This is a genomic window from Streptosporangium fragile, assembly GCF_039534445.1.
GTDB classification, from domain to species: Bacteria; Actinomycetota; Actinomycetes; order Streptosporangiales; family Streptosporangiaceae; genus Streptosporangium; species Streptosporangium fragile.
In genome coordinates this window covers 1-55,663 of the sequence record NZ_BAAAVI010000019.1, presented here as the reverse complement: position 1 = coordinate 55,663, position 55,663 = coordinate 1, and the positions used below count along the sequence as shown (strand labels likewise).

The window sequence follows — 55,663 nt, the reverse complement described above, 5'->3', positions numbered from 1 at the left end:
AAGAGTCGAACGGCTGCACCGCCGGCTGAGCATGCCAGGTCTCCCTTCACTCCTGAAAGCACCAAAGACACCCTGCTAGAGGCATGCGCCGCGGTTGGACTCGATCCGGCGAACGCAGAGCTGATCAGACTTGGCGAGAACGCGGTCTACCGACTTGCTTCGCCGGTCATCGTGCGTATCGGCCGGACGGTCGCGTACGCCGATGACGCTCGGAAGGAGGTCGCCGTAGCACGGTGGCTGGCCACCGAGGATTACCCGGCCACCCGCGCGCTTCCCATTGACCAGCCCGTCATCGTGGACGGGCGCGTTGTCACGTTCTGGGAGTCTCTATCCGAGGTGGAGGAGTACGGCTCGCCGGTGGAGGTAGGCGCCTTGCTCGCCAGACTCCACACACTGGAACCGCCGGCAGGGCTCCAGATTCCTCGCTTGGAACCCTTCGCCAGGGCAGAGCGCCGCATCACGGGCAACGACTGGTTCAGCCCCGAAGACGCCGCTTTCCTACGTGAACGACTCGCTCAGCTTCGGGAGGGCTACGCGACCCTGATCTTCGAGCTTCCTCAGGGGGTGATCCATGGGGATGCGAACGTGGGCAACGTCATCCGGGACCGCGCGGGCCGGCCGGTGCTGATCGACCTGGACGGCTTCGCCGTGGGGCCTCGCGAATGGGATCTCATCCTCACCGCCATCTACTACGAACGGTTCGGCTGGCACACCACCGAGGAATATGAAGCCTTCACCAGTGTCTACGGCTTCGATGTGATGCGCTGGCCTGGCTACCCGGTCCTGCGTGACGTCCGGGAATTCCTCATGGTCACCTGGCTCAGCCAGAAGGCAAGTCACGACGAGCGAACCGCCGCGGAGGTGCGCAAGCGGATTCGCGCGCTCAGGACCGGCGCCAGTCGACGTGACTGGGAGCCCTACTGAGCACCTGACACCTGCCGCCACAGGGAGAAGTCCGCGGCCTGCTCGTGGAAGCCTGCGAGCGCCGGGGACTTCCCCACGGAAGCAAGCCGTTCCGCGAACTCCCGAAGGTAGCTCGCACAGCGCGCGGAGCGCAGTTGCTCGCCGAGTTTCAACGCGTCCAGGACAACCGAGCACGCCTGTTCCGCTTCGCCTGCCCCGAGATGCGCGTCCGCGAGAACCATCGTGGCGAAGAAGTCGCTACGCAGATACGTGCCGTCTCCACTCGACCCGAGGCACTGGGCGGCGTACTGACTTGCCACCACCGGACGACCCAGGTCGCGGAAGCAGTGCCCGAACTCCGCAGCGAGTTCGGCGTCGTCGAAGTAGCGAATCCACTCCGGATCATCGTCCGGGTTCCGCCGCTCGAATTCCCGTACGGCGTGCGCCAGGGCGCGGTCACATGCGGAAGCGTCTCCCAGGCGTGCCAGGGCACGGGCCTCCATCGCGTGGAAGTGAGCCGTCAGCGTCGGGGTGGCCACTCCCGTCGTTCCCTGACGGGCGGCTCTGGCCAGGCTGGCAGCCTCGCGATACCGGCCGACGAAGGTGGCTTGATGGCTCATGGCATCGAGGATGCTGGCAGCCAAGAGCCGGTCATTTGCCGCCTGCGCAAGACCGAGCGCCTGGACGAAGTAGCGCTGAGCCAGGCCGTGTAGACCGCTGTCGTAGGACATCCACGCGGCAAGGAGAGTAGCCTCTGCTACTTCGGAGAAAAGCCGTCGCCGCGTCTTCTCCGAAGCCTGACCACGGAGAAGCCGTGTTCCGTCCGTGGTCAGGTAATGGATGAAAGAACGCCTTGCATGCTCGCCCCCGAAGCGATTGTCCATCTGCGCGAACAGGTCAATCGTCGCTCGGAATCGTGTGATGTCAGCGTCGCCTACGCGAGCCCCATGACCGCCCGCGTCCACGGACAGCGGGGGCGCAAGGAGCCACGCCAGGGAAGCGTCATTCCAGGCTGGCGCGCTGATCTGGCCCTTGAGTACAACCGATGCTTCATCAAGGTCGGCTTGCCAGAGCTGGGTGACCGTCTCCACCCCTTCGGCCAACTCCTCCGGGTAGGTCAGACCGAGGTCCAACGGCAGTTTGGTCGACGACGTCAGGCCTGCGTCGGAGAGTGTGACCGTACGCCCCAGGACTCGACTCAGCGTCGCGATGATGAGGCCGGCGGCATCCGCCCGAGGCTGCATGCCCTGCAACCACCGGCTCACCGACGTGTGATCACAGCCGATGGGCGTACCGGCGTGCTCGGAGGCATCCCGAACGGCGCGAGCGAACGACTTATGTGAAAACCCGGCTTCCTCAATGAGTCGGGCTAATCGGTCATTGGGAGTCCGCGCCGCCATTGCCACCCTTCCGAATGCACATGTGCGCCCCCTTGTGCGCGCTGTGGCGAGCCTTCGGAAAGGCACAGTCTTGTGTTGTCCAGTCAAGCCGGGATTACAAGCCCGGTCTACAGGAACGCGGAAAGAGGGGGCGGCGTGAACCGTGAATCACGATTTCGAAGGGGAGACCAACCGTTCCACGGCGGCGATTCGGTCTTCAAGGGACTCAAGGTGACTGCGGATCGCGCGGAGTTCCTCCAGCAACGCCTGAAGGTCGGCGGACTCGCCAGACTGCCGGCCTTCCGGAAGCGGATCACTGACGAAGACCCCTTTGCCCTGATGGGGTACGACAAGACCCTCTACGCGAAGTTCACGTATCGCGCTGCGAACCACGGTGATGGACACGCCGTAGTCCTTCATCAGCTGGTCGTAGGAGGGGATTTGGCTGCCGGCGGGATACCGCCCCCGGCGGATCTGAGCCCGGAGGTCATCGGCCACCTGCTTGTAGGCGAACTGACCTGACCATTCCGCCATCTGGGCGTCACCTTCCACTTCAAAAAGCCCTGCTGGGGCGCACCTTCCTAGTTCACCACACTCCCGCAATCACAGAAGTCCTTGACGAGTCTGAGTACTCAGTGCACTCTGAGACAGAGTCAGAGCGAAGCCGAGACCGAAGACGAGCCAAGGCATCCGTCTCGCCTCGAAAGGACAGAACTATGCGCTCTTACGGTTCTCGCCGCTTCCTGTGGATCGTGCTCGGGATCTGCGCACTGCTCTTCGTCGTCCGGGCGCCTGTTCAGGCGGCTCAGGCCGCGATGGGCGCCGCGCACGGGCTGACGGCTGTGGCCGATGCGCTGATGGCCTTCATCGGCGCTCTCGGCTGAACCACCCCACGAAAACGGGGCGATCCCCAATCCGCCAAGACCCGGGATCGCCCCCCACTCCCGCTAAGGAGCAACTTCATCATGACCCGCCCGCCCATCTGGGCCAAGTCCGACGTGTGCACGTCGGACTGCCGCAACGGCCAGATCTGGAACCCCGGTTCCGGCCCCTACCCCTGCCCTATCTGCCAGGCCAACGCCGGCGCGAACGGAGGCACGCGGTGACCGCCTCCACCCCCGCCACGCAGCCGCAGGTGATCGTGACGTCGTTCGGCTACCTGCACGGGCAGCCGCCCGCCGCGCACCTGACGATCGACCTGCGCCAGCACTTCCGGGACCCGCACGTCTCGCCCGAGCTGCGCTACCTGACCGCCCACGACGAGCCGGTTGGCGCCACGGTCTGGGGTACCTCGGGCATCGCGGGCCTGGTCGAGGCCACCGCCGCCGCCGTGATCGCGTTCTTGTCCGGCCCGAGCGCCGGCCCGGTGCTCGTGGCTGACGGGTGCGCTGGCGGGCGGCACCGCGCCCCTGTCTTCGCGAATCGTCTCGCCGCGCAGCTGCGCGCGAGCGGGCTCACCGTCGCTCTGCACCACCGCGACCTGGACAAGCCCGTCGTAGAGCGCGGCAGGTGCGGCCGATGAGCGCCCGGTCCTGGCTGCGCCGCACCTACATCGAGCGGGACCGGCGCGAGCGCGCCCTGCGTGAGGCGATGCTCGCCGCCGGCCCGGCGTGCGCCGACACCGACGCCGCCCTGTTCACCGCCCCGGACGTCTTCGAGCCTGAGCCGGTCGCGGTCCGCCAGGACCGGGAGGCCGCGGCCAAGAAGATCTGCGCCGCCTGCCCGGCCCGGACCGCGTGCCTGGCCTACGCCCTGGCCATCCGTCCCACCGAGGGCGTGTGGGCGGGCCTGTCGGCCACCGAGATCCGCGCCCTGTCCCTGTACCGGCCCGCGAGCGAGCCCGGCCGGGAGGTGGCGTGATGCCCAAGCGCTACTTCTCGGTCATCGCCCCGGCGCCGTGGAACACCTCCGGCAAGGCGAAGATCACCGTGCGCACCGGGGGCGCCTGCGAGGTGTACGTGTGCGTCGGCAACCACCGCGCCGCGATGTCCGCCGAGGAGGCGTGGGCGCTGTGGGTGGCGCTGGGCACCGCCCTGCCGGCCACCTTCGGCCCCGCCCCGGAGTGGGCCACCTCCCAGGCCACCCCGCCCGGGGAGGACCGGTGATGGCCCGCTTCCAGTGCCTCGACTGCGAGACCGAGCACCACACTGCCACCGGTTGTCCGCGCTGCCGCACGGCGCGCGGACAGGTGGAGGTCTGCCGCGCCCACGGCGCCCGCCCGGTCCACCGCTGCGGCGCCTGCCGCATCCTGATCCGTTCCCAGTCCGGCCTGTGAGCCGAGGAGGTGACCCCATGACCTTCACCCCCACCCCCACACCCATCCCCACCGTCCCGTCGGGCGGGTCCGTCGACCTGCCGGGGCTGGTCGAGCTGGTGTGCGCGCTGCGCCACTGCGCGCAGCTGCCCGGCCTGCTGATCCGCATCACCCCCGAGTTGGACGGCAACGCCGAAGCCGCCGGGAGCCGCTGCGACCGCACCCCGCGGATCGGCCTGGGTACCGATCTGCTGCGGGCGCCGGAGTCGTTGCCGCTGTACGGGGTGCTGGCCCACGAGATCGCCCACCACGCCCTGGGCCACGGCCGGCCCCGGGTGTTCTGGCGGGATCCGGCCTGGCTGGCCAAGGCCGCGCTGCTGAGCGGTGTGGTCTTGCGCCTGCCCGTGGCCGTTCTGGCCGTCCTGGTGTGCCTGGTGCTGGCCGCGGCGCTGGCCGGGGCCCGCCGGGACCGGCTGCAGGAGTACGACGCCGACGCGCACGCGGTGCGGCTGCTGGACGCCGCCGGGCTGCCCGGCCGGCGCCTGGTCACCGCGGCGCTGGCCGACCTGATCGACGCACCCCCCGGGCATCGGGTGATCGGGTGGGCCTTCGACGGCCACCCCAGCGCCCGCGCCCGGCGCCGGGTGCTGGCCACCGGCCGCCCGGCCCGCCGGCTGCGCTGGGCGCTGCTATGGCAGCGCACCCCCAACCCCGCCCCGGCGCCCGGGGCCTCCTGCACCACGTGCGGGCTGCGCGGCACCGAGGCGGGGGTGAGGGCGTGATGTCGCGCATCCGCGCCCGCTTCTGGGACCCGGCCGGCAGCAAGTACGGCATCCCCACCTACCCGTGGCGGATGGCCCCGGCCCACCTGCTCACCATGCGCCAGCTGACCGCCGCCGGGCTGCGGCCCGGCGGGCAGGGCGTGCAGGCGCAGATCATGTGGGCCTCGACCCGGCACGGCGCCCCGGGCGTGCGGGTGGCCTACCTGTACGACATCCGGTTCGCGCTGCCCAAGCGGGTTGCCACCCCGGCGCAGCGGGAAGCGCTGGCCAAGGCCAATGCCGCCCGCCGCACCTGCCCGATCTGCCGCCGGGATGCCGGGTATGTGCTGCCGCGGCATCTGGGCACCTGCCTGGACTGCGACAGTGCGGGGGTGGCCGCATGAGCGCCGCCCCGGTGACCCGCGCCGATGTCCTGGCCGAGTTGGAGGGGCTGCAGCGCACCAGCCGCATCGTCAGCCGCGCGGTGTGGGGGGTCGCGGTCGGGGTGATGGTCTACGGCGCCGGCAACGTGACCGGCCTGCTGGTCGCCCACGGCGTGCACCCGGCCATTGCGTGGATGCTCTCGCCGATGGTGGACCTGGGACTCATCGTCGCCCTGGTCGGCGGTCGGGCGCTGGACCGCTACGGGGTCCGCGCCGGATGGCTGACCATGCTGCGCTGGACCGCCGGGCTGATGACCTGGTCGCTGAACGTCGCCGGACCCGCGTTGGCACCCGGCGGAGTGGACGGGGTCGGGGTGCTGATCCACTCCTGCGGCCCGGTGCTGCTGCTGGTCGTCGCCGAAGCCTCCGCATCCGTGCAGCGCGGCATCGCCGCCACCACCGACCGCCTACACCGGCAACTCGACGCGACCACCCCGACCGGACCGACCGCGCCCGACCCGGCCCCGGCCGGTCCGGGCCTGGCCGGTCCGACCGCCGCGCCCGCGCTCCCCATCGCCCCGGCGCCGGACCGCGCCCCCACGCCGGTCGGACCGGCCAAGGCCCGCGCGGGCAAGACCGCCCCGACCGCGCCGACCGCCCGGACTCGCCGGGCGGTCGCCCCGGCGGACGTGGATGAGCTGATGCCGCTGGGCTGGCGCATCGCCGCCGACCACGAGGCCCGCGGTATCCCGCTGACCCGCGACCGGCTCAAGGACGCGGTCCGCCAGAGCGGACAGTCCATCTCCACCGACCGCGCCGGGCTGCTGCTGGCCCGGCTGCGCACCGATCCCCCGGCCGACCCCGCGCCGACCGCCGCCGATGCGGCGGACCGGCCGCGCCCCCTGACCGCCCCTGCTGAGCCCGTCACCACCGATTCGGGAGACCTGCATGGCTGACCGCACGCACCCCTTCGCCGGGGCCGACCGCTCCAACGGCCACCGGGCCGGTAGCCACCCCTACGCCGCCCAGGTCGGCTACTCGCCGCTGGCCGACCCGGAGTTCTTCACCAACGCCGACATCCGCAACTACTGCGAGAAGGCCCGCGGGGAGTTCCTGCGCCTATCGTTCGAAATCGCCATGGCCGCCGAAGTGCTACAGGCCGTGCTGAAAGAGGTACCCGACCCCGAAGGGCGCCCCTTTGGCGCGCGGGCACGCGCCCGCCGGGTGGCCCGCCACCTCAAGCGCACCGCCACCGACGCCCGGGACGCGGCCAAGAACGCCGCCCGCACCTACGCCGCCTTCCAGCGCGAATACGACCCCGAACTGTCGGCCACGACCCGCACCCGCCCGGCCCGGGCGCGGCGCCGCTTTGACTTCGGCGCCTGACCAGGAAGGAGAACCCCATGTCGCGTATGTCCGCCCGGCGTGACCTGCCGGACCTGCCCATGGCCTACCGCCCCCGCGGGGGCGGGATCGGCGGGTACCTGCTGCAGCGCGCCGCCCCGTACCTGCCGCCGTGGCTGCTGGCCGCCGGCACCGGGCTGGCCTCGCTGCCCGCCCACAGCCTGTGGGCCAACTCGGCCGCGGCCTCCGCCGGGCTCACCCTGGCCTCCGCCGCGCTGACCGCCACCACCTGGTGGGCGGGCAAGGCCACCACCCCGCAGCGGCGCATCCACTCCACCGTCACGGTGGGCGCGGCCACCTCGTGGCTGACCGCCGCCGCGCTGGCCGGCCCGGCCACCGGCCCGCTGCAGGGCATGTTCCTGATCGGTGGCCCGGCGCTGGCCGTCTCCTGGAACATCCGGCAGATGCTGCGTACCCGCCCCGGCCACGACGGCGAATCCGGCGCCGACTCCGGCGGGCTGCTGGAAAAGGTCGGCCTGGCCAAAACGTTGGTCACCGGCTCGACCGTGGCGCCGAACAAGGCCACCTTCCAGCTGCAGCTGCCGCCCGGGGAGCTGACCGCCGACGACGTGGCCAAGGCCGCGCCGCGCCTGGCCTCCGCCCTGGACGTGGCGCCCACCGCGGTGCGGGTGCACCCCGACCCCGACTCGCACGCCCGCGCTCAGGTCACCATCGTGCCGCGGGATCTGCTCAAGACCACCACCGTCTGGCCCGGCCCGTCCGCGCCGGGCGGGTCGGTCGCTGAGCCGGTGGTGGTCGGGGTGTATGAGGACGGCACCCCGGCGGTGCTGTACTTCCCCGGCGACCCGAAGCAGGCGCGCAACGCCATGCACTTGCTGGTCATGGGCATGACCGGCTCCGGCAAGAGTGAGGCGGCCCTGGTCGCCCTGGGTGAACTCGTCTCCCGCCGGGACGTGGTGGTGTGGGCCTCCGACCCGGCCAAGGCGGATCAGACCTTGGGGCCGCTGCTGCCCGCCCTGGACTGGGCCGCGCTGGACATGCCGTCCACGGTCGCGATGATCGAGGCCATCGCCTCGGCCATCCCCGAGCGCACCAAGTGGCTGGCCAAGTACGGCTACAAGCAGTGGGAACCGGCCTGCGCCCAGGTGCAGGCCGATGGCTCCCCCGGCATGCCGTACCTGGTGTGCTGGTTCGAAGAGGCGGCCAAGACCATCCGCGAAACCGACGACGACGCCTTCACCGGCATCGCCCAAGAGGCCCGCTCCGCCGGCATCTCCCTGGTGGTCTCCCTGCAGCGCGCCTCCGGCACCCAGATCTCCACCGACACCCGCGCCTCCCTGGGGTCGAGCTGGTGCTTCGGGGTGCGCGACGACCGCGACGCCGGATTCGCCCTGCCCGACGAGGCCCTCGACGCCGGGGCGGCCCCGCAGTCTTGGCGCGACAAGCGGCCCGGCTACCACTACCTGGCCGCCAACGGCGTGCCCGAGGCGCTGTGGGCGACCCCGGCCCGCTCCTACCTCACCTCCCGCGATCACCTGGAATGGGCCGTGACCACATTCGCCGACGTGCGCGCCACCCTGGACCCGGTCACCGCCGCCGCGGCCCGCCAGGCCGCCGGCAGCGCCTTCACCGACCGCACCCGCCACTCCCTCACCCCCGGCGCGTCGGCCGCGGCCCGGCCCGTCGAGAGCGACCGTTCCGTGTCCGACGCTGACGCCGATGACGAGCTGGACGATGTCGAGGAGTTCGACGGCATCGACCCCGAACAGCCCTTGGCGCCAGCACCCGCTGTGATGCGCTTCGGCACCCCCGACGCCCGCCCGCGCCGCACGGTCAGCACCGAAGAGGCCCGCCAGGCGATGACCGACCTGTTGGAGGAGTTCGAGGCCGCCGGGATGGTCGAAGTTGGGCCGAAGGAGTTCATGGACCACTGCGACCGGCACGGCCGCACCCGCGGCTGGGTCTCCGGACAGGTCGCCGCCCTGGTCCTCAGTGGCCGTCTGCAGGAGACCGACCGGCCCGGCCGCTACCGCATCATCCCGCAGGACAAGCGGGTCCTGGCCGGTGTCTGACATCAGACACCGTCTGACAGCACCGGCTCATTTCCCCAGGTAACGCGCGCCCGCGAGGGGTGTCAGACGGCGTCTGACACCCCGCCTGACGCCCGCGCTGACACCCCTCGCGCGCCTGCCCGCGCGACGCATCCGCTCTTGCTCTCACCGACAGGAGTTCGACCATGTCCGTCTCGGACACCGTTCGCCCGCCCCTCGCCATCCCGCGGCCCCGGCCGACGCCTCCGGCCCGCGAACCGAACGGGCTGCGCCTGCTGGACCTGTTCTGCTGCGCCGGGGGCGCCGCGATGGGCATCGCCTGGACCGACGACCGCCGCGAACTGGCCGAAGCCATCCCGCCCGCCTACACCCTGCACATCGGCCGCGCCATCGCCGCCGCCTTGACCGCGCAGAGGCAGGCGGCATGACCGCACCCGCGCAGCTGCGCTACGCCCTGGCCGCTGCCGCCCGCGGCTGGCACGTCTTCCCGCTGGTGCCCGGCGGGAAGGTGCCGCCGCGCGGCTTCGACCACTGGGAGCGCCGCGCTACCACCGACCCCACGACCATCCGCCGCTGGTGGGCGCACGAGCCCTACAACATCGGCATCGCGTGCGGCCCCTCACGCCTGGTCGCGCTGGACCTGGACACCCCCAAAGAGAAGGAGGGGCTTCGCCCCCCGCCAGCCTTTGACCTGCCGGGCGTGGGTGACGGCGCCGATGTCCTGGCGCTGGTCTGCGAGCGGGAAGGACAGCCGTTCCCGACGTTGGAGACCTTCCAGGTGCGCACCCGGCGCGGCGGCACCCACCTGTACTACGCCGCACCGGACGGCATCGAGCTGCGCAACACCGAGGGCGACAAGGGCAACGGGCTGGGCTGGCTGATCGACACCCGCGCGGCCGGCGGGTATGTCGTCGGCCCCGGCAGCTTCGTGGACCTGCCGGACGGCACCGGCGCCTATGAGGTCGTCCACAACGCCGCCCCGGCCCCGCTGCCGCCCTGGCTGTCCAAGCGGCTTGCCGCCCCGCCCCCGGCGGCGGCCAAGCCCGTGCACCTGGCCCTGCCCGACGACCGGCGCGGCGCGTTCCTGCGCGCCGCGGTCAACGGCGAACTGCAACGCCTGGCCGCCGCACCGGTCGGCGAGCGCAACCGCACCCTCTACCTGGCCGCCACCGCCCTGGGGCAGCTGGTGGCCGGGGGAGCCCTCGACGCAGCCGAGGTCACCACCTTGCTTGGACAGGGAGGGGCCGACATCGGGCTGAGCCCGTCCGAGACCCGCCTCACCATCGCCTCCGGGCTCCGAAACGGCGCCCGCCGCCCCCGGACGGTCGCCGCATGACCACCACCACCGAACCTCACGGAGCCGAGCCCATGCCCGCACCCGATAACCACGGCGCCACCCTGCTGGACGCCCTGCTGACCGCGCTGACCCGCTACGTCATCCTGCCGACCCCCGAGGCAGCGCACGCGGTCGCCCTGTGGATCGCCGCCACCCACGCCCAGCCCGCGTGGGCGCACGCGCCCCGGCTGGTGATCCGCGCCCCGGAAAAGCGGTGCGGCAAGTCCCGGCTGCTGGACGTGGTGGAGGCCACCTGCCACGAGCCGTTCATCACCGTCAACTCCACTCCGGCCGCGGTCTACCGCTCCATCAGCGATGACCCGCCCACCATGCTCGTCGACGAAGCGGACACGATTTTCGGCCCCAAGGCGGACGGCAACGAGGATCTGCGCGGGCTGCTGAACGCCGGGCATCAGCGCAACCGGCCGGCCAAGCGCTACGACGCCAACACCAACCGGGTGGAGTCCATCCCGACGTTCGCGATGGCCGCGCTCGCCGGGATCGGCGCGATGCCCGACACCATCGAAGACCGCGCCGTGGTGGTGCGGATGCGCCGCCGCGGCCCCGGCGAAACCGTCGCCCCCTACCGGCACAGGCGCGACCGCCCCCCGTTGCGGCAGCTGGCCGCCGACCTGTCGGCGTGGCTGCGCGCCGACCTGGCCACCCTGGAAGCCGCCGAACCCGCCATGCCGGTCGAAGACCGCGCCGCCGACACCTGGGAACCCCTGGTCGCGGTGGCCGACCACGCCGGCGGGCACTGGCCCGACCGCGCCCGCGCCGCCATCCTGGCCCTGACCGCCGAAGCCGACGAGTCCGGCCAGCCCTCCCCGCGGGTGCGGCTGCTGGCCGACTGCCGCCCCGCCTTCGGCACCGATGCCGCCCTGCCCACCGCGACCCTGCTGGACCGCCTCAAGGCCGACCCCGAGGCCCCGTGGGCCGACTACGGGCCGGCCGGGCTGACCGCGATGAAACTCGGCGCGCTCCTGCGCGAGTACGACATCCGGTCCACCACGATCCGCTTTCCCCCGCCCATCGGGCAGGCCAAGGGGTACCTGCGCGCCGACTTCGCCGACGCCTGGGCACGCTACTGCCCCGCCCCGGACAGGGCGGGCAACGACGCTCCGCCGGCCGCTGAAGCCGGGGATGTGCTGCCCTTCCCCGGGGGGAGCCGTCCCAGCCGTACCAGCCTCAACAGCGCAGGTCAGACGCGGTACGGCTTGCCGCCTGGTACGGCTTGAGCCGTACCACCGACAAAGCCGTACCAGCCCTGAACAGCCAAAACAAGGCTGGTACGGCTGGTACGGCTACCCCCCTCACAACCGCCCCCCACGCGCCACGAAACAGCCCCTCCGCGCCTCGACACCGAGGCCTCCCCATCACCGATCACGGAACCCGGAAGGACTCGCACGCCCATGGCCACGGCCGGAAGCAAGCCCCTGACCGTCGCCGAGTTCTGCGCCGAACTCGGCATCTCCCGCTCCACCTTCTACGACTGGCGGGCCAAGGGCCGCGCCCCGCGCTGCCTCAAGCTGCCCAACGGCGACCTTCGCATCCGCCGGGCCGACTACGAGCGCTGGCTGACCAGCTTGGAGGACGCCGCCTGATGAACACCACCTACAACGTTCGCGTCTACAAGACCGAGGTCCGTAGGAACAAGGACGGCAAGGTGACGTCCTATCGGGTGCTGTGGCAAACCGACGGAAAGACCTGGAAGAAACCCTTCCCGAAGGAAGCGCAAGCGGACGCTTACCGGAGTTCTCTGGTGATGGCCGCTCGTGACGGCGAGGCGTTCAGCCTGTCCACCGGCGAGCCCGTTTCGTGGAAGCGCGCAAAGAACGCCGAAATGAGCTGGTACGACTTCGCATGCAAGTTCGTAGACATGAAGTGGAAGGCGTCGTCGGCGACCTACCGACAGGACATCGCGAGAGCACTCACCGCTGCCACCCCTGCCATGTTCTCCAGCGGGCAGGGCAAGCCGACCGACAAAGAGCTACGGCACGCGCTGAAGCGTTGGGCGTTCAACACCAAGCAGCGTGAGGAGGCGGCCGGCGACGTGGCCACCGCTTTGCGCTGGCTCGCGGCCAACACCAAGCCCGTGTCCGCGCTCGCCGACACGGAGACTGTGCGCAGCTTGCTGGACACCGCTACGACTCGCCTCGATGGCAAGAGGGCCGCGACAAGCACCGTCCTGCGGAACAAGACCATCTTGCAAAACGCCCTTGACTACGCGGTGGAGCTCAAACTCCTGACGGGGAATCCGATCAAAGGTCTGAAGTGGAAGCGTCCCCAGGCCTCTTACGAGGTGGACCGCCGGAGTGTCGTCAACCACGCCCAGGCGCGGGCGTTGCTGGCCGCCGTCGCGGCTCAGGAACCGAGCGGCAAGCGCCTGGCGGCGTTCTTCGCGGTCATGTATTACGCCGGTCTGCGTCCAGAGGAGGCGGTCAACCTCCACACGTACAACGTCGCCCTCCCGCCCCTGGTCGAGAACCGGGAGACGGGGCAGATGGAGGAGCCGCCGGATGGTTGGGGAGAGCTGAGCTTCGCTGAGGCGGCCCCCTTCGCCGGCCGGGAGTGGACCGACGACGGGGCGCTCCGCGAGGTGCGCTCGCTCAAGCACCGTCCGGACGGGCACACCCGCACCGTGCCGTGTCTGCCGGAGCTGACGAGGATTCTCCGCGCTCACCTCGTGGAGTTCGGTGACGGCCCCGGAAGGCGGCTGTTCTACGGGGTCCGGGGTGGAGAGCTGCCCACCATCACCTACCGGCGAGCGTGGGCCGCGGCTCGTGAGAAGGCGCTCACTCCTGCGGAGGCCGCCTCGCCACTGGCCAAGCGGGTCTACGACTTGCGGCACGCGTGCGTCTCGACGTGGCTCAACGCGGGGGTGCCCGCGCCCCAGGTCGCCGAGTGGGCGGGACACAGTGTGGATGTTCTGCTTCGGATCTACGCCAAGTGCATCGTGGGTCAGGACGAGGCAGCCCGGCGTCGGATCTCCGACGCGCTCAGGGAGACATGATCCCGTGGGAAGGCATTGGGAAGAGCCAGCCGCAAACGATCGCTGACAGCCGTAGACAGCCGGACACGGCGAGAGCGCCCCTGGCCGGGAACGCGCAGGTCAGGGGCGCTTTTCAGGTGGTCACAAGGGGTAGGGCGGGCGGGACTCGAACCCGCGACCCAGGGATTATGAGTCCCCTGCTCTAACCGGCTGAGCTACCGCCCCTCGTGTACGCCGTACTGCGGCATTCAACCAAAGGTACGTGCTGTTCGCACATCCGCCGGGCGGGACGGGTTCAAGATGTGACCTTGGCGGGGGGAACACCCCGGAACCGGTGCCCGGTTGACTCGCTACCCTACTGTAGGACCTTGTTGAGGAGTGTTGGATCATGCGCGTTGTTGAAGCTTTCCAGGAGTCGTACGGCGCGGAGCCCGCAGGGGTGTGGCACGCTCCGGGGCGGGTCAACCTGATCGGGGAGCACACCGACTACAACGACGGGTTCGTGCTGCCGTTCGCGGTGCCGTGGGGGGTCACCGCGGCGGTCTCGCCGCGCGAGGACGGGGTGGTCCGGCTCCGGTCGCTGCAGGCGGGCGCGCCCGTGACCGTGGAGTCCCTGGACGGCGCCGAGGGCTGGGCCCGTTACGCGGTCGGGGTGTTCTGGGTGCTGCGTGCGGCCGGGCACCGGGTCGGGGGCGCGGACATCGTGATCGACGGGGACGTGCCCCAGGGGGCGGGGCTGTCGTCGAGCGCGGCGCTGGAGGTGGCGGTCGGTACGGCTCTCAACGAGCTGTACGGCCTGGGCCTGTCCAAGATGGAGGTCGCCCTCGCCGCGCAGAAGGCCGAGAACGACTTCGTGGGCATGCCGTGCGGAATCATGGACCAGGCGGCCTCGGCTCTCTCGCAGGAGGGCCAGGCCCTGTTCATGGACTGCCGGAGCCTCGGCACCAGGAACATCCCGTTCGACCTGGCGCAGCACGGCCTCCAGCTGCTGATCATCAATACCGGGGTGCACCACGAGCTCGCCGACGGGCAGTACGCCCGCCGCCGGCGGGACTGCGAGAGCGCCGCCAAGCGTCTGGGTGTCGACGCGCTGCGCGACGTCACCGACCTGGCGGGAGCCCTGGCGAAACTGAGCGGCGACGAGCGCAAGCGCGTCCAGCATGTCGTGACGGAGAACCACCGGGTCGAGGCGGTGATCGGGTTGCTGCGGGCCGGGGCGGTACGGGAGATCGGGGGGCTGCTGAACGCCTCGCACCTGTCGCTGCGCGACCAGTACGAGGTGTCGTGCGCGGAGCTGGACGTGGCCGTGGAGTCGGCGATCCGGGGCGGCGCCCGCGGAGCGCGGATGACCGGCGGCGGGTTCGGCGGGTCGGCGATCGCGCTGGTGGCCGACGACCGGGTGGAGTCGGTGAAGGAGTCGGTCACCCGCGCCTACGCCGAGCGTGGCTGGGCCGCGCCGGAGATCTACCCGGCGACCCCGGCGGCGGGAGCCCGCCGGTTGATCTGAAGGGACGGACCTCCCTCCCCGCCGCCCGACGGCCACCAGCGCCTCATCCGGCCCCGTAACCGAGTCCGGCCGCGGAACCGGCCCCGGCCGGGGCCGACGCCACGCGCCGGGCCGGGCCGGGCCGGCAGGATGCCACCACGTGCCTCCCCGGCGGGAGGCACCGCCGGCACGTCACGCGCGCCGTGCCGGCGGGTCGCCGTCACCGGGGCATCGTCCGGTCAGGAGGGCGGCGACCCGTTCCCGGAGTCGACGGCCGGTCTCCGGTCACCCGTCGGCCAGTCGTGCATCAGGGGCGGGCCGTCCCGCTCCGCGCCCAGCACCAGGCGGCGCAGGAGATCGTCGAGCAGTTCGAGCTCGCCGGGGTCGAGGGGGGCGAGCAGCGCCCGTTCCGTCTGGTCGCCCTTGGCCATCCGGTCCTCCCACACCGCGCGCCCGGCGTCGGTCAGCGCGACGAGCAGGCGGCGGCGGTCGCCGGGGTCGTGGGCGCGTTCGATGTATCCGGCTCGCTCCAGCCGGTCCAGCCGGTTGGTCATCGTGGCCGGGTGGGTGTCCAGCCACTCGGCCAGCAGGGACGGCGCCACCCGGTAGGGCGGCCCGGCCGCGACCAGGTAGTGGATCACCTGGTACTCCCAGTGCTTGAGCCCGCCCGCCGCCAGCCAGGCCTCCTTGTCGCGATTGAGCACGCGCACGAGCATCTGCATGCGCGTGGTGATCCCCTCGATCCGGGGGTCGAGGTCGGACAGTTCGCGCGACCAGTGCGCGATGTGCCGGTCGATGGAGTCCTGCTCGGCCATGTCCACAGGGTAACGGCCGTCCCGGCGGCGCCCGCTCCCACGCCCCGCCGTTCCACACTCCGCCCCCCTCCTACGCCCCGCCGCCCCACGCCCCGCCGTTCCACACTCCGCCCCCACACTCCGCCGCTTCAGGCCCCGTTGCGACGGCTCTCCCCTTCCGCCCCCGCGTCAGCTGTTTTCTCCGACCGCCTCCCACACCCCGAGAGAATCCTCTCCCCCACGAAGATCAATTCTTTATACGGATGCATATATTTTGATTTCGTAGTAACTTCTCGCGCATGTCCTCCGTCAGAGATCTCTGGGCGCCCCTCCGCGACCACCGTTTTCTCCTGCTCTGGAGCGGTCAGGCGCTCTCACACGTCGGCGACGCCGTCACGTCGGTCGCCCTTGCCCTGGCGATCGTGACGGCGACCGGTTCGGCCACCGACCTCGGCGTGGTCCTGGCCGCCCAGTCGGTCGCCACGGTGGCGCTGATGCTCCCCGGCGGGGTCTGGGCCGACCGCCTCCCCCGGCACCGCTTGATGCTGAGCACGGACGTGGTTCGCGGGCTCACCCACGCGGTCATGGGCATCGAGCTGATCACCGGCACGGTGAACATCGTCCATCTGGCGGCGCTGGCCGCGCTCTCCGGCGCGGCGTCGGCGTTCTTCCTGCCCGCCTCGACCGGTCTGGTGCCCGCCACCGTGGCGCCGGAGCACCTGCCCCGGGCCAACGCGCTCATGGCGATCGCCCAGCGCGGGTCCATGCTGCTCGGCCCGGGCATCGCGACCGCCGTGGCGCTGACCGCCGGACCGGGGTGGGCGCTGCTGCTGGACGCCGCGACGTTCGCGATCAGCGCCGTGCTGCTGGGGCGGCTCCGGCTCGCGCCGATCCCGGCCGCGCCGCACGAACGGTTCGCCGCGCAGCTCGCCGAGGGCTGGTCGGAGCTGCGCCGCCACCGGTGGTACTGGACGAACCTGATCGGCCACGCCCTGTGGAACCTGGGCCGCTGCGCGCTGGTCACGATCGGCCCGGTGATCGCCGTCGGGAGCCTCGGCGGCGAGCTGGCCTGGGGGACGATCGTGCAGGGCGGCACGATCGGTGCCCTGTGCGGGGCGCTCCTGGCTCTGCGGTCCAGGTCGCGCAGGCCCCTCGTCGCGGCCAACCTGGCCTTGGCGCTCGGCGCGCTGCCGCTGGCCCTGCTCGCCGCCGGGGCGTCCGCACCGGTCGTCGCGGTGGCGTACGGGATGATGACCGGCGGCCTGGCGTTCATGGCGCCGCTGTGGGAGACCGCGGTGCAGGAGCACATCCCGGCCGAGGCGATCTCCCGGGTGTCCGCCTACGACTGGATGCTCTCCCTCGGGCTGATGCCCTTCGGCATGGCCCTGGCCGGGCCGCTGGCCACCGTGGTGGGCACGGGCGCCACCCTGTACGGCGCGGCGGCGGTGATCGCGGTCTCCTGCCTGGGGGTTCTGCTCCTGCCCGATGTCCGCAGCCTCGGCCGGTCCCCGGTGGACGCCCCGGCCCCCTCCCCGGCGGACGCCCCCGACCGGCATCCGGTGACGGAGCCGGTCGAGCCCCGCTGAAGGGTGACACCCGGCGGCGGCCAGCCCCCGCCGCCGGGTGGGTACGAGGGCGCTCACGTCCCGGTCCGGGTGTCGCAAGCGCTGTGGGGAGTGCCGGAGACCGGCTCAAGGGTGAGGTGATCCAGGTGACGCCGGTGCCGTGGGGATCTGGCCGGCGGGCGCGTGGAGCGGGAGCGGCGGCTTCGTTCTCCTTCCAGCGGGTGTTCCGGGTGGGTCAGGCGACGTGGTGGAGGCGGGCGCCGACGGCCTCGGACAGCACGATCCGGGCAAGGGCGTCGGCATGGCGGAAGAGCGGGGCGTTGAGACCGGGCCGGGCGAAGCCGCCGGTGGCCCAGCCGCCCACGGCCCAGGGGCCGAAGGCGAACCTGCGGGGGTGGGGGGCGCCGGTCCGGTCGAGCACGCGACGGTCGGCCGGACGCACCCGGAGCAGGCCGAACTCCTCGTCGGCCTCGCCCCGCCCGTGGAGCGCGGTGATCAGCGGGTCGACGGCCCTGCTCACGCTGGGCGCGGGCAGCCGGGCCTCGATCAGCGTCCCGGCTCGGACGCCGCCGGGCGCGCTGGCGCTCTGCGCCCACCAGTGCCCGTCGTGGTGCTCGACCCGCAGGTCGGCGCCGAGGAAGGTGATCACCCCGGCCCTGGCCAGGGCACGCAGCTCTTCCAGGCGGGGACCGGGCGGGCCGCTGGCGATGGAGCTGAAGAAGCCGTGGAACCAGGGGTCGGAGATGCCCAGCTCGGCCAGGACGCCGTAGACGGAGAGCAGCCCGAGGATCATGGCGTGGTCGGCGCTGTGTTCCGGGTCGGAGCGCCGGGCCAGGTCGACCGAGAGGTAGCCGTGCATCCACTTCTGCAGCCCGGCCGCGTCGCCGAACCGGATGCCCTCCAGCGGCCGGTCCAGCCGGTCGAAGTCCAGCCGGTCCAGGTGGCGGGGAACGGCCGCGCGGATCAGCTTGCGCATCCCGGCGCTGCGCCATTCCTCGGCGGCGAAGGCCTCCTCGAACTCCGGCCAGGTGAGGCGGGACCGCTTGGGGTGGGCGGTGATCAGCTCGTGGTAGTAGGCGAAGGCCAGCTCCTTGGCGACCAGCGGCCAGACGTCCCTGCGGAAGTGCCACGGCCCCTCGCCCAGTGCCTCGGCGGTGAGGAAGCGGGGCACCGGCGGGCGGATCCCTTCGACGGGGTAGCCGGTCTTGGCGTGGTACGGCACGCCGCGGCGCGATCCGACGTGGAGCAGCGGCTCCCGCCCGCTGGGCAGGTAGACCAGCTCGCCGTCGTACTCGCGGGTGAAGCGCCCGCCCCGGCCGGAGGTGAGCAGCACCATCAGGTCGACGAAGGCCAGCCCCATGCCGCGTACGATCACCGGTTCGCCGCCGGGGATCCCGTCCAGGTCGAGGTCGGCCGTGTAGCCGGTGGGCAGGTAGCGCAGCCCGCTGCGCGCGGCCTGGACGGCCAGGGCGCTCTCCTCCCGGGTCGGGGTCACGTCGCCGTGCCCCTGGGTCAGGATCACCGCGTCGGCCTCGATGGTCCGGCCGTCCTCCAGCCGGACCGCCTGGCCGCCGGGGATGTCGGCCAGGTCGAGCGCGCGGGTGGCGTGCAGGTGCACCCGGACCCCGCGGGGAGCCGTCCGCACCGCGTGCTGGAAGACGTGCGACAGGTACTCGTTGTGGACCGGCCGGGGGGCGAACCTGCCGGGGTCGCCGCCGAGCCACTGGGCCAGCGACGGCCCGGGCCGGATCGGCCCCTCGCAGCGGACCGACTCGTCGGTGAAGAGCGTCACGTCGGCGGCCGCGGAGTTCATCCAGAGCAGATCGGGCTGGTCCCGGCGCCAGACCCGGCCGCCGCCCGGGGGGTGCGGGTCGACGACGTGGATGTCCAGCGACGGCCAGCCGAGCAGGTCGGGCGCGTTGGCGCAGATCCGCTCCACCAGGCAGGTGCCCGTCGGTCCGGCGCCGACGACGGCGATCGAGGCGGTCATGCGGCGGCTCTGCGGTAGGGCTCGTCACGGTGGAAACGGTGGAACTCACCCCAGTGGGGCTCGCCCCGGTGGGACTCGCCACAATGGAGCTCGCCCCGACGGGACTGACCACGGTAGGGCTCACCCCGGTGGAACTCGCCCCGGTGGGACTCACCGCGGCAGGACTCGTTCCGGCCGGCGCGGCGCGGCGCGGCGGGACTCGCGTGGTGCAGTGTGATCTCCGACATGTGGTGCTCCCGTGCATGCCTCGGTGACCCCGCGAGGGGTCCGCGCTTGCGGCACGCCCACCGTGCCGCCAGGTCTCCCCCGGGGCACCCCGCCGCGGTGCGAGGGTTGCCGGTCAGCCAGCCGGGGCTTCACACTGACGCTCTTAACCTATTTAGAAGGTAGGAAATACATAGATCTCTGTCAAGCCTTATCGTCGTGGACATGTCACACGAGATCGTGAGAGTGGTCTACCGCAAGTACGACGGATCCCTCCACTGGCACCACCGCGCCCTGCTCCTCGGGGAGGACGAGCACGGCGTCTGGACCGGCTGCGTGGCCGGTTCCAGCGGCCACAAGGGGGACGGGCCCGCGGTCGTCTGGCCCTACGCGTTCGTGATCCTTTTCCCCCGCGACGGCTGGTGGACGGCGACCTTCAACGCCGCTCCGAACAAGGCCGAGATCTACTGCGACATCTCCACCGTGCCGCGGTGGAGCGCCGGCGAGGTCACCATGGTCGACCTGGATCTCGACGTGATCCGCATGCGCAGGGACGGCCGGGTCTTCCTGGACGACGAGGACGAGTTCGAGGAGCACCAGATCCGGTACGCCTACCCGCCCGACGTCATCGAGAACGCCCGTGCCACCGCCGACCGGCTGCTGGAGGCCGTCAAGGACGGCACCGCCCCCTTCGGAGCCGCCCCCCGCTGGCTCACTCTGGTCACCTGAGCCCGCCCGCCGTCCGGCGAAGCCCGGGTCCGGCCCCCGGCGCCCCTATCGGGCGCCGGGGGCGTTCCCCAGTGCCGCGTTGAGAGCCTCGGTACGGGTCGCCGTTCCCCAGAACCACTCGATGACGGCCTCCCGACGCCGGTCGGCCAGCCACTCGTCGAAAAGCCGCTCCTCGATCAGAGCGCGGGTGGCGTCGTCGAGGACCGCCGGCCGGACCTGAAGCACGCGCACGACGGCGAAGCCGTCCTCGAGAGGGAAGGGACCGAGCACGTCCCCCTCCGCGGCCGCCACGGCGGGAAGGTCGCGGCGGCGCACCCCTTCCATCCGGCAGACCGCCGCGTCGGCGAGCACCTCCCCCCTGGCCAGAGCCACGGGGTCCGCGGCATCACGCAGCCGCGGGAGCGCGTCCCGCGCGGCTTCCGCTTCGGCGTACTGCAACCGCAGGACGTGCAGCCTGTCGAACTCGTCGCGGCAGGCGTCGAAGGCGGCTTCCACGCGCCCGGCCACGATCCGCCGGCGCAGACGCCTCGCCGCGGCCTGCTCGGTGACCAGTTCCTCCAGAGCGGCGAGACCGAGCCCGCGCTGCGCCATCCATTCCCGGGTGGCCCGTACAGTGAGCAGGCCCCGCGCGCGGCGGAAGGCGTCCGTCGCCTCCTGGAGCTCCTCGTCCGTGAGAGCCACCGGCCAGCCGGAGGTCTCCTCCTCCACCAGCTGGGCGTTGACCAGCCTTTCGGCCAGCCGGGCGTCCTCCCATAGCACGTCCAGGATGGAGATCACCCGCTCCATTTTCAGGTCGATCCCGTTGACCCGGACGACGACCTGGTCCCCCGACGGCTGGCTGCCGCGCAGCGGCCAGGGGAGAACCGCGCCGGAGGCGAGGGCCAGCGAGACCGTGCCGTCGGCCGTCTTGATCAGCAGATCGTAGTGGCAGGACCCGTCGGCGGCCTCGCGTCGCCACACCAGCCTCATCGGCACATCCGGGTACCGGTCGTGGACGGCGGCCAAGTGTTCCCTGGCCTCGCGGGGCTGGAGGCCGGCCGCGTCCCGGAGGTGGGCGAGGGCATCGGCGAACAGGGCGTCGGGGAGCCGATCGGACGGGACGAGCATGGTCAGGCTCCTTCAAGGAGGATGTCGCGGACGGCCTCGCTGATCGGCAGGCCGGTGAGGTGCTCGATCCACAGCCACTGGCCGTTGGGGTTGATCTCCAGGAAGACGTAGCGGCCGTCGGGGGTGACGATCAGGTCCATCGCGCCGTACCGCAGCCCCAGACGGTCCGTCAGCGCCAGGCAGCGAGCGGCGACCTCGTCGGGCAGACGGTGGATCCGGTGCGGGGTGACGTGCGTGTCGTACCGCCTCCAGTCGAGTCGGGCGCGGTTCGAGACCTGGGAGTGGATCTCCGCGGCGAAGATCTGCCGGCCCACGACGGTGACGCGCAGCTCGACCCGCTTGGGTATCTGCTCCTGCACGATGACGGGGCAGAACCGCAGCGCGTCCGTGTGGGCCAGGTCGCGGGCGGTGACCGGCTCGCAGGCCCGGCTCACCGTGATCCCGCCTCCGACGCCCTCCACCCACGGGATGTCCAGCGGTTTGGTGACGATGCGGCCGTCGTGACGGTCGTGGAAGTCGAGGAACGCCTCCTCGCTCGTGGTGATCACGGTTTCCGGGATCCGGAAGCCGAGCTCGGCGGCGAGGGCGAGCTGGTAGGGCTTGTGCCCGGCCCTCCGGAAGGTCGACTCGCGCGCCGGAAGCTGCGGGCAGCGCAGATGCTCCCACAGGCCGGCCAGGAGGCTGTGGCACTCCTTGACGGTGTATCGGGCGATCGCCTCGTCGGTGAGGGCGGGGTCCGGGACGATGGGCGTCGGCCGGCGCCACCACAGGGCCGTGAGGGCGTCCAGGTCGAGGATCTCGCCGTTGGTGTGCAGGCGTCGGCGGACCGCGCCGTCCACGTAGCGCAGGTCCACCCGTGAGGTGCTCTGGAAGTGCTCGGGACTGAACACGGTGACCCGTGCCCCGCGTTCGGAGAGAAGCTCGCAGACACGCGCGGCGTGCGCGTCATCCTTGAGGTCGTACGTGAGAACGAGGACGTGGGGGGAGGGCAACGGGATTCCTTCGTCGCAGGTTCCGGGATGCCGGGTGCGGGAGCACCAGCCGGGCGCGGGAGCCCAACCGGATACGGGAGCCCCGGCCGGGCGTGGAAGTCCCGGCCGGGTGCTCCCGCACCGGTGGGCGGCCTCAGAAGGTCCAGATGACTCCGTCGACCTTGCAGACGCCGCCGATGGAGGTGCCGTAGGGTTCCACCCCGGCGCCGCTGATGCCGAGGAGCCGGGCCTCGTCCAGCTCCTCCCCGTCGGGGGCGATGTCGGCGAGAACGGTACGGGAAACGTCGCTCATGGTGAGCCTTCCTTCTCGGGATCTCGGTTGTCCCCGGACCACCATGCGGCGAGGCGTTTGCATCCCGATTGGAGCTTTCGCACGTGGCGGATCACCAGGGCGAACCGGTCGCGCATTGCGTCCCGTTAGGAACTTCTAGGAACCCCGCGCGGTCCATGTGCCGGATCCCGGGAGGCCGGGAAGGTTCCCGCGGCCGCACCACGCGGTGGGGCCCGCGGATCACCCCGGGTCGGTCGCGAGAACGTCCTGCGCGCGCGCCAGCCGGGCGTAGTACCCCTGGGCTGCCAGGAGTTCCCCGTGGCTGCCCGCCTCGACGATCCGCCCGCCGTCCATCACGAGGATGAGGTCGGCGTCCCGTACGGTGCTCAACCGGTGGGCGATCACGACGCGTGTCTGGTCGAGCCCGGTCAGGGCGGCCTCGATCGCCGCCTCGGTGGCGGTGTCGAGATGGCTGGTCGCCTCGTCGAGCAGCAGGATCTTCGGCCGGGCGAGCAGGGCGCGGGCCAGGGCGACGCGCTGGCGCTGCCCCCCGGACAGCCCGCCGCCCTCGACCAGCACGGTGTGGTACCCCATGGGCATGGCCGCGATCTCCTCGTGCACGCAGGCCAGCGTCGCCGCCGCCACGATCTCCTCCATCGAGGCGTCGGGCGCGTTGAGGGCGATGTTCTCGGCGATCGTCCCGCTGAACAGCACGGGTTCCTGAGGGACCACCCCGAACTGGCGGCGCAGCGCGCCGGGATCGAAGCGGGAGGCGGGCACGCCGTCGTAGTGGATCTCACCTTCGGAGGGCGGGAGGAGGCCGAGCAGCAACCGGGCCAGGGTGCTCTTGCCCGAGCCCGACCGCCCCACCAGGGCGACCTTCTGCCCGGGTGCCACCTCCACGGTGACGCCCCGCACGATCCAGTTCCCCGCGGAGGTGTAGCGGAAGCCGACGTCGTCGAGCCGGACACCGCCGCGCGGGGAGACGGTGACCGGGTCCGCGGGAGCGGCCTCGGGTTCCACCCGCCAGATGTCGGCCAGGCGTTCGACGTGTGGCCGTGCCCCCTGCAGGGCGTGCAGGCCGTCGACGAGCGAGCCCAGGGGTGCCAGGGCCGCGGCGGCCAGCGCCTGCAGGGCGAGCATCGCTCCCAGGGTGAGGTCGCCGTCGACGACCTGCAGGGCGCCGACCCATACCAGCGTCAGAGGCGCGGCGAAGCGCAGGGCGCCGAGCGCGACCTGCTGCATCCCCTGGGCCCGGCCGCTGCGCGAGGCGTGTGCCATGTGGGTCGCCAGCAGTTTCCCCCAACGGTGCTGGACACGCGGCTCGGAGCCGGAGGCCTTCACGCTCTCGATGCCGCGGATGGCCTCGATGAGATGGCCCTGGACGTCGCTGCGCACGCTTGCCTCCCGGTGCGCCAAGGCGTTGACGCGCCGGCCGGTGGCCACCAGCAGGCCGATCTGGACCAGGGCGAAGGCCAGCAGGCAACCGCCGATCAGCGGGCTCCGCACGGTGACCATGAGCAGGTATCCCACGGCGAGCGGGACGTCCAGCAGCGCGAGAAGCGCCTGGCTGGTGAGGATCTCCCGGATCAGCACGGTGCCCATGATCCGGTTGGCCAGGTCCGCCGAGCCGCGCAGGGCGAAGAACCGGTACGGCGCGGCCAGCAGGCGTGTCCCCGTACTGCGCATGAGGTCCACGTCGGCTCCCACCCTCAGGGTCACGAGCGCCGTCATCCGCAGGAGCCCGACGACGGCGTACGCGCCGAACGCCGCCGCCACCCCCAGCCCGAGAGCTGTGACCAGTCCGGTCTCTCGGGCGAGGACCACCCGGTCCACGAGGAGTTCGGTGAGGAACGGCAGGATGAGACCGAATGCCTGGAGAACGAGGCTCACGAGCAGCAGCGACGCCACCAGCCCGCGGCGGTGGCCGAAGGCCGTCCGGGCGAACTGCCGCCACCAGCGGCCGTGGCCGTCGTCGAAGCGCCCGCGCCGGAACCCCGGTCCCGGCTCGAAGGCGAAAACGACCCCGCTGAAGGACTCGGCGAACTCCTCGTCCGTCATCCGCTGGCGCCCGTCCCCCGGATCGACGATCCTGATCCGGCCGGGCCGGCCGTCCTCCACCACGACGAAGTGTCTGGCCCGCCAGTACGCGATCGCCGGCGTGGGAATCTGGGGAAGGGCCGCGGCGCCGATGGAGAACGCCCTGGTGGTCAGCCCGTACCGGCGGGCGGCCCGGACCAGGCTCAGCGCGGTCACGCCGTCACGTCCGACGTCCAGCCCGTCGGCGACCGCGCGCACGGTGGTGTGGTGCCCGTGCGCCGCGAGGATCATGGCCAGGCAGGCGGCCCCGCACTCGGTCGAGGTGTGCTGGAGTTTGATGGGGACTTTCGCGCGTTTGAACGTCACGAATTCCGCAGTGTTCTCCAGACCCCTTGGATCCGGTTTGGAAGCCGGCCGCCGTGGCGGCCCGGCGCGGGTCCGGCCGCGGCGGTCACCGCGTCCCGATACCGACGGCACGGACCGCCGGGCCGCACCCGGGCTCCACCGCCGGGCCGCACCCGGGCCGCTCCGCCGGGCCGATCACGCGATCCCGGGTGAGTCCGCCCCCTACAGCGGCGGGAAGTTCGGCGGGCGGCGCTCGACGAAGCTGGCGACGCCCTCGGCGAAGTCGGGCCGGGCGAAGGACTCCACCATCAGGCGCGTCGCGGCGGACTCGGCCGCCTCCAGGCCCCGCTCCCAGTCGCCCCAGACCTGGCGCTTGATCACCGCCATCGAGGCCGGGGAGCTGTACGCCGCGAGCTCCCGGGCGTAGGCCAGGGCCTCCTCCAGCAGCCGTTCCCCCGGCACCGACCGGCTCGCCAGACCCAGCTCGACGGCCTCGGCCCCGGTGAAGGTACGGCCGGACAGCAGCAGGTCCATCGCCTTCGCCTGGCCGGCCAGCCGGGGCAGGATCCACGACAGGCCGTACTCGGCGATCAGGCCGCGCCGGGCGAAGGCGGTGGTCCACTTGGCCTCGGCCGCGGTGAAGACCAGGTCGCAGACCAGGGCGTGGACCAGGCCGAGGCCGGCGCAGGCGCCGTTGACCGCCGCGATGAGCGGCTTGCGGATCGTGGTCGGGAAGGTGGTGGGGCGCGGGTCGGGCTCGCTCTCGTAGGAGCCGTCCTGGATGGCGTTGAGCGTCTGGAAGTCAGCCCCGGCGCAGAAGCCCCTGCCCGCCCCGGTGACGACGATCACCCGCACCTCGGGGTCCTTCTCGGCCTCGGCCAGCAGGTCGAAGTAGCGTCGCCCCATGGCGTCGGTCCAGGCGTTGAGCCGGTCGGGCCGGTTGAACGTCAGCGTCAGCACACCCTGTTCGGTGGACGACAGCACCAGGTCGAGCATCCCGACCCCCTCCCGGGAGCCCCGCCTTCCGCGGGGGCGTCCCCGCCCGGGCACTCCTCGGCCGGAGTGCCACAGAACATAGTTCTACACCTTTTCCTCCTTGGGCGACAGCATGTGGGAGCGGACGAGATCCTCGAGCTCGGCCGCGAAGCGGTCCCGGGGGCGGTGGCGGGCCGGGCCGGGGCGGCCCCGAGGGGCCGTGGTGGCCGGGGCCGGACGGCTTGGCGTCCGGCCCCGGCAGCGGCCCCGGCTGCGGCAGCGGCTGCGGCTGCGGCTGCGGCTGCGGCTGCGGCTGCGGCGGGACCCTGGATGCGCCCCACCGGGAGGCGGGTCACCGCCACGTGCAGCGCCACCGCGTTTCCCTGAATCAGTCCCCCGTCGCAGTCCGGTGACCGAGTGCTCGCTCCAGGGAGTCGGGGTGGTGGACGAAGGCCGGCGAGAGCCGCACGTCGTCGTAGTAGCGGTGGAAGACCGGCGTGACCGAGGCCGACATGGGCGGCACGATCCACGTCCAGTCCGCCGGGCAGACCCGCCCGGCCTTCTCCTCGCGCTCCAGATGGGTCAGGAAACGGCGGGCCTCGGTGTGGTGGTCGGTGATCGTCACCCCCGCCCGCCCGAAGGAGTGCAGGACCGCCACATTCAGCTCCACCAGGGCGCGGTCGCGCCAGAGCGAACGCTCGGTACCGGTGTCCAGGCCCAGGCGCCGGGCGACCGGCGGCGTCAGGTCGTAGCGGTCGGCGTCGGCCAGATTGCGGGCGCCGATCTCGGTGCCCATGTACCACCCGTTGAACGGCGCCGCCCGGTAGCAGACACCGCCGACCTCCAGGCACATGTTGGAGATGGCGGGTACGGCGTGCCAGCGTAACCCCAGCTCCTCGAACCACGGGTAGGAGGGGTGCGAGAGCGCGACCTCCAGCACGGCGTCACCGGGGATCGTCGAGAGCAGCGGTGGCCCGTCGCCCATCGAGATCACCAGGGGAAGCACGTCGAAGGGGCTCCCCGGCCCGCCCGGCCAGCCGAGCTTGCCCACCATCGTGGTGAAGTCGGCGTAGCGGGGGTCGCCGACGATCGAGCCGTCGTCCATGGCGTACCCGGCGTACCGGATGAGCTGCTCGTTCCAGATCCGCGGGCCCGGTGCCCCGGGGCGGTCCTGGGCGAACACGGTGATCGTCGGACGGATCCGGCGGCCGGGCGCGGCTTCCCGCAGGTGGTTGACGCACTCGACGGCGACGCCCTCGGGCGTGTCGACGTGCCGCCGGTCGCGCACGCGCAGCGAACGCCAGTAGAGCCGCCCGATGCACCGGCCGCTGTTACGCCAGGCCACCCTGGCGCCGAACGTCAGCTCACCGACGGTGTGGGTGTACGTCCCCGTCTGCGTGATCTCCTCGCGTACCTCACGCAGACGCGAGCGCAGGTCCCCCGCGCCGGGGTTCTCCGCGTGGAACAACCTCAGGTACTCCTCGGCCACCGCCATGTCGGCGGGGGGCACTACGTGCTCCTGCGCCTCCTCGTGGACAGCGTGCACCGGTTCCGGCGCATGCCACCGGGACTTCCGCCAGGTCAGCACTGCAACAACCACCCATATGTGGCTCACGGGCACGGCGACCGTTCCGGGCGGTGCGGTGCCCTGAACACAGTGGCCCTTCCCCACTGCGATCGGTGTGGTCCGCGGCGACCACGCACCGGGTCGTCCGCCCCCGGGTCACGCGGTGCGATCGGAGGGGAACCGGGCGTGGCGCCCCTTATTTTCTGTGATTCACCGTGTTTTGTCCCCGAAATCGGGACAGGAGACGCCGAAGGCCCCGGGAGCGATGCTCCCGGGGCCTTCCGAACTGGCTCCCGCGATAGGACTCGAACCTATAACCTGCCGGTTAACAGCCGGCTGCTCTGCCGATTGAGCTACACGGGATCGTGCGTTTGCGCTGCTCGGAGAGGTTTTCTCCCTGTTCCTCGCGGCGCATGACTAGATTAGCGCACTCGGGGGGTGCGTGTCGCATCGATACTCCGGGGTAGGTGCGAGTCGACCGGCACTCCGCGGATGATGAGGAACCGAGGTCCGGCGGAGCCGGCTTGTGGAGGTGGACATGCGTTATCGACTGATGTTCGGGGTGGGGCTCGCGATCGGCTACATCCTGGGAAGCCGTGCCGGCCGGGAAAGGTACGAGCAGATCAAACGGATGGCCCAGCGGGTGTCCGACAACCCCTCCGTCCAGGAGGCGGCCGGTCTCGTGGGGGCCAAGGTCTCCCAGGCGACCGGCGTGGCCAGAACCAAGGTGAGCGACGTGGCGAAGCACCGGCTGCCGTTCATGCGCTCGCACGACAGCTGGCAGGCCGAGAAGCACGATGAGACGGGCACCGGCTGGCCGGAGGGGCAGAAGACCACCGCCCCCTACTGACCGGTTCCGGCGGGCTTCTCCGGCGCGCGCCGCGGAGCCCGCTCGGGACCACCGCCGAGAGGCCCCTCCGGGGGCCTCTCGCATGCGCGGCCGGGTCCCCGCCCGGATCCCCGTCCCGGAGCCGCGCTTCGGAAGCCGCGCGCTTCGGAAGCCGCGCGGAAGCCCGGCCGGATCCGGGAGACCACGCCGGGTCCCCGCGCCGGAGGCCGCGCGGGGCGGGTGACCGCCTCGATCGGGGACGAAGTGCCGCCGGACGCCGAAACCGCGGTGTGTCCTCCCCGCTCACGGTGCCGGACGGTGCCCGGGGCGGCGCCGTCAGACGCCGAAGCTGCGGCGTGTCTCCTCCAGTGCCTGCTCGGCGAGGGCCCGCAGGCCCGGATCGTCCGAGTCGAGGCCCGCGTCGAAGACGAACTCCCACACCAGCCGATCGGCCTCCGCTCTCCTCGCCACCAGCCGCACTCCCCCGCGCGCGTCCAGCGGGACATACTGGTTGACCACGATCGAGGCGGTCACCCGCTCCCGCACGGCCTCCGGGACCCGGCCGGGCTCGGGCAGCCGCGCCCGGTGCGACCGGCCGTCCGTGGTGACGACCGTCAGGCCCTCCTCGTCCCAGGAGCCGCGATCCACCTGGAACCAGGGCATGCGGGTCCCGCCCAGATAGAGCGCCCGGTCGGCGGCGATCACGTAGCCGTCCGGGCCCTCGGCGTAGGTGAGCACCCGGTCGGCCGGGTCGACCGCCGCGCGGACCTCGGCGGGCATGCGGTTGAAGAGCTTCATGCCCCCACGCTATCCGGCGCCGTCCGCGAGGAGATCGAGGGTGAGCGCGGCCGACCAGGAGAAGTCCCGGCTGCCCCGGCCGCTGCCGTCGAAGGGGTCGAAGCACTCGCGGAAGCCCGCCTGCCGCACCAGGCGCAGGGTGCAGGTGCCCAGTACCTGGGCCAGTGCCGTCAGGCCGTGCACGGTCGCGGCCCGCCGCAGCAGCCAGTTGGTGTTCACCCAGGACGGCCCACGCCAGTAGCGGGACCGGTCGAACTCCTGGGCGCGGATCTCACAGCTCGGCACCGGGTATCCGGCGGCGCCCATGAAGCGGGGCGACTCCAGCACCCGCACCAGCTCCGCCACCCGCTCGGCGGGCAGTCCCGGGTCGAGCAGCGGCCCGAAGGAGCCCACCGTGCACACCGGGACGAGCCGCCCGCCCCGCAGGTCCCGGGCGTGGAAGGCGCCGTCGGTCCAGAGCCGGTCCAGCAGCGCGGCCCGGATGCGCTCCGCCCGCTCCCGGTGCGGCCCCGGATCGGCGCCCGCCACCGGGGCCAGCTCGGCGAGGGCCTGGCAGGAGGCGAGCCAGATCCCGTTGAACATCGGGTCCTCGACCGCGAACGGGTGCTCCTGCCTCAGGTACGCGGGGTCGTAGCCCGAGTCCCGGTAGCGCAGGGCCAGCCAGACGTACCGGTCGTGGTGGCTGTCGGGATGGCGTTCGGGCAGCCCGTCGCGCCGGTAGGCGTAACGGACCGGGGCCAGGGCGGCGAGCGGGGCGTCCCAGGCGGGGCTGTCGTCCATCCCGGACTCCCACGGGTGCACGATCGCGGCCAGCCCGCCCCCGCCGAGGTCCCGGGTCGCGGCGAGGTAGTCGTGCTGGGCGACCAGCATCGGGTAGAGGCGCCGGACGAGGGCGGTGGCCGTGTCGTGGTCCGCCGCGTGCCGCCACACCCACCACAGCGCCAGCGCGTGCAGCGGCGGCTGGGTCAGCCCGGAGGTGCACACGCCGTTGGGCGAGTCCGGATGGTCCTGGGAGCGCCAGACGGAGGGGCCGGGGAAGTAGGCCTCGGCGTGGGCGGGGCGGAAGACGATGTGCGGCACCATCCCGGTGCGCCACTGCCCCGCCAGCAGGCTGACCAGCTCGGCCCCGGCCCTGCGGGTGTCCCAGCGGGCCAGGCCGATCGCGACGAAGGTGGAGTCCCAGTTCCACTGGTGGGGGTAGAGCCCGGGTGCGGGCACGGTGACGGACCCTGTCCAGTTCGCCTCAAGCACGGACCAGGCCTCACGCCCGAGAGCGGCGTCGTCCACCGCCGCTCGCGCCTCCATCCGCCCAGTCTGCGCCTCTATCGACCAAGAAAACAGTCCCTTTTTGCCGAAATATGCCCCGAATAGCCGACGGAGGGGTAAGGCCTGCTGAGAGGCGTTCCACCCCCGCCGGGCGGCTCAGGCCCCGGACAGGAGCGCCTCACCCCAGTAGGAGCCCGGACGCACCCCTCCCGGGCAGGCGTAGACGCCGGAGCCGACGTGCTGGATGTACTCGTTGAGCGGATCCTTGGCCGCCAGGGCCCGCTGGATCGGGATGAAACCCTTCTCCAGGTCACGCTGGTAGGCCAGGAAGAACAGGCCCGCGTCCAGGCGCCCCAACCCGTCGGTGCCGTCGGTGAAGGAGTAGCCCCGGCGCAGGATCGTCACCCCGTTCAGGGAGCCCGGGTTGGACAGGCGGACGTGGGAGTCGACCGGGAGCTTGTCCAGCACCACGGGGTCGTGCTCGCGGGTGCCGCCGTAGGGGGCGCCCTCACGCTTGGTGCGGCCGAAGATGTCCTCCTGCTCCTTGAGCGAGGTGCGGTCCCAGGTCTCGATGTGCATGCGGATGCGCCGGGCGACCAGATAGGAGCCGCCGCGCAACCACTCGGGCCCCTCGTCGCCGACCCAGACGTGGGCGTCCAGCTTCTCCCGGTCGGTGGTCGCGATGTTGTTCGTGCCGTCCTTGAAACCCATCAGGTTGCGCGGGGTCTGCGCCTCCGGGGTGGTCGAGGACGTCTTGCCGAACCCGAGCTGCGACCAGCGGACCGAGGCGGTGCCGAAGCCGATGCGCACGAGGTTGCGTACGGCGTGCACCGCGACCTGGGGGTCGTCGGCGCACGCCTGGACGCACACGTCCCCGCCGCTGCGGTCGGGGTCGAGCCTGTCCCCGGGGAAACGGGGCAGGTCCTCGAACCCGTCCGGCCGGGGCAGCTTGAGCCTGTCGAAGAAGGACGGACCGAAGCCGACCGTCAGCGTGAGCCGGGAGGCAGGCAGCCCGATGGCCTCGCCCGTGTCGTCGGGCGGGGCCAGCTCGGCCCCGGTCGCCCCGCGGCCGACCTCCTCCGCGGAGGTCATCCGGACGGCCGCCGCCGTCCAGGCCCGCAGCATCGCCGCCACCCTCTCCGGGGAGTCGGTGCCCAGGTCGAAGGCGGCGAAGTGCAGCCGGTCCTGGACGGGGGTGGCGATGCCGGCCTGGTGGGCACCGTGGAAGGGGATCACCCCGCCCGCGGTGGCGGGGGAGGTCCGGCCGGCCCGCGGTTCCGGCTGGTCCTGGCGTGCCAGGACCGCGCCCGCGGCCGCGGCGGCCCCGGCGCCCACTGCGAGGCCCGCACCGGTCAAGAGCCTGCGCCGGCTCAGCTCGGCCATGTATCCCCCTCGGGAGCTCGGATTCGGGACGTGCGGGAGCGCGAGCCGGGTCAGCCCGCGGCGACGGCGGCCAGACCGGACAGCGGCTCGGCGAGGGCGTTGACGGCGTCGGCGAGCTCCTTGACCTGTTCCTTGGACAGCTCGGTGTAGGAGACGAACCCGTCGCCCTTCTCGTACCTGGCGAGCAGGGCGTTCAGGTCGGCGAACTCGGTGTCGAGGGTGGTGACCAGCGCCGGGTTCTTCTCCATCACGATCGGCGTGAGGAGCTGGTAGACCTTGAACGCGCCGTCGACGTTGGCCTTGAAGTCCCACAGGTCGGTGTGCGAGAACGCCTCCTCCTCGCCGGTCACCTTCCCGGTCGCCACCTCGTCCAGCAGTTCCTTGGCGCCGTTGGCCATGGAGCTGGCGGTGATCTCGGCGGTGGGCAGCCGCTTCTTGAGGTCGTCGAGGTCCTTCAGGAGGACGTCACCGTACCCGGCCTCCTTCTTGACCGTCTCCGGGGCCTTCCACAGGGCCTTCTCCAGGCGGTGCCAGCCGGTCCACTTCTGCCCCTCCTCCAGGTCGGCCTCACGCAGGTCGACCTTGGGGTCGATGTCGCCGAACGCCTCGGCCACCGGCTCGATCCGCTCCCAGCCGACCCGGCTCGGCGCGTAGAGGTCCTTGGCCTTCTTCACGTCGCCCTTCTTGACCGCGGCGACGAAGTCCTCGGTCTTGGCGACGCTCTCGTCGACCTGGGTCGCGACGTAGGCGCGGTACTCGTCGACGGCGCGGGTGACGCGCGGGTCGGTCTGGGCGGCGAGCTCGCCGGAGACCGTGATGTCCTGGCGGATGCCGTCGCCCTCGTGGTTGGGCTTGCAGGCGATCTGGTAGTTACCCGCGGGCAGTTCCACGACCAGGTTCCCGGTGGCGCCGGGAGCGATGTTGGCCCGCTCCCCGACCACCGTCTTGTCGGCGCGGTAGAGGTAGAGCCAGGTGGGCTCCTTGCCGCCGTTCTTGAGCGTGAAGTCGACGACGCCGGCGGGCAGGGCGGTCTTGGCCGCGACACATGTGGTGTCGGTCGCCGCGACGTCGACGGTCTCGGTCACCGCACCGGTCGGGGCGGCCTGGGTGGCGACGGCGGCGCTGCCGCTACCGCTCGACGACCCACCGTCGGCCCCGTCATCGGCCGAGCTGCAGGCGGTGACGGCGAGAGCGAGAGCGCCGCAGGTGGCGAGTGCGCGGATGGTGGGGGACATACATGCTCCTGTGTTGGTTAGGCATCCCTAACTTAGCTTTCCCTGACCTCGGAGCGTCAAGCAGGGTGGCTCTCCGTGAGATGCGGTGGGCGCCGCCGGGCGCCGCCCGGGAACCGTGACGGCGCGGACCCGACAGCCCGGCCGGGAACCACGACAGCGCGGGCCCCGGAAAGGGGATTCCCGGGGCCCGCGCCGTGCGAACGCTCAGTCGAGGTAGTCGCGGAGCATCTGCGCCCTGGTCGGGTGGCGGAGCTTGGCCAGGGTCTTGGACTCGATCTGCCGGATGCGCTCGCGTGTCACGCCGAACTCCCGGCCGACCTCCTCCAGCGTGCGGGGGTGCCCGTCGGCGAGGCCGAAGCGCAGCTGGATGATGCGCTGCTCCCGCTCCGACAGCGTCGCGAGGATGTCGTCGAGCTGGTCCTGCAGCATGATGAAGGCCGCGGCCTCCATGGGCACGACCGCGTCGGCGTCCTCGATGAAGTCGCCGAGGTCGGAGTCTTCCTCGCCGATCGGCGACTGGAGCGAGACCGGCTCCTGGGCGATCCGCTGGATCTCGATCACCCGCTCGATCGGCAGGTCCATCTCCAGCGCGATCTCCTCGGGCGCCGGCTCGCGGCCGAGATCCTGGTGGAGCTGGCGCTGGACCCGGACCAGCTTGTTGATCGTCTCGACCATGTGCACCGGAATGCGAATGGTGCGCGCCTGATCGGCGATGGCCCTGGTGATCGCCTGGCGAATCCACCACGTGGCATAAGTGGAGAACTTGTAGCCCTTCGTGTAGTCGAATTTCTCGACCGCGCGGATGAGCCCCAGGTTGCCCTCCTGGATGAGATCCAGGAACAGCATCCCGCGCCCCACATATCTTTTGGCGATTGACACGACCAGCCGCAGATTGGCCTCGATCAGCCGTTGCTTGGCCCGCGCGCCCTGCCAGACGAGCTCCTTGAACTCCGGGAAGACCATGCGCGACGCGGCGCTGGTCAGCTTGTCCTCGGCGAACAGTCCCGCCTCGATCGACTTGGCGAGCTCCACCTCCTCCTCGGCCGTGAGCAGGGGCACCCGACCGATCTCCCGTAGGTAGATGCGGACGAGATCGCTGGTCGGGGCCCTCTTGCCGACATCCTCCTCATCGACGCGGGCGGGTTCCTCGTCGCTCTGGGGCTCGAGGACCTCCACTCCGTGCTCGGCGAGCATGCGCGCGACGCGTTCGAGCGCGTCGGACGGCAGCTCGGATCTGTCGAGAGCGGCGGCCACGTCGTCGACCGTGACGCTCCCGCGCTCCCTTCCCTTCGCAACGAGGTCGGCCACCTGGTCTACCGATGGCGGCCCACTTGGCAGCACCGATGCACCCACGGGAGACAGTCTGCTGTATTGGGTCCCCTAAATGGCAGACCCATTTTTGTCACCGAAGGTAAGGCCGCGATCATTATCGGATCGAGACCTTATTAGGGTTTAGCGGAATCGACGCCTGGACATTAAGGGGAATTACGCCGTCAGCTCCCGGCGGCGCGTTCCCTGAGCACACGCCGCTGCTGTTCCAGCGCGACCAGTTCGCCGAACAGGCGGTTGTACTCCTGCTGCTCCTCGACGGGGTTGGTCCGCTGCATCCGCGACTTCAGCTGCTCGATGGCCCGCGTCACCGAGATCAGGTCCAGGGCCGCCAGCATGGCCGAGGCGTAGCGCTCCTCGTTCGCCAGGTCCGCCCGGAGCTCCTCCACGGCGAACCGGGTGACCACGCCGCGCAGCGACTCGTCGGCCCCGGCGAGCAGCCGGTCGACCCACTCGCGCCCGCCCTGCCCGGCCGCGGCGGTGCCCCCGGCGTCGACGATCAGCTTGTGGAGCGCGACGTGCTCGGGAAGGGTGAACGCCTCCGCGCCGATCGCCTCGAAGCGCGGCCCGAGCAGAGCGGGACGCTGCACGGCCAGCCGCAGCACCTCGGCCTCGGTGCGGACGCCGGGGTCGGTGAGGTCGGCGACCTTGCGCGGCCCCGCGGGGCGCTGCGGGCGCGACGGGGCCGCGGCGGAGACCTCCGCGATCCGGTCGACGACGAAGCGCTCGTTGTTGAAGCCCAGCCAGCGGTCGAGGTCGACGGCGTACAGCTGGCGCAGGGACCTGTCCTTGATCCCGGCCACGATGGGTGCCGCGGCGTCGAGCGCGGAGAGCCGGCCCTCGTTGGTGCGGACGTCGTAGCGGGAGATCACACTGCGGATGGCGAACGCGAACAGCGGCTCCCGGCCGGCGACGAGGTCGCGCACGGCCGCCTCACCGTGCTTGACCCGCAGATCGCACGGGTCGAGACCGTCCTGCTGCACGGCCACGAAGGTCTGGGTGACGAACTTCTGCTCGTCGGCGAAGGCTCGCAGCGCCGCCTTCTGACCCGCCGCGTCGCCGTCGAAGGTGAAGATCACCTCACCCTGCGACCCCGACTGGTCGAACAGCAGCCGGCGCAGGACCTTGATGTGCTCCTCGCCGAACGCGGTGCCGCAGGTGGCCACGGCCGTCGGCACGCCGGACAGGTGGCAGGCCATCACGTCGGTGTAGCCCTCGACGATCACGGCCTGGGACCGCTTGGAGATCTCGCGCTTGGCCAGGTCGATCCCGTAGAGCACCTCGCTCTTGCGGTAGAGCGGGCTTTCCGGGGTGTTCAGGTATTTGGGCCCGTCTTCGCCGTCGTTCAGTTTCCGGGCGCCGAACCCGATGACGTCGCCGGTGATGTCGCGGATGGGCCAGACCAACCGATTCCGGAACCGGTCGATCGGGCCGCGGCGGCCCTCTTTGGCCAGCCCGCCTTTGATCAGCTCGGCGGCGGTGAACCCGCGGGCCATCAGGTGACGCGAGAGCGCCTCCCACTCGGCCGGGGCGTAGCCCACGCCGAAGTGCTCGGCGTCGACCCGTTCGAAGCCGCGCTCGGACAGGAACCTGCGCCCGGCCGCCGCCTCGGGAGCCGACAGCTTCGCGGCGTAGAACTCCGCCGCCGCCCGGTGCGCCTCGATGAGGCGGCTGCGCTCGCCCTGCTCGCGCCCGGGGACGTAGCCGCCCTGCTCGTAGCGGAGCTGGATGCCCGCGCGGTTGGCCAGGCGCTCGACGGCCTCGGCGAAGGACAGGTGCTCCAGGCGCCGGATGAAGGTGATGACGTCGCCGCCCTCGCCGCACCCGAAGCAGTACCAGTACCCCCGGGCGGGGGTGACGTTGAACGAGGGGCTCTTCTCGTCGTGGAAGGGGCACAGCCCCTTCAGGTTGCCGCCGCCCGCGCCGCGGAGCTGGATGTGCTCGCCCACGATGTCGGCGATCGGCGAGCGCTCTCGTACGAGCGCGATGTCCTCGTCACTGATCCGGCCTGCCACGCCGCGAGTCTAGTCCCGGCCCCCGACAGCTCGGAGCGTGGCTGCGGAGACGGACGTGATAGGAGAAACGACGACTTTTCCGAAGAGGTCATAACCAACCATCAGGTCGGTTACAAAGGTAAAGGCGAATTCTCGATAATCTTACGCAGGTGGAGATCATGCGATCGGGGCACAGAGCACGACTGACCGCCGTGGCAGGCGCGGTGCTCGTCACCGGAGCCTGCGCGTCCCCTGCCGGGGTGATGGGCATCAGCACGGCCCCGCCCGGTCCGGCCGCGGGGGCGCCGGGTGCGGTCACCGCGACGATTCCGGCGGTCTCGGCGACTCCCGCACCGCCGACGGCGGTCGACCGCCCCAAGCCCGACCCGCCGGTGCAGGTCCCGCCGCCGAAGGTTTCCAAGTACACCTACGTCTTCCCGGTCAAGGGCTGCTCGACCAGTTACGAGCGCAGGCTGCTGGTGCTGCCCAAGACGACGATCTGGGCGGCCAAGGGCTGCTCGTTCGTCTCCCCGGTGGACGGCGTGGTCGACGAGGTCAACGTCAAGAACCGGTGGAGGCCGTCCACCGACCGCGGAGCGGACCGCGAGGGCCGCTTCGTCACCGTCATCGGCGACGACGGCGTGCGCTACCTCGGCGGCCACCTGGACACGGTCGCCCTGGGCGTCCGGCCGGGCCTGCGCGTCAAGGCCGGCCAGGTTCTCGGCACGGTCGGCAACTCCGGCAACGCCCGCTCCACCGCCAGCAACCTCTACTTCGCGATCTCCTGGAAGGCCGACCCGTCGCTGTGGTGGGTGCGCCGGGGCATGGTCGAGCCGTGGGACTACCTGGACGCCTGGTTGAAGGGCAACCCCACGTTCTCCCCGCGCGACGAGATGCGGGCCGTGCTGAAGCGGACGGGGGCGGCGCCCCGCTGCGTGACCCTGTGCGCGTCCAAGCCGCAGCCGACCCCGACGCCCACCAGGAGGCCGTCGAAGCCGGAGGAGCCCGAGCAGATCCCGCTGAACCAGACCGAGGTCGCGACCGCCCCCGGCGCCGGTCACCTGTCGGGACGCCGGTGACGGCCGACGGACCACGCGCCGGACGTCCACCGGGATGCCGCCGGTGGACGGCTCGACGGCCGGTCGCCGGGCCGACCACGTCGCCGGGGTGAAAGGCCCGCCGGGACAGCGGCCGGGGAGGCCCCCGCGCCGGCGGCCCGGAGGCCCGCACCGGGTCGGTGCCCCGGAGGGTCCTCCCGCCGTGTCAACGGTCTCCGGGGTTCCCGCCGGGTCAGCGACCCGAGAGGTCCCGGTGCCAGGCGACGGCCGAGGTGTCGGTGAGCGAGGCGATCTGGTCGATGACCACGCGGAGCCGCCCGGCGTCGCCGGCGGCCCGTACGAAGGAGGGACGCAGCGCGGGCTCCAGGGTGGCGGGCGCGCCCAGCATGATCAGGTGAGCCAGGTCGTATATCAGTTCCCGCTGCCTGGCCTGGTTGGCGTGGTGGTCTTCCCTGGTCATCACGTAGTGGGCGGTGACGCCTTTCAGCAGCGCGCACTCCAGCCGGGTGGCCCGGGGCACGACCAGGTCGGCGCTGTAGCGGCCGGTGGCGGGGCCGTACGCCTCCCGGGTGGCGACCTCCGCCGACCGGCAGAAGCGGCCGATGAGCGTGCTGGTGAGTCCCTTGATCGCGGCGAGGCCGGTGAGGGAGCCGTCGAAGTGGCGGGGCCAGAGCGGCTGCGCCGCCAAGCGCCCGAACAGCTCCTCCAGTTCGCCGGGGTCGGCGTCGGGCGCGTACCAGTCGCGGGTGGTGGCGCAGACGTCGCGGCGCTCGACCGGGTCGCGCAGCGCCTCGGGTACGACCTTGCCCGAGTGGAGGGCGTCCTCCAGATCGTGCACCGAGTAGGCGACGTCGTCGGCCCAGTCCATGATCTGGGCCTCGAAGCTGACCCGCCCGTCGGGCGCGCCCGCTCTGATCCACTCAAAGACCGGCAGGTCGTCGGCGTAGACGCAGTACTTGGCGCCCCGCTCCCGGGTCCAGGGGTATTTGACGGCGGCGTCCAGCGACGCGCGGGTGAGGTTGAGCCCGGCGCTCCGGCCGTCCTCGGTGAGGACCTTGGCCTCCAGCCGGGTCAGCAGGCGCAGGCTCTGCGCGTTGCCCTCGAAGCCGCCGCACCCGGCGGCCAGCTCGTTGAGCGCGGTCTCCCCGTTGTGCCCGAACGGCGGGTGCCCGAGATCGTGGGCCAGGCAGGCGGTCTCCACGAGGTCGGGGTCGCGGCCCAGCGCCCCGCCCATCTCCCGGCCGATCTGCGCGCACTCCAGGGAGTGGGTCAACCGGGTGCGGGGAACGTGGTGGCCGCTGTCGAAGGTCTCCCCCGGGCCGACGACCTGGGTCTTGGCGGCGAGCCGCCGCAACCCCGCGCTGTGCAGCACCCGCGCCCGGTCGCGCTCGAACGGGCTCCTCCGCGGGTTGCCGGGCGGTTCCGGCACCCATCTGGCTTGATCGTGCTCGTCATAGCCATGCATAAGTGCCCTGATTTTATCCGCGAAAGGGGCTGACCATGCCGAACGGGAGGGAAACACCTGCTTACCGGGACCGGGCCCTTCGGGGGAGAACCGCGAAGGGCCCGGCCGTCCCGGACCCGGACGGGACGGCCGGCGCACGGGACCCGAAGGGTCAGCGGGTGTCGGAGCCCGCGCAGGTCAGGGCCGCGCGGGCGGCCTCCAGGCGGGCGACCGGGATGCGGAACGGCGAGCAGGAGACGTAGTCGAGGCCGACCTGGTGGCAGAAGTGGACCGAGTCGGGGTCGCCCCCGTGCTCGCCGCAGATGCCGAGCTTGAGGTCGGGGCGGGTCTTGCGGCCCTCCTCCGCCGCGATGGCGACGAGCCTGCCGACGCCGTCGCGGTCCAGAGTCTCGAACGGGGAGACGCCGAAGACGCCCAGTTCCAGGTACCTGGAGAAGAACGCCGCCTCGACGTCGTCGCGGGAGAAGCCCCACGTCATCTGGGTGAGGTCGTTGGTGCCGAAGGAGAAGAACTCGGCGGCCTCGGCGATCTGCCCGGCGGTCAGCGCCGCGCGCGGCACCTCGATCATCGTCCCGACCAGCGCCTCGACCTCGACCTCGGCGAGGATCCGCCGTGCCTCGTCCCTGACGTGCTCCAGCTCCTGGACCGCGCCGACGAGCGGGATCATGATCTCCGCGCGGGTGCCGGGCACGTCCCTGGCGGCCTCGGCGATCGCCCGCACCTGCATGGCGAACAGGCCGGGGATGACCAGGCCGAGCCGTACACCGCGCAGGCCCAGCATGGGGTTCTGCTCGTGGAGCCGCTTGACGGCGGCCAGCAGCTTGCGGTCCTTCTCCTCGGCCACGTCCCCGGCGAGGGCGACCTTCACCGACAGCTCGGTGTAGTCGGGCAGGAACTCGTGGAGCGGCGGGTCGATCAGGCGGATCGTGACGGGCAGGCCCGCCATCGCCTGGAAGATCTCGGTGAAGTCCGCCCGCTGGAGCGGCTCCAGCGCGGCGAGCGCGCGCTCGCGCTCCTCGTCGGAGGTCGCCAGGACCAGGTCCTCGACGAGCTGCCGGCGGTCTCCGAGGAACATGTGCTCGGTGCGGCAGAGCCCGATGCCCTCGGCGCCGAACCGGCGGGCCCGCGCGGCGTCCTCGGCGTTGTCGGCGTTGGCGCGCACCCGCAGCCGCCGCGAGGCGTCGGCGTGGGACATGATGCGGTCCACGGCGCGGACGAGCTCGTCGTCGAGGTCGCCCGTCCCCTCGAAGTACTCCACGACCGGGGAGGGCACCACGGGCACCTCGCCGAGGTAGACCAGGCCGGTGGAGCCGTCGATGGAGATGACGTCGCCCTCGGCGACCACGACCCCGCCGGGCGCGGTGAACCTGCGCTCCCTGGCGGAGACCTCCAGCTCCTCGGCGCCGCACACGCAGGTCTTGCCCATGCCCCGGGCGACCACGGCGGCATGCGAGGTCTTGCCGCCGCGGCTGGTCAGGATGCCCTGGGCGGCGATCATCCCGGCCAGGTCGTCGGGGTTGGTCTCGCGGCGGACCAGGATGACGGCCTCCCCCCGGGCGGCGAGCTCGACGGCCCGCTCGGTGGAGAAGACGGCCTTGCCGACGGCCGCGCCGGGCGAGGCGTTCATGCCCTTGGTGATCGCCTTGCCGCCCGCGTCCTTGGCGAAGCGGGGGAACATGAGCTGGGCGAGCTGGTCGCCGGAGACGCGGGTCACGGCCTCGTCGAGGCTGATCACCCCCTGGTCGACGAGCTGGACGGCGATGCGGAACGCGGCGCCCGCGGTGCGCTTGCCCACGCGGGTCTGGAGCATCCAGAGCTTGCCGCGCTCGACGGTGAACTCGATGTCGCACAGATCGCGGTAGTGGTTCTCCAGCGTCTCCATGACGCGCAGGAGCTCGTCGTAGACGGGTTTGTCGATGCCCTCCAGCTCCTGCAGCGACATGGTGTTGCGGATGCCCGCGACCACGTCCTCACCCTGCGCGTTCTGCAGGTAGTCGCCGTACACGCCCTGGTGCCCGGTGCCCGGGTCACGGGTGAAGGCCACCCCGGTCCCGGAGTCCATGCCGCAGTTGCCGAAGACCATGGAGCAGATGTTGACCGCCGTGCCCAGGTCGGCCGGGATGCGCTCCTGACGGCGGTAGAGGACGGCGCGCGGGGCGTTCCAGGACTCGAAGACGGCCCTGATCGCCATGCGCATCTGCCGGTGGGGGTCGGCGGGGAAGTCCTCGCCCGTCTGGGCGCGGACGATGTCCTTGTACGTGGCGACCAGACGCTGGAAGTCGGCGGCTTCGAGCTCCAGGTCGTTCCGGCCGTCCTTGAGCTCCTCCAGGGCCTCGTCGAACAGCTCCCCGTCGATGCCCTGGACGGTCTTGCCGAACATCTGGATGAGGCGGCGGTAGGAGTCCCAGGCGAAGCGCTCGTTGCCGCTCGCCTGCTTGGCCAGGCCGTGCACGGAGTCGTCGTTGAGACCGATGTTGAGGACGGTGTCCATCATGCCCGGCATCGAGAAGGCGGCCCCGGAGCGCACGCTCACCAGGAGCGGGTCGTCGGCCTGGCCCAGGCGGCGGCCCATCCGGGCCTCCAGCGCGGCCAGGTGCTCGGAGATCTCCTCTTCCAGGCCGTCGGGGAAGGCCGCGTCCTGGAGGAAGCGGCGGCACGCGTCGGTGGTGATGGTGAAGCCGGGGGGCACCGGCAGTCCGAGATTGGTCATCTCGGCGAGGTTGGCCCCCTTACCGCCGAGCAGATCCTTGAGATCTTTGTTGCCCTCGGTGAAGTCGTAAACGTACTTGGGCACGGTTGCTCCTTCTGCGACTTCAAATGACGTCTGGTTCCGCCTCTCTCGGACTCTACCGATAAAAAAGATACCGAAACGGCACACACTTACGGACACCACATCCCAGCAGGTCAGACCCGCCTAACCGGTCTAATCCACTTCAAAAAACCACCAAATCCACCTCCATCTTGATCTGCGTTGGAATTGGTTTATACCAATTGGTGTAAACCAATTGTCTCAGCATTCAAACACGTTCACGCGAGGTTCAGCCCTCGGTCCGGGCCGCGACGGCGAGCGGGTTCAGGCCGGGCGCCTCGCCCTCGGCCCGACCGTCCGGGGACGGCAGCCACAGCACGAACACACTGCCCTCGCCCAGCCGGGAGAACAGCCGCACGTGGCCGCCGTGCGACTCCACGATCTGGCGGACGATCGCCAGACCCAGCCCGGTGTGCCGGTCGCGGCGGCTGGCGTCGCCGCGCCAGAAGCGGTCGAACACCCGCGCGTGGTCGTCCTCCGGCACTCCCGGCCCGGCGTCGCGCACCGCCACCCAGATCCAGCCACCGGTGCGGCCGGCCGCCACGGTGACCTCGCTGCCGCCGGGCGCGAGCCGTACCGCGTTGGAGAGCAGGTTGCCCACGGCCCTGCGCAGGGCGTCGTGGTCCCCCACCCCGCGCAGCCCGGCGGGCAGCGCCCTGCGGATCGTCAGCCCGCGGGCGGCGGCGAGCGCGGCGAACTCCTCCGCGGCCTCGGCGGCCAGCGCCCCCACGTCCACCTCGGCGTCGGCCAGCGCGGGCGCGGAGCGGCGGGCGGTCGCCAGCAGGTCCTCCACCAGACGGGTCATCCGGGTCGTGGCACGGTCCACGATGGCCACCGCGCGCATCCGCTCCGCCTCGGTGCTGTCGGGCGAGGCGAGGACGGCGTCCACGTTGGCCCGGATGATGGCCAGCGGGCTGCGCAGCTCGTGGGAGGCGTCGTCGATGAGCTGCCGCTGGGCGCGGAAGGCGCTCTCCAGGCGGCCCAGCATCATGTCGACGGTGTCGGCCAGGTCGCGCAGCTCGTCCTTGGGCCCGGTCAGCAGGATCCGCCGGGACAGGTCGGTGGCCTGGATCTCGGCCGCGGCCCGGGTGATCGAGCGGACGGGACGCAGCACGCGGCCGGAGAGGATCCAGCCGATGCCGAGGCTGGCCAGGAAGAGCCCGGCCAGGGTCAGGAGCGAGTAGTCGCGCAGGGTCTGCAGGGTGAGCAGGTTGACCGCGTTCTCCACCTCGCCGAGCTCCACCACCGACGCCCTGCCGACGTAGCGCTCGGTGTCGGTGTTGTAGAGCTTGGCCTGCTGGACGGTGTAGGGCCGCTCCTCCACGCTCTTGGCCACCGCGAAGTAGACCACGCCGAGCACCACGGCGGTCAGCAGGAACAGCAGGCCCGAGTACAGGACGGTCAGCCGGAAGCGGATGGTGTGGACGAAGGAGAGCCTCACGCGCCCTCCCGGAGCCGGTAGCCCTTGCCGATCACAGTCTCGATCACACCGTCGAGGCCGATCTTGCGCCGCAGGTTGCCCACCGTCACCCGCACCGTGTTGGTGAAGGGGTCGGCGTGCTCGTCCCAGACATGCTCCAGCAGTTCCTCGGCGGAGACCACGTGTCCCGGACGGGTCATCAGGTAGTGCAGCACGCCGAACTCCTTCGGGGTGAGGCCCAGCGCCCGGCCCCCGGAGTGAGCCTCCACCCGGGAGGTGTCCAGCCTCAGGTCACCCACCTGCAGGATCGCGGTGCCGTTGCCCGGCTCCCTGCGCAGCAACGCGCGCACCCGGGCGAGCAGCTCGGGGAAGGCGAACGGCTTGACCAGGTAGTCGTCGGCCCCCTCGTCCAGCCCGCGGACCCGGTCGTCCAGCCGGTCCCGGGCGGTCACCATGATGATCCGCACGGCCTGGCCCCGGTCGGTGCCCCGCAGCGCGCGGCACAGCTCGAAGCCGTCGCCGCCCGGCAGGTTGAGGTCGAGCAGGACCAGGTCGTAGGAGTTGACCTGGAGCTTCTCACCCGCCTGCGCCACGTCGCAGGCGACGTCCACCGCGTAACCGGCCCGGACGAGCCCCACGCGCAGAGCGTCGACCAGGTCTTCCTCATCCTCGACAACGAGCAGTCGCATGATACGAACCTAGGGTGTGTCCGGCCGGATACGTAGCCGCCATGGCGTTCCCCCGCGCCCCGGCCCGCCGGGCTAGTCGCGGATGATCCGCTCGGCGACGGGCGCCGCGGCCACCAGGACGCGCGCCGCCCCCGCCCTCCTGGCGGGCACCGCCCCGCCCGCCGCGAGGACGGCCGCCTCCGGCGGCGCGGGCGGCGGAGGGCCCGGGGCGAAGTCCGGCCCCGTCGGCCGCCCGAGGCCCGCGGGCCGATGATCGTGCGATGTCACCATGACCGGCTCCTCACGGGATCCTCGAGAACCACAGCAGGGAGGTTCCGGCGGCCACGACGGCGCCGAGCATGCCCAGCCCGACGAACCACGGCCAGACCTCCTGCCGTTCGGTGCGATACCCGACCGAACTGCCGATGTCGTCGTAGACCGCCTGCAGTTCGTCACCGGAGGCCGCCTCGTAGAAGCCGCCGCCGGTGGCCTCGGCCAGCTCGCGCAGGGCCGGGCCGTCCACCGGTACCGGGACCTGCCGGTTGCCCATCCGGATGGTGCCGTCAGGCGTGCCGTACGCGATGGTCGAGACCGGCACCCGCCGGGCGGCCGCCTCCTGCCCGGCCTCCGGCACCGTGCGGCCGACGGTGCTCGACCCGTCGGACAGCAGCACGATGTGGGCCGGCGGCCGGTCCTGCCCGTCGTCCAGGGCGCTGATCGCGTCCAGGGACGAGAAGACCGCCTCGCCGACGGCCGTGCCGGAGTCCGTGGTGAGCCGGCCGAGCGCGGACAGCACCGCCGCCCTGTCGACGGTGGGCGGCACGCTCACCGAGGCCGAGGACGAGAACGCGACCAGGCCGAGGTTGAACCGGGGCGGCAGCCTCTCCACGAACCGCCGCGCGGCCGCCTGCGCCGCCGCGAACCGGTTGGGCGCCACGTCGGTGGCCTCCATCGACGCCGAGACGTCGAACGCGACCATGATCGTCGCTCGCTCCCTCGGGACCCGCACCTCGGCCGTCGGCCGGGCGAACCCGACGACAAGGAGCACCAGCATCCCCATGAACGCCGCGGCGGGCACGTGCCTGCGCCACCCGGGCCCCTTGGGGGCGACCTTGTCCAGCAGGTCCAGGTTGGTGAACCGCACGGCGTACCGGCTGCGGCGCCGGTGCATGACCACGTACAGGACGGCGAGCGCCAGGGCCGGCACCAGCAGCCACAACCAGACCGGTGACAGGAACGTCATGCCGCGTCACCCCCCTCGGACCTCGCGTCCGTCCCGCCGCGCGGCGGGACGGACGCTCCGGCCCCGCGAACCCCGGAACCGCGGGCCCCGGCCCCGCAGGCCCCGGAACCGCGGACCCCGACCGGGCGGGCACCGCCTCCGCGGGCCCCGGCCCGGCGGGCACCGCCCCCGCGGGTGTCCGGGCCGCCGGTACGGCACCGCGGGCACGGCGGCCCCGGGCCGGGCTCCCGGCCCGTGCCAGGCGGCGCTGGAGCATGACGTGGCGGACCAGGTCACGGACCCAGTCACGGTCGGTGTCCAGACGCAGGTGCGCCGCCCCCGCGCGGCGCAGCGCCGCCGCGATGGCCGCCCGCTGGGCCGCCGCGGCCTCGGCGTAGCGCTCCCGGAGGCGGGCACCGGCCGTGGAGACCTCGCGGCGGCGGCCGGTCTCCGGATCGACCAGGGTGAGCACGCCCACGTCGGGCAGGGTCAGCTCCCTGGGGTCGACGATCTCCACCGCGAGAAGCTGGTGGCGCAGCGCGAGGTGGCGCAGCGGCCGCTCCCAGGTCTCCGGCGGGTCGAGGAAGTCGGAGACGACCACCACGAGCCCGCGGCGGCGCACGACCCGGCGGAGGTCGTCGGCGGCCGGGCCGATCCGCCGGCCCGGCTCGCCCGGCTCGGTGCGCGGCAGCGAGAACACGGCGCCGAGCAACGCCATCAGGTGCGGGCGCCCGCTCCTGGCGGGCAGCCTCCGGACGTCGCCGCCGTGCAGGAGGTGCGCCCCGACGCGGTTGCCCGTCCGCTCGGTGAGCAGGCCGACCGCGGCGACGGCGGCGAGCGCGAGCTCCCGCTTCTCCATCAGCCCGGTGCCGAAGTCCATGCTGGCGCTGGCGTCGAGCAGCACCCAGGTCTCCAGCTCCCGGTCGGCGACCATGTCACGCACGTGCGGCTCCACCGCGCGCGCGGTGACGTTCCAGTCCATCCGGCGCACGTCGTCACCCGGCGTGTACGGCCTGGCCTCGGCGAGCTCACTGCCGGGTCCGGGCGTCAGCCCCGGGTGGTCGCCCTGGAGCAGCCCGTCCAGGCGCCGCAGGACCGTCAGTTCCAGCCGCCGCAGCGACCGCTCGGCGAGCAGGTGCCGCATCAGGCCGCCTCCCGCTGTCCGGGCGCGACCCTGGGCGCCGGGACCGCCGCGACGACCCGCGCCACGAGCTGCCGGGGCGAGACGTCGTCGGCCAGCGCGTCGAAGGACAGCACCAGCCGGTGCGCGATCACGTCGGGGGCCAGGTCCGCGACGTCCTCGGGCAGCACGTAGTCGCGTCCGCGCAGCAGCGCCAGCGCGCGGGCGGCGGCGACCAGACCGAGCGTCGCCCGGGGGCTCGCGCCCAGGGAGAGCAGCGGTGCGACGTCGGCGAGACCGTAGCGGGCCGGGTCCCGGGTGGCGTACACCAGCCGGACCGCGTACTCGGCGACGGCGTGGTGGACGAAGACCCCGTCCGCGGCGGCCTGCAGCGCGAGCAGCCGCCGCGCGTCGAGCACCCCCCGGGGCACCGGCCGGTCGACGCTCATCCGGTAGAGGATCGCGAGTTCCTCCGACTCGCTCGGATACCCTACGTCGATCTTCATCAGGAAGCGGTCGCGCTGGGCCTCGGGCAGGTGGTAGACGCCCTCCGACTCGATCGGGTTCTGGGTGGCCAGGACCAGGAACGGAGCCGGCACCGGATGGGTGCGCCCGCCGATGCTCACCTGGCGCTCGGCCATCACCTCCAGCAGCGCCGACTGGACCTTGGCGGGTGCCCGGTTGATCTCGTCGGCGAGCACGAAGTTGGCCATCACCGGGCCCAGCTCGATGTCGAAGCTCTCGGTGGAGGGCCGGTAGATACGGGTGCCGACGACGTCGGCGGGTACCAGGTCCGGGGTGAACTGGATCCGGGCGAACGAGCCGCCCACGACGCCCGCGAGCGTCTCGGCGGCCAGCGTCTTGGCGATGCCCGGCACCCCTTCGAGAAGGCAGTGCCCCCGGGCGAGGACCGCGACGAGCAGGCGCTCCACCATGTGGTCCTGGCCGACGATCACCCGCTTGACCTCGAACAGCGCGCGTCCCAGCACCGCGCTCTCCGGCATCCGCGCGGCCTCGCCGTCCGCGCCGGGCGGGGCGGCCTCCCGCGTGGGCTCGGTCACGGTGCGGTCGCGGGGTTCGGAACGGAGGCGGGGCAGTCGTCGACGAGCAGCCGCAGCTCGATCCCGTCGTCCACGGGCCTCGGCTCGGCGTAGGCGACGCTCCCCGTCATCAGGAAGGCGGCCCCGCCCAGCGCACCGGCCCCGGCGACGACCTTCCAGCGTGATGTGCGCGCCATGTTCTCCCCTTCGTTGAACGGCACGATCACCCTGATGTCATCAAGAACCCCCGAAAAACGGCGTAAGCCTGCTTTTTATCTCTTTTTTCGCCCCAGCTCAGCGGCGGCCGGCGGCAGCGGGCGGCGGCGGGACGGGGCGCCCGGGAAGGGGACGGGGCACCCGGAGAACACGGACCACCCGGAAAAACGACGGGCCCCGGAGACACGGACCACCCGGAAAAACGACGGGCGGCGACCCCGGGGCGGGGGCCGCCGGCCGTCATGAGCCGGACCGGGCCGGGCGCGCCGTCAGCCCGTCGCGGGCCGCCGGCGCGCCGGTCGTCAGTCGTTGAGATGCTGACGCAGGTAGGACTCGACCTGGTCGAGGGCCACGCGCTCCTGGGCCATCGAGTCACGCTCGCGGACGGTCACCGCCTGGTCCTCAAGGGTGTCGAAGTCGACGGTGACACAGAACGGCGTGCCGATCTCGTCCTGGCGGCGGTAACGGCGGCCGATCGCGCCCGCGTCGTCGAACTCGACGTTCCACCGGCGGCGGAGCCGGGCGGCCAGGTCCTTGGCCTTCGGCGAGAGGTCGGCGTTGCGCGAGAGCGGCAGCACCGCGACCTTGACCGGTGCCAGGCGGTGGTCGAGGCGCATGACCGTGCGCTTCTCCATGACGCCCTTGGCGTTGGGCGCCTCGTCCTCGGTGTAGGCGTCGAGCAGGAAGGTGAGCGTGGCCCGGTCGACACCGGCGGCCGGCTCGATCACGTACGGGACGTAGCGCTCGCCGGTGTCCTGCTCGAAGAAGCTCAGGTCGGTGCCGGAGGCCTTGCTGTGCGCGGTCAGGTCGAAGTCGGTGCGGTTGGCGATGCCCTCCAGCTCGCCCCACTCGGTGCCGGTGAAGTTGAAGCGGTACTCGATGTCGACGGTCCGCTTGGAGTAGTGGGACAGCTTCTCCTGCGGGTGCTCGTAGATACGCAGGTTGTCCTTGTTGATGCCGAGGTCGGTGTACCAGCGGAAGCGCTCGTCGATCCAGTACTGGTGCCACTCCTCGTCGGTGCCCGGCTTGACGAAGAACTCCATCTCCATCTGCTCGAACTCGCGGGTGCGGAAGATGAAGTTGCCCGGGGTGATCTCGTTCCGGAACGACTTGCCGATCTGGCCGATGCCGAACGGGATCTTCCTACGCGCCGACTGCTGGACGTTGAGGTAGTTGATGAAGATGCCCTGGGCGGTCTCCGGGCGCAGGTAGGCCAGGCCCGACTCGTCCTCGACCGCGCCGAGGTAGGTCTTGAGCAGGCCGCTGAACTGCTTCGGCTCGGTGAAGGCGCCCTTGGTGCCGCAGTTGGGGCAGGTGACGTCGGCCAGGCCGTTGACGGGGTGCTTCCCGTGTTTTTCGGTGTACGCCTCTTCGAGGTGGTCGGCGCGGAAGCGCTTGTGGCACGACTGGCACTCGGTCAGCGGGTCGGTGAAGGTCTCCACGTGGCCGCTGGCCTGCCACACCTCACGGGCCAGGATGACGCAGGAGTCGAGGCCGACCACGTCGTCGCGGCCCTGCACCACGGCCTTCCACCACTGGCGCTTGACGTTGTTCTTCAGCTCGACACCCAGTGGACCGTAGTCCCACGAGGCGCGCAGGCCGCCGTAGATCTCGCTGGAGGGGTACACAAGCCCGCGCCGCTTGGCGAGGCTGACGATGGTGTCCATGATGTCCGTACGGCGTGCCATAAGAGGGAATCTCCATCCGGCTGGAGGTCGGCGAGGAATTGACTGAGCCTCCAGCTTAGGGGAGCCGAGGGGGCGGGACATGCGCATAAACCATGACGGGGGCTTCGACCCGGCAAAGCTTCCGCAGCGACTCAGGGACGGTCGACGTCCTCGAACGCGCTCGGCTCGTTGATCATCAGGGTCATCAGCGGATACATCGCCATCCGGACCGCGCCCAGAGCCCTGCGGTAGAACCCGGCGCCCTCCCACTCGCTGACCAGCGCCCACAGCTCCGGCTCGTCCACCGACCTCGCCACCCGGCCGCGGACGAACCCCGGCTGCCCGGCGAACGCGTCGACGATCTCGTGCGCCCGGGCCACGAACTCCTCGGCCCGGCCCTGGGGCACCGAGTAACGGATGAGAGCAAGCATCCGCCCAGCATGCCAGAGCGCGCCGCCCACCCGGTCACGGGCCGGGACGGCGGAACCGCGCCCGGCCGGAGGCCGCGAGGGCCACCGGCCCGGAACCGGGACCGCGCCGTGCCGACCGCGCTGCGCGCGTACACCGCCGGGCCCTGTCCGCGGACGGGGAGGCCGTGCACGACGTGAGCATGTTCGAGGGCCGACGCCCGCCGCGCCGCCCGCCGGGGCACGTGGCAGCGGGCGGAACGTGCCCCGGCGGGGGCGGCGGCGTTAGGCTCGGACCGTGGCCGACAAGCGCGGGGAGCGCCCCGCACACCCGCTGGCACAGAACCGCCCCCGGCAGGGCGGCCGCCCCCGGCAGGGCAGGCGCCCGCTCCCGCCTGGCGAGCAGTTCTTCACCCCGGGCGCGACCGGGCTGCGGCAGAAGGCCGAGCGGCGCAGCGCGGCCCCGCTCGTCTTCCTGTTCCAGCTGCCCCGGTGGATCACCCCGGCGGTGCTGGTGGCGCTGCTGCTCGCCGCCTTCGCGGTGCCGTCCTTCTGGGGCGGCCTCGCGGTGCTCCCGGTGCTCGTGTTCGTGAGCTGGCTGGCCTACATGTCGTGGCCGTCGCTGGGTGCCGGGGGCCGCGTCATGCGCGTGGCCCTGCTGGTCTTCCTGGTCCTGCTCGCGGCCGACCGCTTCGGCGCCTTCTGACCACCGCGGCGCCCCACCCCGCACGGGACCGCCCACGGCACCCGGCCTCGGCGCGGAACCGCCCACGGCAGCGGCCCCGCACGGGACCGCCCACGGCGCCCCACCTCACACGGAACCGCCCACGGCAGCGGCCCCGGCGCGACGGCCGCCCCCGGCCGGACCGGTCCGCCCCCGCCGGGGCCGGGTCTCCCCGCCGGGGTGGGGTGTGTCACTCCGGAAACGGGTCCTCGCGGCCCCGTGCGGTCGCCCCCCGGCCAAGGGCCGCGAGGCCGCCTCAGCCGGAGGCGGGCAGGAGCGTGTACCCGGGGAAGTTGCCCGGCAGGCGCTCCCCCTCCGGGCCCTGGGTGACGGCTCGCACGAGCAGTTCGCCACCGACGAAGGCGCCCCGCCACGAGGCGCCCAGACCGCCGAACAGCTCCTCGCGGTCGCCGCGCGAGCGGGGCGCGTTGACGCCCACCTTGAAGGCCCGCACCTCGGCCGCCAGCCGCCTGGCCGTCTCCTCCTCGTCACAGGAGATGGTGGCGACCAGGGCGCCGTTGCTGGCGTTCATCGCGGCCAGCAGCTCGGCCTCGGTGTCGACCGGCACGATGGTGTCGACGGGTCCGAACGGCTCGGCGTGGAAGAGCGGGGACGAACGGGGCGGGGCGAGGACGGCGACCGGGGCCATGTAGGCGGAGGTGTCCTGCCCGGGCAGGAAGCGGCCGTCGCCGAGGGAGCCCCGGTACAGGGGGATGCCCCCCTTGGCCACCGCGTCGTCCACCTGGTCGGCCAGCTCCTTGACCTTGGCGTTGGTGATCAGGGGGCCGAAGTCGAGGTCCGGCGGCTCCTCGTCGGGCGCCTCGACGGCCAGCGGGTGGCCGAAGCGCACCGAGCGGATCGCCGGCAGGTAGGCGTCCAGGAACTCGTGGAACAGCGATCGCTGCACCACGAAGCGCGGGTAGGCCGTGCAGCGCTGCTTGGCGTAGTCGAAGGTCTTGCGGATCTGCCCGGACAGCCGCTCCCAGTCGCCGTACTCCCACACGCCCCAGCAGTTGAGGCCCTCCTGCTCCAGGACGTGCCGGCGGCCGAGGTCGGCGAGTGAGGTGGCCACCTGGCCGCCGGCGTCGCGCCCGCCGACGAAGGAGACGCAGCCCAGCTCCCTGCCGCGGACCAGCGCCGGGGAGAGCTCCGCCCCGGAGCCGCTGACCAGGGTGACGGGCAGCCCTTCCCGGGCGGCCAGCGCGGTCGCCAGGGTGAGGCAGGACAGCCCGCCGTCCGTGGGGGCCTTGGCGATGACCGCGTTGCCCGCGAGGACCTGCACGAGCATGGCGTGCATCAGCACGCTCATCGGGTAGTTCCAGCTGGCGATGTTGCTGACCGGCCCGCTCAGGGGGGTGCGGCCCTCGGTCATCCGGCCGATCTCGGCGACGTACCAGTGCACCCCCTCGACGCACCGGTCGACGTCGGCCGCCGCCAGCTTCCACGGCTTGCCGATCTCCCAGACCAGCAGCAGGGTCAGCAGGTCGCGGTGGGCGGTCATCGCCTCCAGCGCCGCCGTGACGCGGGCCCTGCGCTCGGCGAGCGGCACGTGGCGCCAGAGGCGGTGCTCGTCGAGGCTCGCCCGTACCGCGCGGAAGGCGGCGCTCCGGTCGAGCCGGGGCGGCCCGGCGATGGCGGTGCCGTCCACCGGCGAGACGTCGGGGGCCGGGCGGCCGTCGCGCTGCCAGAACCCGCCCCAGCGGTTGAGCACCCGGTCGTCGTGGAAGGCCTCCGGCGCGACGGACACGCACCGGCCGTAGGCGTCGGGCCAGGAGGTCCCGGGCTTGAGGATGAGCGGCATCGGTTGTCCCCCTCAGTCGGACCAGTCGATGGCCAGGGCGAGCTCCTGCCGGGGCAGCGGCTCGAATTCCTTGATCGCGTCGAGGGAGGCCCCCATGGCCGCGTTGGCCTCGCGCTCGACCATCACCTCGACGAGCACGGGCAGCCGCTCGCGCTCGGACTCGGCCGTGGCCCAGGCCAGCGCGTCGGCGATGTCGCCGGGCACCTCGACCCGCCGGGCCGGGCAGCCGAACGCCTCCATGAGTTTGACGTGGTCGATCCCGCCCTCGCCGTAGTGGAGGTCGACCGCGTAGTTCATGTCGTACGGGATCTCGGCCTGGCGGATCAGCCCGAGGTACTCGTTGTTGATCATGACGATGACGAAGGGGATGCGGTACTGCGCGGCGACCGCGATCTCCTCCATGAGGAACTGGAAGGAGTAGTCGCCCGCGACGGCGACCACCTGGCGCTCGGGGTGGGCGCACTTGACGCCCATCGCGGCGGGCACCTCCCAGCCCAGCGGCCCGGCCTGCCCGCAGACGAGGTAGCGCCGCGGCAGGAAGGTCTTCTGGAACTGCCCCGACCAGATCTGGTAGAGGCCGATCGCGGTGACGAACGTCGTATCGGGCCCGTAGAAGTCGTTGATCTCCCGGAAGACCCGGGGCGGTTTGATCGGCACGTCGTCGAAGTCGTCGCGCCGCAGCAGCGTACGGCGCAGCTCGGCGATCCGCGCGGGCCACCGCCCGGGATGGCGGGCCTTGGTGCGGCGGGCCGCCTCCCCGGCCATCGCCGCCAGGGCGGGCCGGGCGTGTCCGACCACCCCCAGGTCGGGTTCGAAGACCTTGCCGATCTGGGTGGGCTCGATGTCGACGTGGATGAACCTGCGGCCCCGCCGGTAGGTCTCCAGGTCGCCGGTGTGCCGGTCGCCGAACCGGGCGCCGACCGCCAGCACCAGGTCGCTCTCCAGCAGTGCCGCGTTACCCCAGCGGGTCTGCGTCTGGATGCCCGCCATTCCGGCGAAGAGGGGGTGGTCCTCGGGGAACGCGCCCTTGCCCATCAGCGTCACCTGGACGGGGACCTGCAGGTGCTCGGCGAGCTCGCGCAGTTCGGCGTGGGCGTCGGCGATGACGACCCCGCCACCGGCCAGGATGAGCGGCCTGCGGGCCCCCATGAGCATGTCGACCGCCGCCCGGACGGCCGGGGCCGCGGGCGGGGTGACCTCCACGGGGAGCGGGGCGTCGATCTCCGGGTCGTACAGGCAGGTGCCGCGCTGCACGTCGAGCGGGAGGTCGATCAGGACGGGGCCCGGCCGCCCGGACCGGGCGATCCGGAACGCCTCGCGGAACACCCAGGGGGCCTGGGCCGGCTCCTTGAGCTGGACCGCCCACTTGGTGACCGGCTTGGCGATCTCCACGATGTCGACCGCCTGGAACGCCTCCTGGTGAAGCTTGGCGCGGGGCGCCTGCCCGGTGACGCAGATGATCGGGATGGAGTCGGCGAGCGCGGTGTAGAGGCCGGTGATCATGTTGGTGCCGGCCGGGCCCGAGGTGCCGATGCAGACGCCGACGTTGCCCGTGACCCGGGCCCAGCCGTCGGCGGCGTGCGTGCCGCCCTCCTCGTGGCGGACCGTGATGTGGCGTATGCCGCTGTGCCGGAGCGCCGCGTAGAGCGGGAGGATCGCCGCGCCCGGGATGCCGAAGACGGTGTCGACGCCTTCGGACTCCAGGACGGCGACGACGGCCTCCATGCAGGGGATCCGCTTCATCCGTTGAGCCTTTCGATCACCTTGAGCAGGGCGGAGTGGTCGAGCGAGCCGTGCCCCTGGGCGCGGGCCGCGGCGATGAGCTGGGCGACCAGCCCGGTGAGCGGCAGTGAGACTCCCGCCTCCCGGGCCGCGGCGGTCGCGATGCCCATGTCCTTGTGGTGCAGGTCGATGCGGAACCCCGGCGCGAACTCGCGCTTGATCATGGAGTGCCGCTTGAGGTCGAGGATCCGGGAGCCCGCCAGGCCGCCGGCCAGCACGTCGAGCCCGGCGGCCGGGTCCACCCCCGAGGCCTCCAGCAGCACGATCGCCTCGGCGACCAGGCCGTAGATGCCCCCGACGACGAGCTGGTTGGCGGCCTTGACGGTCTGGCCGGCCCCGGCGGGCCCGACGTGCACGATCGTCGTGCCGACGACCCCCAGCAGCGGGCGCACCGCGGCGACGTCGTCGGGGTGCCCGCCGACCATGATCGAGAGGGTGCCGTCGACCGCGCCGCGCTCGCCGCCGCTCACCGGGGCGTCCAGCGCTCTGACGCCCTTGACGGCGGCGGCCTGCGCGACCCGGCGGGAGGTCTCCGGCCGCACCGTGCTCATGTCGATGTGGATCAGCCCCGGCCTGGCCTGCTGGAGCAGGCCGTCGTCGCCGAAGACGACCTCCTCCACCTGGGGCGAGTCGGGCAGCATGGTGATCACGACCTCCGCCTGGGCGACGGCCTCCGCCACGCTGCCCGCGGCCTTGCCCCCGGCCACGGCGAGCGCGTCCACGCGCTCGGGACTCACGTCGTGACCGACGACGGTGTGCCCGGCCCGGACCAGGTTGGCGGCCATCGGGCTGCCCATGATCCCCAACCCGATGAATCCGATGTTCATCCGCGGCTCCCTGCTCCCCACGCTCGTCTCGCTCATGCGTTCCTCCACCCGAAGCTGTCCGCGCTGGGACCCGAGGGGCGGTACTCGAGCCCGACGTGGCCGCGGTATCCCGAGGCGGCCAGGCGGTCGAAGATCTGGTCGTACGGCATGGAGCCGGTGCCCGGCGCGCCCCGGCCGGGGTCGTCGGCGATCTGCACGTGGCCGAAGCGGGAAGCGCCCGCGTCGATGAGGGCGAGGACGTCCTCCCCCATGCGGTGCAGGTGGTAGAGGTCCGCGAGGAAGGCCACGTTGGCGGCGTCCACCCGGTCGATCACCTCGAAGGCGGCGGCGGAGGACGTGATCGGGTAGTCGGGGCTCTCGTAGGAGTTGAGCGCCTCGACCACGACGGTGGCGCCGACGCCGGCCGCCGCCGTCGCCGCCCGTGAGAGGTTGGCCAGCGCCAGGTCGCGCTGGGCCTCCGGGGAGAGCCCGGGCACCCGGTTGCCGTACAGGGCGTTGAGCACCCGGCAGCCGAGCGATCCGGCCAGGCCCACCGCGACGTCGACGTTGGCCTGGAACCGGGCCGAGCCGTCGGGCCGGGAGAGCAGGCCCCGCTCGCCCGCCGCCATGTCCCCGGCGTCGAAGTTGAGGCCGACCAGGCGCACCCCGGCGTCCTCGATCGCCCGCCGCAGGTCCTCGAGGTCGCGGTCGGGCGGGCTGGGGCCGTCGAAGGGCCACCACAGCTCGACCGCGTCGAAGCCCGCCTTGGCCGCGGCGGCGGGGCGCTCCAGCAGCGGCAGCTCGGTGAAGAGGATGGAGAGGTTGACGTCGAACTTCACGGCGCCTCCCCGGCCCGCGCGCCCCCGGCCGCGCCCACCGGCGCGCCCCCGGGCACGGCGGTCTCGGGATCCGCGCCCACCGGCGCGCCCCCGGGCACGGCGGCCCCCGGTCCCGCGCTCGCCCGCGCGTCACCGGCCGCGCCCGCCGGCGCGGCTCCGCCCGCCGGCGTGCCGAGGGCGGCCAGCGCCGACCGCATCAGGCGGGCGGTCTCGCTGGGAGTCTTGCCGACGCGGACGCCCGCCTTCTCCAGGGCCTCCTTCTTGGCCTGGGCGGTGCCGGCCGAGCCGGACACGAT

Annotated in this window: 52 protein-coding genes, 2 tRNA genes, 2 pseudogenes and 1 riboswitch (1 of these 57 cut by a window edge); of the genes and pseudogenes, 22 read left to right on the top strand and 34 right to left on the bottom strand. The window is 72.2% G+C overall.

Annotated features, from left to right (window positions below; genetic code table 11):
• Positions 1–924 carry the 3' portion of a phosphotransferase enzyme family protein gene (locus tag ABD841_RS15095; protein WP_344971784.1) on the top strand. It extends 6 nt beyond the left edge of the window, so the window shows 924 of its 930 coding nt (coding positions 7–930); its start codon lies beyond the left edge, outside the window; it ends in the stop codon at positions 922–924.
• Here the strand turns inward: ABD841_RS15095 and ABD841_RS15090 are convergent.
• Both ABD841_RS15090 and ABD841_RS15085 read right to left on the bottom strand, forming a co-directional pair.
• Positions 918–2,303 carry an NsdA family TPR-like regulatory protein gene (locus tag ABD841_RS15090; protein ID WP_486389205.1) on the bottom strand — a complete coding sequence of 462 codons (1,386 nt, stop codon included), beginning with the start codon at positions 2,301–2,303 and terminating at the stop codon, positions 918–920. The genes ABD841_RS15095 and ABD841_RS15090 overlap by 7 nt on opposite strands.
• Positions 2,304–2,450: 147 nt before the next feature.
• Positions 2,451–2,816 carry a GntR family transcriptional regulator gene (locus ABD841_RS15085; protein WP_344971780.1) on the bottom strand — a complete coding sequence of 122 codons (366 nt, stop codon included), beginning with the start codon at positions 2,814–2,816 and terminating at the stop codon, positions 2,451–2,453.
• Positions 2,817–2,998: 182 nt separating this feature from the next.
• Here ABD841_RS15085 and ABD841_RS15080 point away from each other — a divergent pair, with 182 nt between their 5' ends.
• The 15 genes from ABD841_RS15080 to ABD841_RS15010 all read left to right on the top strand — a co-directional run bounded on the left by ABD841_RS15080 (position 2,999) and on the right by ABD841_RS15010 (position 13,445).
• Positions 2,999–3,166: a hypothetical protein gene (locus ABD841_RS15080; RefSeq protein WP_344971778.1), complete on the top strand. Its 168-nt coding sequence runs from the start codon at positions 2,999–3,001 to the stop codon at positions 3,164–3,166.
• A gap of 81 nt (positions 3,167–3,247) precedes the next feature.
• Positions 3,248–3,388, top strand: a complete 141-nt coding sequence (locus ABD841_RS15075; protein WP_344971776.1) for a hypothetical protein — start codon at positions 3,248–3,250, stop codon at positions 3,386–3,388.
• Positions 3,385–3,804, top strand: coding sequence for a RapZ C-terminal domain-containing protein (locus tag ABD841_RS15070; protein ID WP_344971774.1), 420 nt, complete (start codon positions 3,385–3,387; stop codon positions 3,802–3,804). The genes ABD841_RS15075 and ABD841_RS15070 overlap by 4 nt, the downstream gene beginning before the upstream one ends.
• Positions 3,801–4,142: a WhiB family transcriptional regulator gene (locus ABD841_RS15065; protein ID WP_344971772.1), complete on the top strand. Its 342-nt coding sequence runs from the start codon at positions 3,801–3,803 to the stop codon at positions 4,140–4,142. Before ABD841_RS15070 ends, ABD841_RS15065 begins: the two co-directional genes overlap by 4 nt.
• Positions 4,142–4,387, top strand: a complete 246-nt coding sequence (locus tag ABD841_RS15060) for a hypothetical protein (RefSeq protein ID WP_344971770.1) — start codon at positions 4,142–4,144, stop codon at positions 4,385–4,387. Before ABD841_RS15065 ends, ABD841_RS15060 begins: the two co-directional genes overlap by 1 nt.
• 187 nt (positions 4,388–4,574) lie before the next feature.
• Positions 4,575–5,318 carry a M48 family metalloprotease gene (locus ABD841_RS15055; protein WP_344971768.1) on the top strand — a complete coding sequence of 248 codons (744 nt, stop codon included), beginning with the start codon at positions 4,575–4,577 and terminating at the stop codon, positions 5,316–5,318.
• Positions 5,318–5,701: an RRQRL motif-containing zinc-binding protein gene (locus ABD841_RS15050; protein ID WP_344971766.1), complete on the top strand. Its 384-nt coding sequence runs from the start codon at positions 5,318–5,320 to the stop codon at positions 5,699–5,701. Before ABD841_RS15055 ends, ABD841_RS15050 begins: the two co-directional genes overlap by 1 nt.
• Positions 5,698–6,636 carry a hypothetical protein gene (locus ABD841_RS15045; protein WP_344971764.1) on the top strand — a complete coding sequence of 313 codons (939 nt, stop codon included), beginning with the start codon at positions 5,698–5,700 and terminating at the stop codon, positions 6,634–6,636. Before ABD841_RS15050 ends, ABD841_RS15045 begins: the two co-directional genes overlap by 4 nt.
• A complete protein-coding gene (traA, locus tag ABD841_RS15040; protein ID WP_344971762.1) occupies positions 6,629–7,066 on the top strand; it encodes a plasmid transfer protein TraA in 438 nt (145 codons plus the stop codon). Before ABD841_RS15045 ends, traA begins: the two co-directional genes overlap by 8 nt.
• A gap of 17 nt (positions 7,067–7,083) precedes the next feature.
• A complete protein-coding gene (gene traB / locus ABD841_RS15035) occupies positions 7,084–9,117 on the top strand; it encodes a plasmid transfer protein TraB (RefSeq protein WP_344971760.1) in 2,034 nt (677 codons plus the stop codon).
• 164 nt (positions 9,118–9,281) lie between these two features.
• Complete coding sequence (locus ABD841_RS15030; protein WP_344971758.1) at positions 9,282–9,524, top strand: hypothetical protein; 243 nt, start codon at positions 9,282–9,284, stop codon at positions 9,522–9,524.
• Entirely contained in the window at positions 9,521–10,432 is a 912-nt protein-coding gene (locus ABD841_RS15025; RefSeq protein WP_344971756.1) for a bifunctional DNA primase/polymerase, read from the top strand. Before ABD841_RS15030 ends, ABD841_RS15025 begins: the two co-directional genes overlap by 4 nt.
• A gap of 32 nt (positions 10,433–10,464) precedes the next feature.
• A complete protein-coding gene (locus ABD841_RS15020) occupies positions 10,465–11,670 on the top strand; it encodes a DUF3631 domain-containing protein (RefSeq protein WP_344971754.1) in 1,206 nt (401 codons plus the stop codon).
• A gap of 174 nt (positions 11,671–11,844) precedes the next feature.
• Entirely contained in the window at positions 11,845–12,036 is a 192-nt protein-coding gene (locus ABD841_RS15015) for a helix-turn-helix transcriptional regulator (protein ID WP_344971752.1), read from the top strand.
• On the top strand, positions 12,036–13,445 hold the full coding sequence (locus ABD841_RS15010; protein ID WP_344971750.1) for a tyrosine-type recombinase/integrase: 1,410 nt from the start codon (positions 12,036–12,038) through the stop codon (positions 13,443–13,445). The genes ABD841_RS15015 and ABD841_RS15010 overlap by 1 nt, the downstream gene beginning before the upstream one ends.
• A 130-nt stretch (positions 13,446–13,575) precedes the next feature.
• On the opposite strand, the gene ABD841_RS15005 is transcribed toward ABD841_RS15010, so the two are convergent.
• Positions 13,576–13,649 (bottom strand) — tRNA-Ile (locus ABD841_RS15005).
• Positions 13,650–13,812: 163 nt separating this feature from the next.
• On the opposite strand from ABD841_RS15005, the gene galK reads away from it, so the two are divergent.
• A complete protein-coding gene (galK, locus tag ABD841_RS15000; protein ID WP_344971748.1) occupies positions 13,813–14,931 on the top strand; it encodes a galactokinase in 1,119 nt (372 codons plus the stop codon).
• A 218-nt stretch (positions 14,932–15,149) separates the two neighbouring features.
• On the opposite strand, the gene ABD841_RS14995 is transcribed toward galK, so the two are convergent.
• Positions 15,150–15,725, bottom strand: a complete 576-nt coding sequence (locus ABD841_RS14995) for a MarR family winged helix-turn-helix transcriptional regulator (protein WP_344971746.1) — start codon at positions 15,723–15,725, stop codon at positions 15,150–15,152.
• A gap of 278 nt (positions 15,726–16,003) precedes the next feature.
• On the opposite strand from ABD841_RS14995, the gene ABD841_RS14990 reads away from it, so the two are divergent.
• On the top strand, positions 16,004–17,290 hold the full coding sequence (locus tag ABD841_RS14990; RefSeq protein ID WP_344971744.1) for an MFS transporter: 1,287 nt from the start codon (positions 16,004–16,006) through the stop codon (positions 17,288–17,290).
• 214 nt (positions 17,291–17,504) lie between these two features.
• Here ABD841_RS14990 and ABD841_RS14985 read toward each other — a convergent pair whose 3' ends face one another.
• On the bottom strand, positions 17,505–19,259 hold the full coding sequence (locus tag ABD841_RS14985; RefSeq protein ID WP_344971742.1) for an FAD/NAD(P)-binding protein: 1,755 nt from the start codon (positions 19,257–19,259) through the stop codon (positions 17,505–17,507).
• 264 nt (positions 19,260–19,523) lie between these two features.
• A riboswitch (SAM riboswitch) is annotated at positions 19,524–19,635 on the bottom strand.
• Positions 19,636–19,688: 53 nt separating this feature from the next.
• Here ABD841_RS14985 and ABD841_RS14980 point away from each other — a divergent pair.
• The gene (locus ABD841_RS14980) at positions 19,689–20,192 is read left to right on the top strand and encodes a DUF402 domain-containing protein (RefSeq protein ID WP_344971740.1); all 504 of its coding nucleotides are present in this window, start codon (positions 19,689–19,691) and stop codon (positions 20,190–20,192) included.
• A gap of 45 nt (positions 20,193–20,237) precedes the next feature.
• Here ABD841_RS14980 and ABD841_RS14975 read toward each other — a convergent pair whose 3' ends face one another.
• From ABD841_RS14975 to ABD841_RS14945, 7 genes are all read right to left on the bottom strand, one after another.
• On the bottom strand, positions 20,238–21,299 hold the full coding sequence (locus tag ABD841_RS14975; protein ID WP_344971738.1) for a TIGR04500 family putative peptide maturation system protein: 1,062 nt from the start codon (positions 21,297–21,299) through the stop codon (positions 20,238–20,240).
• A gap of 2 nt (positions 21,300–21,301) precedes the next feature.
• Positions 21,302–22,291: an MvdC/MvdD family ATP grasp protein gene (locus ABD841_RS14970; protein WP_344971737.1), complete on the bottom strand. Its 990-nt coding sequence runs from the start codon at positions 22,289–22,291 to the stop codon at positions 21,302–21,304.
• Positions 22,292–22,424: 133 nt separating this feature from the next.
• Positions 22,425–22,583 (bottom strand): hypothetical protein, encoded by a 159-nt coding sequence (locus ABD841_RS14965; protein WP_344971735.1) that lies wholly within the window; start codon positions 22,581–22,583, stop codon positions 22,425–22,427.
• 219 nt (positions 22,584–22,802) lie between these two features.
• Positions 22,803–24,968 (bottom strand): peptidase domain-containing ABC transporter, encoded by a 2,166-nt coding sequence (locus ABD841_RS14960; protein WP_344971733.1) that lies wholly within the window; start codon positions 24,966–24,968, stop codon positions 22,803–22,805.
• A gap of 201 nt (positions 24,969–25,169) precedes the next feature.
• Positions 25,170–25,943 carry an enoyl-CoA hydratase gene (locus ABD841_RS14955; protein WP_344971731.1) on the bottom strand — a complete coding sequence of 258 codons (774 nt, stop codon included), beginning with the start codon at positions 25,941–25,943 and terminating at the stop codon, positions 25,170–25,172.
• Between the two features lie 367 nt (positions 25,944–26,310).
• A complete protein-coding gene (locus ABD841_RS14950) occupies positions 26,311–27,432 on the bottom strand; it encodes a nitric oxide synthase oxygenase (RefSeq protein ID WP_344971729.1) in 1,122 nt (373 codons plus the stop codon).
• Between the two features lie 344 nt (positions 27,433–27,776).
• Positions 27,777–27,852, bottom strand: a tRNA-Asn gene (locus ABD841_RS14945).
• A 175-nt stretch (positions 27,853–28,027) separates the two neighbouring features.
• Between ABD841_RS14945 and ABD841_RS14940 the strand changes: the two genes are divergently transcribed.
• Positions 28,028–28,339, top strand: coding sequence for a YtxH domain-containing protein (locus tag ABD841_RS14940; RefSeq protein ID WP_344971727.1), 312 nt, complete (start codon positions 28,028–28,030; stop codon positions 28,337–28,339).
• 315 nt (positions 28,340–28,654) lie between these two features.
• Here the strand turns inward: ABD841_RS14940 and ABD841_RS14935 are convergent, their stop codons facing one another.
• From ABD841_RS14935 to dnaG, 6 genes are all read right to left on the bottom strand, one after another.
• Positions 28,655–29,116, bottom strand: coding sequence for a hypothetical protein (locus ABD841_RS14935; protein ID WP_344971725.1), 462 nt, complete (start codon positions 29,114–29,116; stop codon positions 28,655–28,657).
• A 9-nt stretch (positions 29,117–29,125) separates the two neighbouring features.
• Positions 29,126–30,421 (bottom strand): MGH1-like glycoside hydrolase domain-containing protein, encoded by a 1,296-nt coding sequence (locus ABD841_RS14930; RefSeq protein ID WP_344971723.1) that lies wholly within the window; start codon positions 30,419–30,421, stop codon positions 29,126–29,128.
• 117 nt (positions 30,422–30,538) lie between these two features.
• Positions 30,539–31,765: an iron uptake transporter deferrochelatase/peroxidase subunit gene (efeB, locus tag ABD841_RS14925; protein ID WP_344971722.1), complete on the bottom strand. Its 1,227-nt coding sequence runs from the start codon at positions 31,763–31,765 to the stop codon at positions 30,539–30,541.
• 50 nt (positions 31,766–31,815) lie between these two features.
• Entirely contained in the window at positions 31,816–33,000 is a 1,185-nt protein-coding gene (efeO, locus tag ABD841_RS14920) for an iron uptake system protein EfeO (RefSeq protein ID WP_344971720.1), read from the bottom strand.
• A 204-nt stretch (positions 33,001–33,204) separates the two neighbouring features.
• The gene (gene rpoD / locus ABD841_RS14915; RefSeq protein WP_344971718.1) at positions 33,205–34,308 is read right to left on the bottom strand and encodes an RNA polymerase sigma factor RpoD; all 1,104 of its coding nucleotides are present in this window, start codon (positions 34,306–34,308) and stop codon (positions 33,205–33,207) included.
• A gap of 185 nt (positions 34,309–34,493) precedes the next feature.
• A complete protein-coding gene (gene dnaG / locus ABD841_RS14910; protein WP_344971716.1) occupies positions 34,494–36,344 on the bottom strand; it encodes a DNA primase in 1,851 nt (616 codons plus the stop codon).
• A gap of 158 nt (positions 36,345–36,502) precedes the next feature.
• Here dnaG and ABD841_RS14905 point away from each other — a divergent pair, with 158 nt between their 5' ends.
• Positions 36,503–37,402 carry a M23 family metallopeptidase gene (locus ABD841_RS14905; protein ID WP_344971897.1) on the top strand — a complete coding sequence of 300 codons (900 nt, stop codon included), beginning with the start codon at positions 36,503–36,505 and terminating at the stop codon, positions 37,400–37,402.
• 211 nt (positions 37,403–37,613) lie between these two features.
• On the opposite strand, the gene ABD841_RS14900 is transcribed toward ABD841_RS14905, so the two are convergent.
• From ABD841_RS14900 to ABD841_RS14850, 11 genes and pseudogenes are all read right to left on the bottom strand, one after another.
• A complete protein-coding gene (locus tag ABD841_RS14900; protein WP_344971714.1) occupies positions 37,614–38,846 on the bottom strand; it encodes a deoxyguanosinetriphosphate triphosphohydrolase in 1,233 nt (410 codons plus the stop codon).
• A gap of 151 nt (positions 38,847–38,997) precedes the next feature.
• Positions 38,998–41,640, bottom strand: a complete 2,643-nt coding sequence (ppdK, locus tag ABD841_RS14895; protein WP_344971712.1) for a pyruvate, phosphate dikinase — start codon at positions 41,638–41,640, stop codon at positions 38,998–39,000.
• A gap of 244 nt (positions 41,641–41,884) precedes the next feature.
• Positions 41,885–43,096, bottom strand: a complete 1,212-nt coding sequence (locus ABD841_RS14890; protein WP_344971710.1) for a sensor histidine kinase — start codon at positions 43,094–43,096, stop codon at positions 41,885–41,887.
• Positions 43,093–43,764, bottom strand: a complete 672-nt coding sequence (locus tag ABD841_RS14885; protein ID WP_344971708.1) for a response regulator transcription factor — start codon at positions 43,762–43,764, stop codon at positions 43,093–43,095. Before ABD841_RS14885 ends, ABD841_RS14890 begins: the two co-directional genes overlap by 4 nt.
• Before the next feature lie 72 nt (positions 43,765–43,836).
• Entirely contained in the window at positions 43,837–44,034 is a 198-nt protein-coding gene (locus tag ABD841_RS14880) for a hypothetical protein (RefSeq protein ID WP_344971707.1), read from the bottom strand.
• Between the two features lie 10 nt (positions 44,035–44,044).
• Positions 44,045–44,986 (bottom strand): VWA domain-containing protein, encoded by a 942-nt coding sequence (locus ABD841_RS14875; protein WP_344971705.1) that lies wholly within the window; start codon positions 44,984–44,986, stop codon positions 44,045–44,047.
• Positions 44,987–45,221: 235 nt separating this feature from the next.
• A pseudogene (locus tag ABD841_RS14870) lies at positions 45,222–46,109 on the bottom strand (DUF58 domain-containing protein); the annotation flags it as partial.
• Positions 46,109–47,089, bottom strand: a complete 981-nt coding sequence (locus tag ABD841_RS14865) for an AAA family ATPase (RefSeq protein WP_344971895.1) — start codon at positions 47,087–47,089, stop codon at positions 46,109–46,111. The gene ABD841_RS14865 and the pseudogene ABD841_RS14870, both read right to left, overlap by 1 nt.
• A gap of 53 nt (positions 47,090–47,142) precedes the next feature.
• Entirely contained in the window at positions 47,143–47,322 is a 180-nt protein-coding gene (locus tag ABD841_RS14860; RefSeq protein WP_344971704.1) for a hypothetical protein, read from the bottom strand.
• Between the two features lie 321 nt (positions 47,323–47,643).
• Positions 47,644–49,029 carry a glycine--tRNA ligase gene (locus ABD841_RS14855; protein WP_344971702.1) on the bottom strand — a complete coding sequence of 462 codons (1,386 nt, stop codon included), beginning with the start codon at positions 49,027–49,029 and terminating at the stop codon, positions 47,644–47,646.
• A 131-nt stretch (positions 49,030–49,160) separates the two neighbouring features.
• Positions 49,161–49,439, bottom strand: coding sequence for an antibiotic biosynthesis monooxygenase family protein (locus ABD841_RS14850; protein WP_344971700.1), 279 nt, complete (start codon positions 49,437–49,439; stop codon positions 49,161–49,163).
• A gap of 274 nt (positions 49,440–49,713) precedes the next feature.
• Between ABD841_RS14850 and ABD841_RS14845 the strand changes: the two genes are divergently transcribed.
• A complete protein-coding gene (locus ABD841_RS14845; protein WP_344971698.1) occupies positions 49,714–50,121 on the top strand; it encodes a DUF6703 family protein in 408 nt (135 codons plus the stop codon).
• Positions 50,122–50,395: 274 nt separating this feature from the next.
• Here ABD841_RS14845 and ABD841_RS14840 read toward each other — a convergent pair whose 3' ends face one another.
• From ABD841_RS14840 to ABD841_RS14820, 5 genes and pseudogenes are all read right to left on the bottom strand, one after another.
• A complete protein-coding gene (locus ABD841_RS14840; RefSeq protein ID WP_344971696.1) occupies positions 50,396–51,940 on the bottom strand; it encodes an aldehyde dehydrogenase family protein in 1,545 nt (514 codons plus the stop codon).
• Between the two features lie 12 nt (positions 51,941–51,952).
• Positions 51,953–53,683, bottom strand: a complete 1,731-nt coding sequence (gene gcl, locus ABD841_RS14835) for a glyoxylate carboligase (protein WP_344971694.1) — start codon at positions 53,681–53,683, stop codon at positions 51,953–51,955.
• On the bottom strand, positions 53,680–54,585 hold the full coding sequence (locus ABD841_RS14830; protein WP_344971693.1) for a 2-hydroxy-3-oxopropionate reductase: 906 nt from the start codon (positions 54,583–54,585) through the stop codon (positions 53,680–53,682). The genes gcl and ABD841_RS14830 overlap by 4 nt, the downstream gene beginning before the upstream one ends.
• Positions 54,582–55,367 (bottom strand): hydroxypyruvate isomerase family protein, encoded by a 786-nt coding sequence (locus ABD841_RS14825; protein WP_344971690.1) that lies wholly within the window; start codon positions 55,365–55,367, stop codon positions 54,582–54,584. The genes ABD841_RS14830 and ABD841_RS14825 overlap by 4 nt, the downstream gene beginning before the upstream one ends.
• Positions 55,364–55,663 (bottom strand): annotated as a pseudogene (locus ABD841_RS14820) (hypothetical protein); the annotation flags it as partial. The pseudogene ABD841_RS14820 and the gene ABD841_RS14825, both read right to left, overlap by 4 nt.

What these genes read in the sequence shown, in the direction of transcription:
- ABD841_RS15090 (WP_486389205.1), bottom strand. Translation starts at nt 2,303, where the DNA reads ATGGCGGCGCGGACTCCCAATGACCGATTAGCCCGACTCATTGAGGAA.
- ABD841_RS15085 (WP_344971780.1), bottom strand. Translation starts at nt 2,816, where the DNA reads ATGGCGGAATGGTCAGGTCAGTTCGCCTACAAGCAGGTGGCCGATGAC.
- ABD841_RS15080 (WP_344971778.1), top strand. Translation starts at nt 2,999, where the DNA reads ATGCGCTCTTACGGTTCTCGCCGCTTCCTGTGGATCGTGCTCGGGATC.
- ABD841_RS15075 (WP_344971776.1), top strand. Translation starts at nt 3,248, where the DNA reads ATGACCCGCCCGCCCATCTGGGCCAAGTCCGACGTGTGCACGTCGGAC.
- ABD841_RS15065 (WP_344971772.1), top strand. Translation starts at nt 3,801, where the DNA reads ATGAGCGCCCGGTCCTGGCTGCGCCGCACCTACATCGAGCGGGACCGG.
- ABD841_RS15060 (WP_344971770.1), top strand. Translation starts at nt 4,142, where the DNA reads ATGCCCAAGCGCTACTTCTCGGTCATCGCCCCGGCGCCGTGGAACACC.
- ABD841_RS15055 (WP_344971768.1), top strand. Translation starts at nt 4,575, where the DNA reads ATGACCTTCACCCCCACCCCCACACCCATCCCCACCGTCCCGTCGGGC.
- ABD841_RS15050 (WP_344971766.1), top strand. Translation starts at nt 5,318, where the DNA reads ATGTCGCGCATCCGCGCCCGCTTCTGGGACCCGGCCGGCAGCAAGTAC.
- ABD841_RS15045 (WP_344971764.1), top strand. Translation starts at nt 5,698, where the DNA reads ATGAGCGCCGCCCCGGTGACCCGCGCCGATGTCCTGGCCGAGTTGGAG.
- traA (WP_344971762.1), top strand. Translation starts at nt 6,629, where the DNA reads ATGGCTGACCGCACGCACCCCTTCGCCGGGGCCGACCGCTCCAACGGC.
- traB (WP_344971760.1), top strand. Translation starts at nt 7,084, where the DNA reads ATGTCGCGTATGTCCGCCCGGCGTGACCTGCCGGACCTGCCCATGGCC.
- ABD841_RS15030 (WP_344971758.1), top strand. Translation starts at nt 9,282, where the DNA reads ATGTCCGTCTCGGACACCGTTCGCCCGCCCCTCGCCATCCCGCGGCCC.
- ABD841_RS15025 (WP_344971756.1), top strand. Translation starts at nt 9,521, where the DNA reads ATGACCGCACCCGCGCAGCTGCGCTACGCCCTGGCCGCTGCCGCCCGC.
- ABD841_RS15020 (WP_344971754.1), top strand. Translation starts at nt 10,465, where the DNA reads ATGCCCGCACCCGATAACCACGGCGCCACCCTGCTGGACGCCCTGCTG.
- ABD841_RS15015 (WP_344971752.1), top strand. Translation starts at nt 11,845, where the DNA reads ATGGCCACGGCCGGAAGCAAGCCCCTGACCGTCGCCGAGTTCTGCGCC.
- ABD841_RS15010 (WP_344971750.1), top strand. Translation starts at nt 12,036, where the DNA reads ATGAACACCACCTACAACGTTCGCGTCTACAAGACCGAGGTCCGTAGG.
- galK (WP_344971748.1), top strand. Translation starts at nt 13,813, where the DNA reads ATGCGCGTTGTTGAAGCTTTCCAGGAGTCGTACGGCGCGGAGCCCGCA.
- ABD841_RS14995 (WP_344971746.1), bottom strand. Translation starts at nt 15,725, where the DNA reads ATGGCCGAGCAGGACTCCATCGACCGGCACATCGCGCACTGGTCGCGC.
- ABD841_RS14990 (WP_344971744.1), top strand. Translation starts at nt 16,004, where the DNA reads ATGTCCTCCGTCAGAGATCTCTGGGCGCCCCTCCGCGACCACCGTTTT.
- ABD841_RS14985 (WP_344971742.1), bottom strand. Translation starts at nt 19,259, where the DNA reads ATGACCGCCTCGATCGCCGTCGTCGGCGCCGGACCGACGGGCACCTGC.
- ABD841_RS14980 (WP_344971740.1), top strand. Translation starts at nt 19,689, where the DNA reads ATGTCACACGAGATCGTGAGAGTGGTCTACCGCAAGTACGACGGATCC.
- ABD841_RS14975 (WP_344971738.1), bottom strand. Translation starts at nt 21,299, where the DNA reads ATGCTCGTCCCGTCCGATCGGCTCCCCGACGCCCTGTTCGCCGATGCC.
- ABD841_RS14965 (WP_344971735.1), bottom strand. Translation starts at nt 22,583, where the DNA reads ATGAGCGACGTTTCCCGTACCGTTCTCGCCGACATCGCCCCCGACGGG.
- ABD841_RS14955 (WP_344971731.1), bottom strand. Translation starts at nt 25,943, where the DNA reads ATGCTCGACCTGGTGCTGTCGTCCACCGAACAGGGTGTGCTGACGCTG.
- ABD841_RS14940 (WP_344971727.1), top strand. Translation starts at nt 28,028, where the DNA reads ATGCGTTATCGACTGATGTTCGGGGTGGGGCTCGCGATCGGCTACATC.
- ABD841_RS14935 (WP_344971725.1), bottom strand. Translation starts at nt 29,116, where the DNA reads ATGAAGCTCTTCAACCGCATGCCCGCCGAGGTCCGCGCGGCGGTCGAC.
- ABD841_RS14930 (WP_344971723.1), bottom strand. Translation starts at nt 30,421, where the DNA reads ATGGAGGCGCGAGCGGCGGTGGACGACGCCGCTCTCGGGCGTGAGGCC.
- efeB (WP_344971722.1), bottom strand. Translation starts at nt 31,765, where the DNA reads ATGGCCGAGCTGAGCCGGCGCAGGCTCTTGACCGGTGCGGGCCTCGCA.
- efeO (WP_344971720.1), bottom strand. Translation starts at nt 33,000, where the DNA reads ATGTCCCCCACCATCCGCGCACTCGCCACCTGCGGCGCTCTCGCTCTC.
- ABD841_RS14905 (WP_344971897.1), top strand. Translation starts at nt 36,503, where the DNA reads ATGCGATCGGGGCACAGAGCACGACTGACCGCCGTGGCAGGCGCGGTG.
- ABD841_RS14900 (WP_344971714.1), bottom strand. Translation starts at nt 38,846, where the DNA reads ATGCATGGCTATGACGAGCACGATCAAGCCAGATGGGTGCCGGAACCG.
- ABD841_RS14885 (WP_344971708.1), bottom strand. Translation starts at nt 43,764, where the DNA reads ATGCGACTGCTCGTTGTCGAGGATGAGGAAGACCTGGTCGACGCTCTG.
- ABD841_RS14880 (WP_344971707.1), bottom strand. Translation starts at nt 44,034, where the DNA reads ATGGTGACATCGCACGATCATCGGCCCGCGGGCCTCGGGCGGCCGACG.
- ABD841_RS14875 (WP_344971705.1), bottom strand. Translation starts at nt 44,986, where the DNA reads ATGACGTTCCTGTCACCGGTCTGGTTGTGGCTGCTGGTGCCGGCCCTG.
- ABD841_RS14865 (WP_344971895.1), bottom strand. Translation starts at nt 47,089, where the DNA reads ATGCCGGAGAGCGCGGTGCTGGGACGCGCGCTGTTCGAGGTCAAGCGG.
- ABD841_RS14860 (WP_344971704.1), bottom strand. Translation starts at nt 47,322, where the DNA reads ATGGCGCGCACATCACGCTGGAAGGTCGTCGCCGGGGCCGGTGCGCTG.
- ABD841_RS14855 (WP_344971702.1), bottom strand. Translation starts at nt 49,029, where the DNA reads ATGGCACGCCGTACGGACATCATGGACACCATCGTCAGCCTCGCCAAG.
- ABD841_RS14850 (WP_344971700.1), bottom strand. Translation starts at nt 49,439, where the DNA reads ATGCTTGCTCTCATCCGTTACTCGGTGCCCCAGGGCCGGGCCGAGGAG.
- ABD841_RS14840 (WP_344971696.1), bottom strand. Translation starts at nt 51,940, where the DNA reads ATGCCGCTCATCCTCAAGCCCGGGACCTCCTGGCCCGACGCCTACGGC.
- gcl (WP_344971694.1), bottom strand. Translation starts at nt 53,683, where the DNA reads ATGAAGCGGATCCCCTGCATGGAGGCCGTCGTCGCCGTCCTGGAGTCC.
- ABD841_RS14830 (WP_344971693.1), bottom strand. Translation starts at nt 54,585, where the DNA reads ATGAGCGAGACGAGCGTGGGGAGCAGGGAGCCGCGGATGAACATCGGA.